The sequence below is a fragment of the Nonomuraea sp. NPDC049129 genome, from assembly GCF_040648495.1.
Classification (GTDB): Bacteria; Actinomycetota; Actinomycetes; order Streptosporangiales; family Streptosporangiaceae; genus Nonomuraea.
Window position 1 is genome coordinate 1 of the sequence record NZ_JBEZDU010000042.1, and the last position, 56,315, is coordinate 56,315.

Genomic DNA, 56,315 nt, shown 5'->3' on the forward strand with positions numbered 1-56,315 from the left:
CGGGGTTGTGCATCATGCACTGGCTTTTAACACACTGTTGAGTTCTCAAGAAACGGACGCGTACTCCCCAACCTGCGAGAGGCGTTCATTTCGTTTTCCGTTGTGTCTCTATTCTTTCACCAGTCCGTTTTTGTGTCAAATTGACCGGACTTGCTTGGAATTTCGACTGCCTCTTCAATTTACCATCCCGTAGACCGGGTAGCGAATCGAAGCGACTGTCTCCAAGCACAACACAACCCACGTCAAAGCCACCGGAGTGGAGGAGGTTGGTTGCGCCGCACCTGGCGACTTCTAAAGATTAGCAGCGCCCCCGACCACTCGAGACGCCTTCACACCGATCGGAGGCCACAGAACGATCACGGCCCGGAACATAGACTCCCCACGTGAGTAGCAAAACACCGCCGCTGGCGAAGAAGTCACCGACTGAGCGCACCCATCACGGCGACACCGTGATCGACGAGTACGCCTGGCTCACCAATAAGGACGATCCCGACACGATCGCCTACCTGGAGGCGGAGAACGCGTTCCTCCAGGAGCAGACCGCTCACCTCGGCGATCTCCAGGAGCAGGTCTTCCAGGAGATCAAGGGCCGCACCCAGGAGACCGACCTGTCGGTGCCGAGCCGCAAGGGCGAGTGGTGGTACTTCAGCCGGACAGAGGAGGGCAAGCAGTACGCCGTCTCCTGCCGCGTGCCCGCCGACGGCGAGACCCCGCCCGCGGTCACCCCTGGCGAGCGCCTCGACCGGGAGCAGGTCATCCTCGACGGCAACGAGCTGGCGGGCGAGAGCGCGTTCTTCTCCGTCGGCACCAGCGCCATCACGCCCGACGGGAAGATGCTGGCTTACTCCACCGACTACAAGGGTGACGAGCGCTTCACCTTGAGGTTCAAGAACCTGGAGACCGGCGAGCCGCTCGACGACGAGATCGAGAACGTCTTCTACGGTGGCGCCTGGTCGGCCGACGGGTCGGCGTTCTTCTACACGCGCGTCGACGACGCCTGGCGTCCCTTCCAGGTCTACCGGCACACGCTCGGCTCGCCGGACGACGTGCTGGTCTACGAGGAGACCGACGAGCGCTACTGGGTCGGGATCGGGCTCACCCGCAGCGAGAAGTACCTCGTGCTCGGCGCCGGGAGCAAGATCACCAGCGAGGTGCGCATCCTCGACGCCGCCGACCCGACGGGCGAGTTCCAGGTCGTCCGGCCCAGGAAGGCCGGTGTCGAGTACGGCATCGAGCACGCCGGCGACTTCTTCTACGTGCTCCACAACGAGAACGCCGAGAACTTCGAGCTGGCCACCGCCCCGCTCGACGCTCCCGGCACCTGGACACCGGTGATCGCCCACAGCACGGACACCAGGCTCCTGGAGATCGACGCGTTCGACGGCCACGCCGTCGTCCACTTCCGCCGCGACGGGCTGACCGGCATCCGCGTCCTCCCGTACGGAGGCGACGAGTACGAGATCGAGTTCCCCGAGCCGCTCTACGACGTCGGGCCGGCGGGCAATCCGGAGTTCAGCACCGGCAGGCTCCGGCTCGCCTACACCAGCATGATCACCCCGGCCAGTGTCTACGACTACGACCTGGCCACCCACGAGCTGATCCTGCTCAAGCAGCGTCCCGTCCTGGGTGGTTACGACCCGGCCGACTACGAGCAGTTCCGCGAGTGGGCCACCGCCGAGGACGGCACCCGGGTCCCGATCTCCCTCGTCAAGCGCAAGGACACCGCCAAGCCCGCCCCCACCGTCCTGTACGGCTACGGCAGCTACGAGACCTCCATCGACCCCGGTTTCTCGGTCCCCAGACTGTCCCTGCTCGACCGCGGCTTCATCTTCGCCGTGGCGCACATCAGGGGCGGCGGCGAAATGGGCCGTCGCTGGTACGAGGAGGGCAAGCTCACCAAGAAGAAGAACACCTTCACCGACTTCGTCGCGGCGGCCAGGCACCTGAAGGCGTCGGGCTGGAGCGAGCGGATCATCGCCAGGGGTGGCTCGGCCGGCGGCCTGCTGATGGGCGCGGTGGCGAACCTGGCGCCGGAGGAGTTCGCGGGCGTGGTGGCCGAGGTGCCGTTCGTCGACGCGCTCAACACGATCCTCGACCCGTCGCTGCCGCTCACAGTGATCGAATGGGACGAGTGGGGCGACCCCCTGCACAACGCCGACGTCTACGCCTACATGAAGAGCTACACACCGTACGAGAACGTGGACGATCGCCCGTACCCGCCGATTCTCGCGATCACCAGCCTGAACGACACCCGGGTGCTCTACCACGAGCCCGCGAAGTGGATCGCCAGGCTGCGAGCCACGGCCGGTGGCGGTCCGTTCCTGCTCAAGACGGAGATGGGCGCGGGACACGGCGGCCGGAGCGGGCGCTATGACGTTTGGCGCGAAGAGGCCTTCGCGCTCTCCTGGATCATCGAGAGAGGCACCTCATGACCTACCAGCCGGACGACGACCGCTACGAACGCCAGCCGTACAACCGCAGCGGGCGCAGCGGCCTCAAGCTGCCTGCCGTCTCGCTCGGCCTCTGGCACAACTTCGGCGACAACCGGCCGATCGACAACTCGCGGGCGATCCTGCGGCGGGCGTTCGACCTGGGCGTCACGCACTTCGACCTGGCCAACAACTACGGCGTGCCGTACGGCTCGGCGGAGCGCAACTTCGGCGGGATCTTCCGCGAGGACTTCACCCGCTATCGGGACGAGCTGGTCATCTCAACCAAGGCCGGCTACGACATGTGGCCGGGGCCGTACGGCGAGTGGGGTTCGCGCAAATACGTGCTCGCCAGCCTCGACCAGTCGCTGCAGCGCATGGGGCTCGACTACGTCGACATCTTTTACAGCCACCGGCCCGATCCCGAGACGCCGCTGGAGGAGACGATGGGCGCGCTGGACCGGGCGGTGCGCTCGGGCAAGGCGCTGTACGCGGGGATCTCCAACTACTCCGCCGAGCAGACGGCGCAGGCCGCGCGGATCATGCGGGGGCTGGGCACGCCGCTGCTCATCCACCAGCCGTCCTACTCGATGATCAACCGCTGGATCGAGGACGGGCTGCTCGACGTGCTGGAGGAGGCGGGCATGGGGTGCATCGTCTACTCACCGCTCGCCCAGGGGCTGCTGACCGACCGCTATCTCGACGGCGTCCCCGATGACTCGCGGGCGGCGACCAGCCGGTTCCTGAGCGCCGACCGGATCGACCGCGACCTGGCGCGCGACCTCAACGAGATCGCCAAGACGCGCGGGCAGTCGCTGGCGCAGATGGCGCTGTCGTGGGCGATCAGGGATTCGCGGGTGACCAGCGTGCTGATCGGCGCGAGCAGTGTGAAGCAGCTGGAGGACAACGTGGCCTGCGTCGACGGGCCGGCGTTCACTCAGGACGAGCTCGACGCCATCGACAAGGTCATAGAGCTTCGTGCCGCTGGAGGTAGGTGAAGGACGCCCAGCCGGGCAGCACCGGCAGCCAGAACGTGAGCAGCCGGTGCAGCAGGACGGCCGACGTGGCCAGCTCGGCGGGCAGCCCGGCCACGGTCAGGCCGACGGTGAGCGACGCCTCGACCGCGCCCAGGCCACCAGGTGTGGGCGCGGCCGAGCCGATCGCGTTGGCCGTGAGGTAGACGACGGCGACGGCGGTGAAGCTGATGTCGCCGCCGAAGGCCTCGACGCAGGCGTCGAGGCAGACGACGAAGGCGATCGTGATCATCAGGGTGCCGACGCAGGCCTCGATCATCTTGCGCGGCGACTGCAGCACGTCGAGCAGCCTGGGCAGCACGTTGGCGAACAGCTTGTGCATCCGCCCGGTGATGAACCGGCGCAGCGGCGGCACCCCGAACAGCACCACGACCAGCACCGCGACCGACAGCATCACCACGACCAGCCCACGGGACGGGCTGAACGCGGTGGCGGTGTTGGACCCGGTGATGTAGGCGAACAGCAGCAGCAGCGCGATGTGGAAGACCATCATGCTGAGCTGCGAGGCGCCCACGCTGGCCACCGCGAGCGCGGGCGAGATGCCGCGCTTCTGCAGGTAACGCGTGTTGATCGCGACGCCGCCGACGGCGGCGGGCGTGACGAGCTTGACGAACGAGGCCGCGAACTGGACGAGGACCGTGCGCCAGAGCGGTAGATGCTCGGGTACGAAGCCCCTGAGCATCAGCGCGGCGGCCACGAAACTGACGAACGAGGCGGCCAGCGCCAGCACCGACCAGGCCCAGTTGGCGGTGGTCACCACATGCACGACGTTGACCTGGCTGAGCTGCGACAGCAGGAAGTACGCGGCCAGCGTGCTGGCGATCATCGTGACCAGAGTGCGCGGCCGGAACCGCTCCAGCCGGATCTCCTCGACCTTGCCCTGCGGTTTGAGCGCCACGATGTGCTCGCGCAGCTCGCCGAGCACGCCCTTGTCCTTCGACAGCGCCGCGCGGGTCTCACGGGTGAGGGCGATGCGCTGGAGCAGCGGCATCGCGGCGGCCAGCGCGTCGGACCCCATGACCGCGGCGGCGGCCCGCACGGAACGCTCGGCGCCGACGCGCAGCGCCAGATAGGTGAGCAGCTGCGCGACGTCGAGCCGGAGCAGCAGGTCGCCGGCCGCGATCTCGCCGCTGCGGGCGTCGGTGAGCACGACCCGGCCGGCCGGGTCGAGGTGGATGCTGTCGCCGGTCAGCCGCCGGTGGGCGAGCCGCTGGATCTGCAGCAGCGCGACCTGCTCCCAGATCTGGGCGAGCAGGGCGTCGTCGATGTCGGCGTCGGGCACGTCGTCGAGCGGGCGGGTTTCGAGGTGCTCGTAGGCGAGCAGCGCGGCCTCGGTGCCGATCTCGCTGGTGCCGAGCAGACGTGGCGTGCTCGCGCCCGCCGCCTGCGCGGCGTAGGCCATGAGCGCCTCGCGCTCCAGCTCGGCGCGGAGCGACCTGATCGCCCGGCGCCTGGTCTCCGAGTTGAGCCGGATCCGCCGCCAGAGCCGGTACGGCAGGCCGGCGACCTGCCGGTCGCGGTCGAGCACGGTGACGTCGAGGCTGCTGCCGTCCTTGAGCCCGACGGCGTAGCGGCGGCTGCCCTGGTGATCGTCCTCGATGCGGCGGGCCGTCTGCGGGGAGAAGGAGAGCTTGCGGAGCGCGGCGATGACCGCGTTGCCGGGCGGCCGGGTGTTGGGGCTGCCCACGCCGTACAGGGTGCCGTAGCCCACGGCCATGCCGACCAGGACGGGCACGATCGCGCCCGGCAGCGTGATCTGCCTGGCGGAGAAGAGCGCGAAGATGTCGAGCGCGATCACCGTCCACATGAGCATGCGCCAGGTGGGGCGGCGCGAGATGCGTACGGCGGTGGCGTAGGCGACCACCGAGGTGAGCAGCGTGTTGAGCGGCTCGATGGAACGCCCGCCGGTCAGCAGCATGCGCAGGTCCTCGACGCTGCCGCCGATCAGCCACTGGCCGAGCAGGAAGGAGCCGACCATGCCGATGATCGCGGCGATCAGGCCCTCGGCCACCCGCAGGCCGTCGCGGTGGAAGACGCGCTCGACGGCGAAGGCCACCGGCACGATGAGCACGGCCGCGCCGCCCAGGAACGACGCCACGCGGCTGAGCAGATCGGGGACGAGGGTGGTGCCTTCTTTGACGTCCGCTTCGAGGCCGTTGAGCGTCTGCTTGGCGACCAGGGCGATGAGGACGACCGCGGCGAGCACGAGCAGCGTGGTGAGGAAGCGCAGCAGGTCGGAGGGCCGCCGCAGGCGCTGGGGCAGCAGCGGCTCGACTACATAGACGTCCGTTTCAGCGCGCGCTTCAGCCACGGCTGGATCCCCCTCCGCGAGGTCCTCCGCGTCATCACGTTCCCTGATTTCGGCCACCGACAGAGATTCTGCACCTTCCCGACCGACCGTACGATCTTTGGGCCCCTTCAATCCTTCACCCTTGATTTCTACCGCGCGTCGGGGCATGTCGTGGCTCCCCTAATGCCTGGCGGGCGACACGTAAGCTGTGTCGCATGTCGGGTGAGTTGCGAGTTTTGGGGGCATGTCCACTGGACTGCCCTGATACCTGCTCTTGGATCGTCACGGTCGAAGACGGCAAGGCCGTGAAGATGCGCGGCAACCCGGAGCAGCCTTACACCCGGGGCGCGCTCTGCGTGAAGGTCAACCGATATCTGGAGCATACCCAGGCCGACGACCGCATCCTTTACCCGCTGCGCCGTACCGGGCCCAAGGGGTCGGGCGAGTTCGAGCGCATCTCCTGGGAGGAGGCGTTCGACGAGATCGCCTTCAGACTGCGGAACATCATCGACGAGCACGGCGGCGAGGCCATCTGGCCGTACGTGGGGACGGGCTCGCTCGGCTACATCCAGGGCTGCGAGGGCGTGGCCGGGCGCCGGTTCTGGAACATGCTGGGCGCCTCCAAGCACTGGCTGAACATCTGCGCCACGGCCGGCGGCGCCGGGCTGAGCCTGACCAACGGCACGCCCGCCGGCATGGACCCCGAGGACCTCGCGCTGTCCAGGCTGATCCTGCTGTGGGGCACCAACACGCTGACCAGCGGGCACCACCTGTGGAAGTTCGTCCAGGACGCCCGCGCGGCCGGCGCGTACGTGGTGGCCATCGACCCGATCCGCACCAGGACCGCCGACCAGGCGGACCGGCACCTGGCGATCCGGCCGGGCACCGACGCCGTGCTCGCGCTGGCCCTGCTGAACGTGGTGCTCGCCGAGGGCGCCCAGGACGAGGAGTTCCTCGCCGAGCACACCCAGGGCTGGGAGTCCTTCCGCGAGGAGATCCTGGCCTACCCCGTCGAGCGGGCCGCCGAGATCACCGGCATCCCGGCCGCCGACATCCGCGAGCTGGGTACGCGGGTCGCGCACACCCGGCCGACCGCGATCCGGACCACGATGGGCATCCAGCGGCACGCCGGCGGCGGCACCGCGCTGCGGACGATCGCCGCGATCCCCGGCGTGACCGGCGACTGGCGCCACCCGGGCGGCGGCGTGGCCTACTCCACCAGCGGCCACATGCACCTCAACATCGACAAGCGTGACGACCTGCTTGCCAAGCCGGTCCGTACGCTGACCATGACCCGGCTGGCCTCCGAGCTGGACTCGGTGAAGTGCCTCTGGGTGTACGCCGCCAACCCGGTCGGCTCGACCCCCGACGCCAACCGGATCCGGCGGCAGCTGGCCCGCGAGGACCTGTTCACGGTGGTCATGGAGCAGTTCCCCACCGACACGGTCGACTACGCCGACATCGTGCTCCCCGCGACCATGCAGACCGAGCACATGGATCTGCACGCCGGGTACGGCCACCTCTACCTGCTCTGGAACGAGCCCGCCGTGGCGGCGCCGGGCGAGTGCCTGTCCACCACCGAGACGTTCCGCCGCTTGGCCGCCCACATGGGGATGACGGAGCCGTCGCTGTACCACTCCGATCTGGAGCTGGCCGAGCAGCTGCTGAGCAGCGGCCACCCGTCGCTGGAGGGCGTCACGCTGGACCGGCTGCGCAAGGAGGGATGGGTGCGGATGAACTATCCCCAGCCGTTCACCCCCTTCGCCGACGGCTTCCCCACCGCCTCGGGCCGGCTCCGCTTCCCGCCGCGCGGCAAGGCGTACGTCCAACCTCATTCCGTGCGTACGGCCGACGGCTCGCCGTACCCGCTGACCCTGGTGACACCGGCGGCGCACACCTTCCTCAACACGATCTTCGGCAACAACCCGGAGCTCAGACGCCGGGCCAAGGAGCCCGTGGTGCTGGTCAATCCGGCCGACGCCGAGGCGCGCGGGCTGGTGAGCGGGCAGCGGGTGCGGGTGCACAACGCGAGCGGCGAGTTCCTGGCCGACGTCGAGGTGAGCGACCGCGTGGCGCGCGGTGTGGTGGCCTCGCCCAAGGGGCGCTGGCCCAAGCACAGCCCCGGCGGCGCGAACGCCAACGCGGTCGTGGCCGAACGCGACGCCGACATGGGCAGGGGTCCGGCCTACCATGACAACCTGGTCGAGGTCAGCCCTTGTGCCGGTCCATGAAGGCGATGATCCGGTCGAGCACCTCAGGGCCGTGAGGGCTGCCGAACAGCGCTGAGGCGTGCAGGCTCTCGCCCTTGACGACGTGGAGCTCGTTGTCGGGGGCCTTGGTGGCGGCGTCGTGGGTGCGCTGGAGGTCCTTGGCGCCGCCGTACGCGTCGTTCTCGCTGCCGATCTGGAGCAGCGGGACCGTCAGCTTGGCCGCCTCGCCCTCGGCGACCGCGCCCGACAGGGCGACCACCCCGGCCACCCGGGAGCCCAGCCGCTCGGCCGCCGGGACGGAGGCGGTCGCGCCGATGGAGCCGCCGACCAGGAACAGGCGCCGCACGCCCTTCTCCTTGGACAGGCGCTTGGCCATGGCGACCGTCACCTCGTCGGGGTATTCGGCGCTCTTCCTGGCGTACAGCAGGACGCGGTAGCCGGCCGCGACCAGGCGGTCGGAGAGCGGGCGCCAGGTGCAGACGTTGCCGTTGCGCTCGTACGTGATCACCACGCCGACCGCGCCCTTGCCGGTGATCACACCGGGCAGGTCGTCACCGTAGGTGAAGATCTTGCCGTCCGCGCTGGTGAAGCAGCCGGAGACGTTAGGGCCGGAGACGTCAGGAGTGGTGACCTTCGCCACCGGTGTAGGCGGGGTGGCGGTCGTGGTCGTGGTGCTGACCGCGCCTCCGCAGGCGGTAAGTACCAGAACAAGCCCGATCGAGCCGATGATCGCGCGCATCGCCGCCCCTTCACCACACTATGTCTGAAGTGACATAGTCGTGGGTGACAATACCCTTGGCGGCACCATGACCTCAACGCTGGGATTCGCGATCCTCGCCGTGCTGGCTCGCGGCGACCGCACCGGATACGACATCGCCGCGGCCATGCGGCGGCCCATCGGCTTCTTCTGGACCGCCGGGCACAGCCAGATCCACGCCGAGCTGCAGAAGCTGCGGGCCGCGGGCCTGGTCGGCTACGAGGCCGAACGCGGGCCGGGGCCGCAGGACAAAAAGGTCTACCACCTGACGGACGAGGGCTCCGCGGAGCTGCGCGGGTGGGTGACCCGGCCGCCGAAGGAGCGGCCCGAGCGGGATGAGCTGGTGCTCAAGACGTACGCGGCGTGGCTGGCCGAGGCGGGGCTGGTCAGGCGGATGTTCGCCGACCAGCTGGCCGCGCACGAGGCGCGGCTGGCCGAGTACGAACGGGAGGAGGCGGCGTTCGGCGGCCCACCGCCGTTCGGCGATCCGCGCTTCGGCAACTACGCGACGCTGCGGTGCGGCCTGGGATACGAGCGGCACCGCGCCGAGTGGTGCAGATGGATGATCGATCAGCTGGGCGACAGCGACAGCTTGTAACCCTCGTGCGAGGCGTCGAAGCCGAGCGAGTCGTAGAACCGGTGCGCGTCGGTGCGTGACTTGTCCGAGGTGAGCTGGACGATCGCACAACCCCGAGCCCGCGCCCGGTCGATCGCCCACCGCATCATCTCGCGGCCCAGACCCTGACCCCGGGTCGAGGCGTCGACCCTGACGGCCTCGATCTGGCAGCGCTCGGCCCCGAGTCGCGAGAGCCCGGCCAGGTAGGTGAGCTGCATGGTCCCGAGGATCTTGCCACCGCGCTCGGCGACGATCAGCTCGTCGTAGGGGTTGGCGTCGATCCGGGCGAAGGCCGCCAGATACCGCTCGTCGGCCGGGTCTCCCTCGCGCTTGGCGCCCAGCGGGTCGTCGGCCAGCATCGCCACGACGGCGGGCACGTCGTCGGCACTGGCCGGGCGGATAATCCAGGTTTCGTCCATGCCCGAATCATGCCCGAATCATGCCCGACAAGTCAGGGAGGGCTCAGGGTAGGTCCCCGATGCGATAAAGGGGTGTCGAAAGGCACTCTGGGGACATGAACGAAATCAGTCGACGCGATGAGGTCTCGCTGTCCGGCGCCGCTCTGCGTGGCGCCCCTTGGAAGACCGCCGCCGTCAGCGGTGGCGCGACGGCCGCGGTCAGCTTCGGGCTGGGTGTGCTTACCGACTCCGCCGGCCTGGTGTGGTCGCTCGGCCTGGGGATCAGCGTGTTCGCGCTGGTCGCCGCCATCGGCGCGGTGTCCAAGCCGAACGAGGGCGACCGGGTCACCCGCCAGGCGCGTCTGTGGGCGCTGAAGCACCCGTGGAGGTTCGCGCTGCTGCCGGCCGCCATCGCGGCGGTCCTGGACTACCCGGTGCAGCTCGTACTCGACGGGGAGGGGGTGTTCGGCTCGGCGTTCCAGTCGGTCTGGCATGGCGCCCTGGTCTATGTGATCGCCGGCGTCCTGACGCTCACGAGGCAGGGACGAGCACGATCTTCCCAGTGACCCGGCGGTTGATCAGGTCGTCCATGGCCCGTCCGGCCTCCTCCAGGGGCCTGGCCTCCGGTGGTGCCGGGTCGATCCCGGGCATCGTGAGGAGCTCCTGGAGCATCAGCCGATTGGCGGCCGCGTGGCTCATCGACCACGCGCCCCAATCCACCCCCACCACCGCCCGATTACGCAGCAGCACCTGGTTGGCGGGCAGCCGCGGGATGCCGCCCCCGGCGAAGCCGACGACCAGGAGCCGCCCGCCCTCGCGCAGCGAGCGCAGCGCCTCCTCGGACAGTTCGCCCCCCACCGGATCCACCACCACGTCCACGCCCCAGCGCCGGGCGGCGCCCTTCAGCCCCTCATAGCCGATGACCTCGTCGGCCCCGGCCCGCGCCGCGCGCTCGCGCTTGTCCGGCGTCGAGGCGGCCGCCAGCACGGCGGCGCCCAGCGCCCTGGCCACCTGGATGGCCGCCAGTCCCACCCCGCCGCCCGCGCCGAGCACCAGCACCCGCTCACCGTGCCGCAGCCCGGCGCGCTCCCTGAGCGCGTACATGGCCGTGCAATAGCTCTGCGCGAACACCGCCGCGGTCCGCGGATCGAGGCCCTCCGGCAGGGGTACGGCCTGCTCCTCTGAAATGACGACATGTGTGGCGTAGCCGCCGAGCCCGGTGATGGCGAGAACCCTGCTGCCGTCGGCCAGCCGCCCGGCCACCTCGTACCCCGGAGTGAAGGGCAGCTGTGGCTTGAGCTGGTAGGTGCCGCCGACCATCAGCCCGTCGACATAGTTGACCCCGGCCGCCTCGACCTCGACCACCACCTGGCCGGGACCCGCGACGGGATCGGGCCGCTCGACGAGCTCGACCGGCTTGCCGAACGCGGTGCAGACGACTGCCTTCATCCGGACAGCGTCCCCGATAGAACATCATTCTGACAAGCTGGTCAGTCCCACCAGATCGTGGTCCAGCGCTCCCGTGGGAGCGGCCACATGCCCAGCTCCAGGGCCGTCGCGCCGACCTCCGCCGAGCGCGCGGGGTCGAGGCAGGCGCGCTGGCAGACGCTGTCGGCCAGGTCCTCCAGGGAGTTGAATCGGTCCAGCGGCGCCTCCCGCTCCTCGACCCGTACGGGGTAGCCGAGCGCGGCCGCCAGTGCCACGCAGTCCTCGGCGACCGGCCGGACCGGGCGATCCACGTTGTGGAAGTGCTGCCACAGCGGGGCCATCCAGCTCATGGGGTGGCGATGTGGGAGCTCGATGACGACGCGGCTCCTGGCGTGGTCGTTCAGCGCGCGGAGGAAGTCGGCCAGGTCGGGCACGTTGTAGATGACGTGGGCGGAGACCACCACGTCGGCGACCGGCACCTGGTCCGCGATGTCGGGCCAGCGGCCTTCGATCGCGGTGAGCGGGACGCCGAGCTTGTCCGCCCTGAGGGTGAGCTCGTCGAGCATCGCGGCGGAGGTGTCGACCGCGTACAGCATGGAGAACCGGTCGTGCAGCGGCAGTGACGCGGCACCGGTGCCCGCGCCGACGTCGAGCAGTGTGGCGCCCTCGTCCAGCGCCTCGATGAGGTGTGTCGCGGTCGGCCCGTCGTCGGGCTCGGCGAGCGCCCTGTCGGTGCGCGTGGCGAAGCGCGCCGGGTGATGGCCCCACGGATCGACCGGCGCCTTGGCCATGATCTCGGCGGGGATGGCCCAGGAGTCCAGTCGCTCTCGCCAGCGAGTGGCGAGTTCTTCGGCGTCCATGGAGATGAGCATGCCACGCATATTCACGGTTACTCGCGGGTAGCATTTCGAGTAAGGTTACTGGCCAGTACATAACGCCCCCGGTTCAAGGAGATCGACACTCATGGGCCACTACAAGAGCAACGTCCGTGACCTGGAGTTCAACCTCTTCGAGGTGTTCGGGCGACGCGAGATCCTCGGCACCGGGCCGTATGCCGACATCGACGAATCGGTGGCCCGCGGCATTCTGGAAGAGGTCAACAGACTGGCCACCGGCGTGCTCGCCGACTCCTTCGAGGAGGGCGACCGCCACCCGCCGGTCTTCGACGCCGCCACGAGCTCGGTCACCGTGCCGGAGGGTGTCAAGAAGTCGTTCCGGGCGCTGGTCGACGGCGGCTGGGCGCATCTCGACCTGCCGCGCGAGCTGGGCGGCCCCGGTATCCCCCGGAGCCTGGCCTGGGCCACCGCGGAGATGGTCCTCGGCGCGAACCCGGCCCTCTACATGTACGCCGCCGGCCCCAACTTCGCCTACACGCTGTGGGAGGTCGGCACCGAAGACCAGAAGCGCTTCGCCGAGCTGGCCATCGAGCGCGACTGGGGCGCCACCATGGTGCTGACCGAGCCCGACGCGGGCTCCGACGTCGGCGCGGGCCGGGCCAAGGCGATCCGGCAGCCCGACGGGACCTGGCACATCGAGGGCGTCAAGCGCTTCATCACCAGCGCCGAGCACGACATGGCCGAGAACATCTTCCACCTGGTGCTGGCCCGCCCCGAGGGGCACGGACCCGGCACCAAGGGCCTGTCGATGTTCCTGGTGCCCAAGTTCCACGTGGACCTGGAGACGGGTGAGCTGGGCGAGCGCAACGGCGTCTACGTCACCAACGTGGAGAAGAAGATGGGCCTGAAGGTCTCCACGACCTGCGAGCTCACCTTCGGCGACAAGCACCCGGCCATCGGCTGGCTGGTCGGCGAGGTGCACGAGGGCATCAGGCAGATGTTCATGGTGATCGAGCACGCCCGCATGATGGTCGGCACCAAGGCCATCGCCACGCTGTCCACCGGCTACCTGAACGCCCTGGAGTACGCCAAGAGCCGCGCCCAGGGCGCCGATCTGACCAGGATGGCCGACAAGTCCGCGCCCCGGGTGCCGATCACGCATCACCCGGACGTACGCCGCGAGCTGATGCTGCAGAAGTCGTACGTCGAGGGCATGCGCGCGCTGGTGCTCTACACGGCCACCTTCCAGGACGCCATCCAGATGGACCCCGCAGACCGGCACGCGCGCGACATGAACGACCTGCTGCTGCCCCTGGTCAAGGGTGTCGGCTCCGAGCGGTCGTACGAGCTGCTCGCCCGGTCCCTGCAGACGCTCGGCGGCTCGGGCTACCTGCAGGACTACCCGATCGAGCAGTACATCCGCGACGCCAAGATCGACTCCCTGTACGAGGGCACCACCGCGATCCAGGGTCTGGACCTGTTCTTCCGCAAGATCCTGCGTAACCAGGGCGCCGCGATCGGCTCGCTGCTCGCCGAGATCAACGCCTTCGCCTCCTCCGACGCCGGTAACGGCCGCCTCAAGGAGGAGCGCAAGCTGCTCGCCGAGGCCGCCGCCGACATCAAGGTCATGGGCGACACGATGGCCGGCTGGGCGCTGGGCGCGCTGGAGACGCCGAGCGAGGTCTACAAGGTCGGGCTCAACACGACCAGGCTGCTGCTGGCCCTGGGCGACCTGGTGATCGGCTGGCTGCTGCTGCGCCAGGCCGAGATCGCGCTGACCCGGCTCGCCGACGGCGAGGACGCCTTCTACCAGGGCAAGGTCGCCGCCGCCTCGTTCTTCGCGACGACCGTGCTGCCCCGCCTGGCCACCGAGCGCCGGGTGCTCACCGCCACCGGCCAGGACCTGATGGACCTGCCGGAGGACGCCTTCTAAATCCGAACAGACCAGCCGCCTCCCGCTGAACGCCCGCTTCACTGTGAAGCGGGCGTTCTGCTGAGAAATGCACAGTCCGTCCGGCCCGCCGGGGTACGTTCGCGGCATGAGCGCGTCCACCCACGATCACCCGCTGGCCCCGCCTCGCGTCGAAGAGGTCTCGGCAGGCGTCTTCGCCTACATCCAGCCCGACGGCAGCTGGTGGATCAACAACACCGGCTTCCTGGCCGGGCGGCGCGGCGTGATCTCGATCGACGCCTGCTCGACCGAGCGCCGTACTCGGGCGTACCGGCAGGCCATCGCCGAGGTCACCGACCGGCCGATCACCACGCTGATCAACACCCATCACCACGGCGACCACACCTTCGGCAACTACCTCTTCCCCGAGGCCACCATCGTCGCCCACGAACGGACCCGCGAGCTGATCCTGGCCGAGGGCATCCCCGACTACCGGACGTTCGCCTGGTCGCCCGACGTGGAGTGGGGCGATCTGGAGGCGGTGGCGCCGTTCCTCACCTACACCGACGGGGTCACGGTCTACTCCGACGACCTGCGCTGCGAGGTGCGGCACGTCGGCTTCGCCGCGCACACGACCAACGACTCCTATGTCTGGATCCCGGAGCGGCGGCTGCTGTTCGCGGGTGATCTGGCCTTCAACGGCGGCACGCCGTTCGTGCTGATGGGGTCAGTGACGGGCGCGATCGAGGCGCTCGACCAGCTCAGGGAGCTGGGCGCGGAGACGGTCGTGCCCGGACACGGCGACGTGTGCGGGCCCGAGGTCTTCGACCCGGTGCGGGGCTACCTGGAGTTCGTGCTGGCGACCGCCGAACGCGGCCGGGCGGCGGGACTGACTCCCCTGGAGACGGCCCGCGAGACCGATCTGGGCGAGTGGGGCGAGCTCCTGGACCCAGAGCGCATCGTCGGCAACCTGCACCGCGCCTACGCCGAGCTGGACGGACTGCCCCGTGGCGGCACGATCGACCTCGTCGCCGCCGTCGTCGACATGATCACCTTCAATGACGGGAAGCCACTGTCCTGTCTCGCCTGAGTGTGATCGCGCATACTCGGGTATGACCGAGGGCGTACGCGTTCTTTGCCGTCCTGGAGGTCGTCATGGGTGTCGGGGTCAGCATCTTCTTCCTCACGCTCGGCGCCATCCTGCGATTCGCCATCGAACCGGACGTGTTCGGTCAGAGCGTGCACATGGACACGATCGGCGTCATCTTCATGATCGTCGGCGGGGTGGGCGTGGTCCTGAGCATCGTGCTGGCCCCGAAGCGGGGCCGCACCTCTGACCACCAGCTGATGCACCGCGAGAACAACCCGCCGGAAATCTAGTTCGACGCCGCGGCGATGGTGGCCTTGAGGGCGGCATCGAGCGGAGTCGCGGTCATGCCGAAGGTGTTCTCGAACGCCGAGGAGTCGACGACGAACGGCCGGTCGAACTGGTAGCGCGTCTCTTTCAGCTCACGGATCACGGGGTTGATCAGCTCGAGTGCGAGCAGGATCGGCGCCGGGGGGCGGTTGAGGCGCGGTGCGGGCGCTCCGGCGAGCTCGCACAGCCGCCCGGCCAACGCGCGGGCCGATAGCGCGGCGTTGTTGGGGGTGTGCCAGGCGCGGCCCCAGGCGCGCTCGTCGGTGGCGGCGATGGCCATCGCCGCGGCCACGTCGGGCAGGTAGGTCCACGAGTGGGGCTGGTCGGGGTCGCCGAGGAAAGAGGTGCTCTTGCCGGCGAGCAGCGAAGGCACGAAACGGGTGCCGACGGGCGTCTGGTCGCTGGCGCCCGGGCCGAAGTAGTCCGAACTGCGGATCTCGGTGACACGGGCACGGCCGGCCTGGTGCGCGGCCAGCGCGTCGGTCCACATCTTGACGCGGACACGGCCCTTGACGCCGGGAGCGGCGAGGGGGAGATCCTCGACCATCGGCGTGGTCACGGGTCCGTAGGCGTAGAGGTTGCCGGCGGTGACGAGCACCGCGCCGGTGGCCTCGGCGGCGGCCAGCAACGCGGAGGCCAGCGGCGGCCAGTCCTGGGCCCAGCGGGGGTAGGCGGGACCCGCGCAGTTGTGGAGGGCGTCAGCGCCCTTGACGATCCGGGTGAGCCGGTCGCGGTCGGTGAGATCGGCCGCGACGGACTCGACGCCGGCTGGGCCCTTGCCCGACCTGGTGATCACGACGACCTGGTGCCCCTGGGCGAGCAGGTGCCCAGCGAGGTGCTTGCCGACTTGTCCCGCTCCTGCGATGACGTGCTTGCCCATGATGTCCTCCGTTTGATGCGCCGCTCTCTTACGAGATCAATGCTCTCTCAAACTGGCGACCGAGTCAAGAGCAGTGCTCTCATTTCAGGTCGCCGATCCAACGAGTCCTGCTGAACAGCAGGTCGCGGGCTTGGGTGCGGCCACGGTCAACAGGCGTTTGGGATGCTTGGCAATCTGATGGAAGGGTCTCCCGGGAGCGGGTAATCACAGGTGTCCCTGTTCCCCGGCAAGGGAGACCCTTGCGTGATCACATCTCCTGAAGGAGCGGTGGCCGATCCCGAGCGGTTCGCCACGGTCTTCGACGCGCACTACGAGGAGATCCGGCGCTACATCGGCCGCCGCCTTGACCTCGACATCGCCGAGGACCTCGCCGCCGAGACCTTCCTCATCGCCTTCCGGCGCCGCGACAGCTTCGACGCCGCCAAAGGCGGCATCAGATCCTGGCTGTACGGCATCGCCACCAACCTCGTCGGCAAGCATCGGCGGGCCGAGCTCCGGCGCTATCGGGCGCTGGCCAGATCCGGCCCGCCGCCGGACGAGAGCGGCCATGACCAGCGGGTCGCCGATCGGGTCACCGCCGGAGTGACCGTACAGAAGCTCTCGGCCGCGCTGGCCGAACTGTCGCGCGGTGAGCGCGATGTGCTGCTGCTCGTCGCCTACGGCGAGCTGACCTACGACGACGTGGCCGCGGCGCTCGGCATCGCCAACGGCACCGTCGCCTCCCGGCTGAGCCGGGCCAGGACCAAGCTGCGTGACACGCTGGGAGTTGAGGTGCGATGAAGGAGTTCCAGCTCATCGACGATGTGATGCCGGACATGCCGCCCGCCGATCCGGCCAGGACGATGGGGATCCGGGCACAGCTCATGGGCCGCCCCCCGCGCCGGCGGCTGCCCGGCTGGTCCCGGGCGACGCTCGCGGCGGCGGCCGTGACCCTGGTGCTGGTCGGCGGATTCGTGGTGGTGCCCAGACTGGGTGGGGGCGAGGTCCAAACGGCCGCCACCTCGAACGTGCCCCCGGTGCTCGCGGCGGCGGCGGACCGGCTGGCCGCGCAGCCGCCGGGCACGGGGGCCTGGTGGCGGCGAGAGGTGCGGCAGGTGTCGCGGCAGGTCGGCAAGGGGAAGCCCGCTTATGTCGTCGAGCAGCGGACCGGCGAGGTGCTGTGGGTGAGTCGGAAAGGGGAGACCCGGCTCGAGTTGAAGCCTGTGACCACCGTGCCGCTCACGCCGGCCGACAAGCGGGCGTGGAAGGAGGCCGGCTCGTTGCGGCTCTGCAATTCAACGCGCGGTTGCACGCTCGGCCGGGTGTTCTTCACCCCCTTTGACCCGAAAAAGCTGGAGCCCGTGGGGCAACTGCCGACCGACGCCAAAGCGCTCAAGGCCGAGCTGCTGAAGCAGTATCCCGCGGACGGCCGCGACACTCAGGAGGCCTGGCTCTGGGCGGCAAGCAGGTGGCTGCTCCTCGACGTTCCGAGCACTCCGGGCACGCGGGCGGCGGTCTACCGGATGCTCGCCGGTCTGCCGCAGGTGAAGGTGACCGACGGAGTCAAGGACGACGAGGGACGCGCGGGGGTCGCGCTGCTCCTCGGCGACCCCCTGCAGCAGCAGATCATCATCGACCGGGACAGCGGTGACCTGCTGGCCGTGCAGAGCAAGATGCTCCGGTCGGACGGCAAGCAGGCCACGTTCCCGATCGGCCGAACGTTCGAGTCGTTGCTGGTCGAGCGGCTGGGGTGGACCGACGAGCAGCCTACAGAGAAAGTTGAACGGCGGCCCGGCTCGCGATGATGGGCTTGATGTGCTCCGCGATCACCTTCTGATGCTGAGGGTGATCGCGGTACACCAGGTAGTCGTCGACGTTGTCGAAGTCGGCGACCACCGCGAACTCGTGGTTGCCCTGGTTGATGCCCGCGTCGGCGTCCGCCGTGTAAGCGCGGATCTCCGGGATGATCCCCGGCAGTTTCCGCAACTCGGTGGCCACCGTGGCCTTCTGCTCCTCGGTGGCGTCCTCGGTCCAGGTGAACAGCACGACGTGGCGAATCATGAGCTCAGCCTATCGAGATCCGATCGGCGTTCGGGCCACCGTTGGCCGTCGTGGCGGTGGCTCTGATCTTGTTGACTCCTTGCGCGAGGGTGACGGTGAGGGTGGAGGTCTGCCAGGTGTCCCAGTTGCCAGTGGCGTTGAAGTCGCGGGTCACTGCGGCGCCGCCGTTGACCGTGATGGACATCGGCCGGTTCACCGTCGTGCCGTTGGCGTAGCGCAGCTCCAGAGTGACCGGTCCCGCTACGGGGGCGTTGACCGTCCACTCGACGTAGCTGCCGGTCAGGTTGTCGTAGTTCACGAACCCGGTGCCCGTGTAGCCGTCGTGGTTCGACTCCACCACGCCCTGGGAGATCGTCGCGTCCTCGGCCTGGTAGATGACCGGGCCGCTGCCGGTGGTCTCGGTCACCGCGTTCGAGGCGTCCGAGGTGTTGCCGGCCGCGTCGCGGGCCTTGACCGTGAACGTGTACGCCGTGGCGGCCGTCAGTCCCGAGACCGTCGCCGTCGTGCCGGTGACGGTGGTGGCCAGGGTCGAGCCGTTGTAGACGTCGTAGCCGGTCACCCCGGTGTTGTCGGTCGAGGCGTCCCAGGCCAGCGAGACGCTTGAGGACGTCTTGGCGGTGCTGTGCAGGTTGCCCGGCACGCTGGGCTGCTCGGTGTCGGGCGGGCCGGTCGGGCCGGCCGGGACGGTGAGCGTCGCGGTGTTCCAGCCGGAGACCCTGACGCTCGCCGCGCCGCTCAGGTCCGAGGCGCGGAACGTGGCGGTCAGCGTCTTGGACTCGCCCGGCCACAGGCTGATGGCGTTGTCCGACCACTGGATCGGCAGCACCGGCTTGCCGGCCGCGTCCACGACGTGCGCGTCGAGCATGAACGCGGGGATCGCGCCCGTGCCGGTGTTCTTGATCGTCACACTCACGTTCCCGGGGGACGGCGAGGTGGCGGTGGCGGTGATCGGGGCCTGGGCCAGGCCGTTGAGCCCGGTCAGGTTGGCGTAACTGGTGGTCGGCACGTAGTACCAGTCGTTGTTGTCCCAGTCGATGACGTCGCTCGCGGTGGACAGCGCGTACACGTTGCGGTCGATCTCCTCGCCGCCGCGCAGCAGGCTCAGCCGTACGAGGTAGGTCGTGGACAGGCCGCTGATCGACGGGATGGTGACCGCGGTGGCCTTGCCGCCGTCGGCGGGGGCGGTGACAGTGGCCGTGTTGGTGTACTTCGAGGTGCCGTCCATGTTGAACACGTCGGTCTTGACCGTCAGGCCCGAGGCGGCCGAGGTGCCCGAGTTGACCACGACGACGGACTTGTTGTCGTAGGAGTACTGCACGTGCAGCGGTTTGTTCGCCTCACGCGCGCCCCAATAGGAGCCGCCCTGGTCGAGGTAGTAGTCGAACAGCTGCCAGTGCAGGGACGACCAGCCGCTGTTGAGCATCCAGTAGATGACGCCGGTCGAGGGGTTGCTGGAGTCGGTGAAGTTGCGGCCGTAGGCCTCGAACTGCGCGCGGACCGCCTCGTACTGGGCGAGCTGCGCCTTCTTCACGTAGTCGGCCAGGCTGGACGGCACGCCATAACGGCCCCTGAGGGCGTTGTGGTAGATCGTCAGGTTGTTGAACGTGCTCGACGGGGAGCGGTGATACTGCGTCGCGCTCGGGCTCTGCCAGAGCGAGTTGATCTGCGCGGTGGTCATCATCCGCTTCAGCGAGTCGAGCGTCGGGACGTCCGGGCCCGCGCTGGTCTCGGAGTTGAAGCCGAACGCGCCGCCTTCGCGCTTGTTGTACCAGTAGTTCGGCGGCACCCACTCGTACGGGCCGGGCATCTTCAGGCCGGAGTTGCCCAGTTGCGGGCTGGACTTGTCCGAGGCCACGGAGACGATCGGCAGCGGCCACTCGGCGGCCGTCAGGGCGTCGAGGTAGTTGGTCTCCTTCTGGGCTGTCGGCGGGTTGTCGGAGCCGATCAGGAACGAGATCACGCTGGGGTGGTTGCGCAGCCGAGTGGCCTCCGCCTGCATCGACGCCTTGGCGATGGGGTAGTCGGCCGTGGCGAACGAGCCCTCCCACTTGTTGCAGCACTCCCAGCCGGGCATGGTCAGGATGCCGTACTTGTCGGCCAGGTCGTAGAGCTCGTCGGTGTCCAGGTGGCCCTCGATGCGGATGGTGTTCAGGCCGAGGTCCTTGACGTAGCGGATCTTGTCTTCGAGGTAGCGCAGGTCCTTGCGCAGGAAGATGTCCGGCGACCAGCCGCCGCCCCTGATCAGGATCGACCGGCCGTTGATCTTGTAGAAGCGACGGCCGCTGGCGTTCTTGCCCGACTCCACCTTGCGGACGCCGAAGCGCTGGGTCAGCGAGTCGCTCACCGCGCCGCCGACGGTCGCGGTGAGGTTGAGGTCGTAGAGGGGTTGGGCACCCATCTGGTACGGCCACCAGACCTGCGGGTTGTTCAGTGTCTGGGAGAAGGTGATGCGTTTGGTCTCGTTCGCGGCTAACGAGACGTTCTGGGAGAAGGTGAGCGAGCCGATGGTGCCGCTGACCGTGGTGGTCACCGCGCTGCCTGTGCCGTTGCGTACATCGGCCTTGATCGTCAGGTCGGCGCGGTCGAGCGCCGGGACGGCCAGGTTGGTGATCACGTGCGCGTCGCGCAGGGAGACGTCGGCGCTGCGCCTGATCAGCACGTCACGGAAGATGCCCGTGTTGTCGTCGCGCGGGACCTGCACCCAGTCGATCCAGCCGATCGTCAGGTGGTTGTTGGGGTTGTTGGCGTTGACGCGGAAGGCCACCGAGTTGGTGCCTGAGTGGACCAGCGCGGTGATGTCGCGCTCGTTGCGGGTGTAGGCGCCGGCGATCTGGGCGGCCGTGGCCACCTGGCTCCCGTTGACCCACACGTCGGCGCTCGACATCACGCCGCTGATGTCGATGAACGTGCGTAACCCGGTCTCCGAGCCGAGCGTGAAGTCCGAGCGGTACCACCAGGGCACGTCGAAGTCGGCGGTCGGGATCGACTGCATGTTCGTGGAGAAGAACGGGTCGGAGTAGACGTTGTTCTCCAGCAGCCCGGCCAGGACGGTCGAGCGTGGGCCGACCGGATACCAGCCGGAGGCCGCGTAGCCGGGAGTGGAGATCGCGGCGCCGGAGTCCGACACCTTGGCGGATGACTGGATCTTGTAGCCGGAGAGAGCTGTCGAGGAGGCCGTCGCCGCTGGGGCGGCCAGGGCGACACCTCCAGCGCTGACCAGCAAAGTGCAGGTCCAGAGCAGGATGAGGATGAGCCGGGAGCGCGCCATGGGTCCTCGCAAGGCCGATGGAGTTTGTTAATAAACCTTCTTAACAACTAAACGCGATCTCGTAAATGCCCAAATTTCTGGACATCGTGGTGATGGCTGGTTATTCTCAAATAGAGATTTACTCAGCTTGAGAAGGACCTGTCGATGGAAGAGTTCCTGGCCGGCTACGACCCGCGGCGCTATCCACCGGTCGCGGTGACGGTCGACGTGGTGGCGCTGACCATCCGCGACCGGCGGCTGCACGTGCTGATCGTGGAGCGCGGCGTCGAGCCGTACGAGGGCGCCTGGGCGCTGCCCGGCGGCTTCATCAGGCCCGACGAGGACCTGGCAGGGGCGGCGGTGCGCGAGCTGGCCGAGGAGACCGGACTGGACACCGCGCCCGCGCACATCGAGCAGCTGGCCAGCTACGGCGGTCCCGGCCGGGACCCGCGGATGCGCGTGGTGTCGATCTCGTACCTGGCCTTCGCCCCCGACCTGCCCGATCCCCGGGCGGGCACCGACGCGGCGGCGGCCGTGTGGCATCCGGTCGACGACGTGCCTCGGCTGGCCTTCGACCATCAGCGCATCCTGGCCGACGGGGTGGAGCGGGCCCGGTCGAAGCTCGAATACACCCCGCTGGCCACGGCGTTCGCGGGCGACACGTTCACGATCTCCGAGCTGCGGCTGATCTACGAGAGCGTCTGGGGCACCCCGCTGCACGCGGGCAACTTCCACCGGAAGGTGCTGTCGGTGCCCGGGTTCGTGGAGGGTACCGGCGAGACCACGCAGACCGGCGGGCCCAGGGGCGGGCCGCGGGCCAAGCTGTACCGCGCGGGCGACGCCCGGCTGCTGCACCCCGCCCTGCTGCGGCCCTCGCGGGAGGACGAGATCCGGTGAACGCAGAGGAGGCGGCGGCGATCGTCACAGGGGCGCGTTCGGCCGCCGACCTTTTCACGGGCGACTCCCCTGCGCGGGTCTACCGGCGTTATGCCCGGTTACTCCACCCGGACCTGTCTCCCGGGACCGCTGAGGCGTTCGCCAGGCTGGCCGAGTTGTGGTCCGATTTCAACCGGGGCCGGCAGGTCGGGCCGTACCGGATCGGGCCGCCGCTGCATCGGGGTGGCACCGCTGTCCTGTATCCGGCGGACGGTGACGCGCTGCTGAAGCTGCCGCGCGACCCGGCCGACAACCACCTGCTGGTGCGGGAGGCCGCCGCACTCACCCGGCTCGCCTCGGACGCGGACCCGCGTTTCCTGCCGTACGTCCCCCGCCTTGTCGCGAAATTTCGGCATAAAGCCGGGCGGGCCGTGCGGCAGGCGAACGTCCTCAGCCGGGCACCCGGCGGCTTCGTCCCCTTGACCCAGGTCGGCACCGGCCTCGACCCCCGGGACGTGGCCTGGATCTGGCGGCGGCTGCTGGTGGCCACCGGCCTGGCGCACCGGGCCGGTGTCACGCACGGCGCCGTGCTCCCCCGCCACGTACTCGTCCACCCTCTCGACCACGGGCTCGTCCTCGTCGACTGGTGCCGCTCACAGCTCTCCGGCGCGTCCGACGACGTGCTGGGCGTCACCCGATGCGTCGCCGGGCTGCTCGGCGAGCACCCCCGCACGATGCGCGCCTTCGTCCGCGGCTGCCTGCTGCGCCCGCCCGCCGACGCGTGGGCACTGCTCGGCGAGCTCGACGAGCTCCTCGAAGACCTTTACGGACCGCGTACCTACCGGCCCCTTCACCTCTAGGGAGAACATCATGGGCAGCGGAATCTGGTCCACCGACGTCTACAGCTCGGCCGCCCGCTACCGGGCCGCCACCGGCGCCAGCGCCTTCGCCTACAGCGACGGCGGCGCCTCCACCACCCACCCCGACCTCGACCCGTTCGGCGTCACGCGGGAGAGCCGCGACTCCGACGAGCACCCGAACTCGCTGGCCGTCGCCGTGCTCTTCGACGTGACCGGCTCGATGGGCCACGTCCCGCGTACGCTGCAGGCCAAGCTGCCCGACCTGCTCGGGCTGCTGCTGCGCAAGGGGTACGCGGCCGACCCGCAGATCATGTTCGGCGCCATCGGCGACGCGACCTGCGACCGGGCGCCGCTCCAGGTGGGGCAGTTCGAGTCCGACAACCGCATGGACGACCAGCTCGGGCAGATCCTGCTGGAGGGCGGGGGCGGCGGGCAGATGTCGGAGTCGTACGAGCTGGCCATGTACTTCATGGCCAGGCACACCTCGATCGACTGCTACGACAAGCGCGGCAAGCGGGGATATTTGTTCATCATCGGCGACGAGCTGCCCTATCCGCGGGTCAGCGGGAAGGCCGTCGCCAAGCTGATCGGCGACCCGCGCCCGCGCGACATCGACGTGGCCGCGATCGTCGCCGAGCTGACCGAGAAGTACGACGTCTACTACATCCTGCCCGCCGGCTCCAGCTACGCCGGCGACGCGCGGGTGCTGCGAGTCTGGCGCGACCTGCTCGGCCAGAACGTGCTGGAGCTCGACGACCTCGACGCGGTCTGCGAGACGATCGCGCTCACGATCGGGCTCGGCGAGGACGCCATCGGTCTCGACGAGGGCCTCGACGACCTGGCCGGGCTCGGCTCCGCCGCGGGCGCCTCGGTGTCGAAGGCGCTGGCCAAGCTGGACCGCGGCACGCTCGTGGTGTCGGAGCCGCTCGACGGGCTCGACTCGTGACCGAACATGTCATTGTCGTCGACCTCGGGTACGGCGACGCGGGCAAGGGCACCGTCGTGGACTGGCTGTGCGCCACCCGGCCGGTCCACGCGGTGGTCCGCTTCAACGGCGGCGCCCAGGCGGCGCACAACGTGGTGCTGCCGGACGGGCGGCACCACACGTTCGCGCAGTTCGGCTCGGGGACGCTGCGGGGGGTGCCGACGCATCTGTCGAGGTTCGTGGTGGTCGATCCCCTGGCGCTCTCCGCCGAGGCCGCCCATTTGGAACGACTTGGCGTGCCGGATCCGTTCGGGCTGATCACGGTTCATCGGGACTGCCTGCTGGCCACGCCGTACCACGTCGAGGCGGGCCGGCGGCGCGAGCTGGCGCGCGGGGCGGAGCGGCACGGGTCGTGCGGGATGGGCGTCGGCGAGGCGATGGCGTACTCGCTGTCGCACGGCGCGCTCGCCCCGCGCGCGGGCGACTCCCCCGCGACGCTGACCCGCAAGCTGGGCCTGCTGCGGGAGGCGCTGGGGGTGGACGGACCGCCGGTGGCGGACTGCGTGGCGGCCTATCGGGCGTTCGCGTCGCGGGTGCGGCTGGTGGACTCCACCGATGAGCTGCTCAGGCGGGGGCCGGTGGTGTTCGAGGGAGCTCAGGGGGTGCTGCTGGACGAGAACCACGGGTTCGATCCGTACACGACCTGGAGCACCACGACCTTCGCGAACGCGCTGGAGCTGCTCGGCGGGGCCGGGGCGCTGCGGCTGGGCGTGCTGCGGACCTACACTCCCCGGCACGGGCCGGGGCCGCTGGTCACGGAGGACCCCACGCTGGAGCTGCCGGAGCCGCACAACGGCACCGGGCCGTGGCAGGGGCCGTTCAGGGTGGGGCACTTCGACGCCGTGGCGCATCGATACGCGGTGGAGGTGGCGGGCGGGGTCGACGCACTGGCGCTGACGCATCTGGACGCGCCGGTTTCGCGGCTGTGTCACGCGTACGAGGGGGGTGACTTCCGGCTCGGCGACCCCGCCACGCGGACCGCTCGGCTGCTGCGGGCCAAGCCGGTGTACGGCGACGCCGTCACCGACTGGCCCGCGGCCGTGGCGGACGCTCTGGGCGCACCCGTCTGGGTCGGGTCACACGGCCCGACCTCGGCCGACAAGCGCGTCCTCACGCCCGCCCTTGATTAGCTCCAGGCGAGCATGCGGAGTGGGTCCTCCAGCATGGCGCCGACGTCGCGCAGGAACAGCGACCCCAGCTCACCGTCCACGATCCGGTGGTCGAAGGAGAGCGCCAGCGTCGTCACCTTGCGTACCGCGAGCTCGCCGTCCACCACCCACGGCATGTCCCGGATCTGACCGAAGGCGAGGATGGCGGCCTCACCCGGGTTGAGGATCGGCGTGCCGGTGTCGACGCCGAACACGCCCACATTCGTGATCGTGATCGTGCCGCCCGCCATTTCGGCCGGTTGGGTACGGCCCGCCCTGGCGGTCTCCGTGAGCCGGCCCAGCTCGGCGGCCAGCTCGGGGAGGGACAGCCCGTGGGCGGACTTGATGTTGGGGACGACGAGGCCGCGCGGGGTGGCGGCGGCGATGCCCAGGTTGACGTAGTGCTTGACCACGATCTCCTGAGCGGCCTCGTCCCATGAGGAATTGATCATCGGATGGCGCCGGGCGGCCGTGAGCACGGCCTTGGCCACCAGGAGCAGCGGCGAGACCTTGACCTCGGCGAAGTCCGGGATCGTACGCAGGCGCCGGACCGCCGCCATGGTCTCGGTGACGTCGAGCTGGAGGAACTCGGTGACGTGCGGGGCGGTGAATGCGCTGGCCACCATGGCTTGGGCGGTCATCTTGCGGACGCCCTTGACCGGGATGCGCTCCTCCTCGCCCTGCTGCGTGGTCGCTCGTGGGGCGGGCCCTTCCGCGGCTGCGTGGACGTCGTCCCTGGTGATCGAGCCGTTCGGGCCCGAGCCGGCCAGGGTGGTCAGGTCCACGCCCAGGTCCTTGGCCAGCTTGCGTACCGGTGGCTTGGCCAGGACCGCGACCCGCCGTAGCGCCGCCGGGCCGGATGGCGCGGTGACCTCGACGCGGGACGGGTTCGCGACCGGGGTGGCCGGGATCACGGGCGGCTCGGGAGCGGCCGGGACCACGGGTGACTGGGCGGGCCCGTCAGGGCGGGATTTGCGGGGGCGGCGTTTGGTGGTGCCGGTCTTGACGCCGTAGCCGACCAGGACCGCCTGGCGTTCCTCCTTGGGGGCGGGGCTGCCGTGGGCGCCGGGTTCGACGGCGCCCTCCGCCGGGGGACGCGGGACCAGGTCGTCCGCCAGCGCCTCGATCCGGTCGGCGTCCGCCTTTACCTCGCCGACGTCAGCCGCCCCGGCCCGGTCGGCGTCAGCCGCCTCGGTCCGGGGAGCCCCGTTGCCGGAGGCGTCGTCCGGTTCGTCCGTGTCGACGGCGATGATGGGCCTGCCGACGTCGACCGTCTGGCCCTCGTCGGCCATCAGCCCGGAGACCACGCCGTCCCAGGGGATCGGCAGTTCGACGATGGACTTGGCCGTCTCGATCTCCACCACGATCTGGTTGACCTTGACCGTGTCACCGGGCTTGGCGTGCCAGCGGACGATCTCCGCCTCGGTCAGACCCTCGCCCACGTCGGGGAGCTTGAATTCACGTCGCATGAGTCCCCCTCCTCAGTAGCCGAAGGCGCGGTCGACGGCGTCGAGCACCCGGTCGAGGTCGGGCAGGTAGTGCTCCTCCAGTTTCGACGGCGGGTAGGGCGTGGAGAAGCCGCCGACGCGCAGCACCGGCGATTCCAGCTGGTAGAAGCACTGCTCGGTGATCCTGGCCGCCAGCTCGGCGCCGAAACCGCTGTTGATCGGCGCCTCGTGCACCACCACGGCCCGGCCGGTACGGCGTACCGACTCCATCACCAGCGGCGCGTCGAGCGGGTTGAGCGAGCGCAGGTCGAGGACCTCGACCGAACGCCCGTCGGCCTCGGCGGCCGTGGCGGCCTCCAGGCAGGTCTTTACCATCGGGCCGTAGGCGATCAACGTGATGTCCGTGCCCTGGCGCACCTGCCGGCCGCGGTCGAGAGGCAGCCACCAGTCGGTGCCGACGGTGTCGATCTCGGCCTTCTCCCAGTAGCGGCGCTTGGGCTCGAAGAAGATGACCGGGTCTTCGCAGCGGATGGCCTGCTGGATCATCGTGTACGCGTCGGCCGGGTTGGAGCAGGCGACCACGCGCAGTCCGGCGGTGTGCGTGAAGTAGGCCTCCGGCGACTCGCTGTGGTGCTCGACCGCGCCGATGCCGCCACCGCAGGGGATGCGTACGACGACAGGCAGCTTGATCGCGCCGAGCGAGCGCATCGGCATCTTGGCCAGCTGAGTGATGATCTGGTCGGCCGCGGGGAAGACGAAGCCGTCGAACTGGATCTCGCACACCGGCCGGTAGCCGCGCAGCGCCAGGCCGATAGCGGTGCCGATGATGCCCGACTCGGCCAGCGGGGTGTCGATGACCCGGTCCTCGCCGAAGTCCTTCTGCAGGCCGTCGGTGACCCGGAACACGCCGCCGAGCTTGCCGACGTCCTCGCCCATGATGAGGACCTTGGGGTCGTCCTCCATGGCCTTGCGCATGCCCTCGTTGAGCGCCTTGGACAGGCTGAGCACGGTCATGACGCCTCCTTCGGCGCGACGGTCATGCGGCGCTCAGGGGTTCGCTCACTCACTGAAGCCCTCCAGATAAGCGGCGTATTGGGCGCGCTCCTCGTCGATCAACGCGTGCGGCTCGGCGTAGACGTGCTCGAACATCGCGAGCGGCCCGGGGTCGGGCATCGCCAGGCAGCGCCTGCGCAGGTCGGCGCCGAGCTGGTCGGCCTCGCCCTCGACCGAGTCGAAGAACGCCTGGTCGGCGAACTCGTTCTTGAACAGGTACGCCTTGACGCGCTCGATCGGATCCTTGAGCTTCCACGCCTCCAGCTCGCTGGCCACACGGTAGCGCGTCGGGTCGTCCGTGGTGGTGTGGGCGCCCATCCGGTACGTGAACGCCTCGATGAGCACTGGACCTTGGCCTTCGCGGGCGTTCTTGAGCGCCTGCCTGGTCACGGCGAGGCAGGCGAACACGTCGTTGCCGTCGACCCTGATGCCGGGGAAACCGAACCCGGAGGCCCTGCGGTAGAGGGGGATGCGGCTCTGCTTCTCCAGGGGCTCGGAGATGGCCCACTGGTTGTTCTGGCAGAAGAACACGATCGGCGCGTTGAACACGCTGGCCCAGACGAACGACTCGTTCACGTCGCCCTGGGAGCTGGCGCCGTCGCCGAAGTAGGCGATGACGGCCGCGTTCGCGTCGTCGCGCTGGACGCCCATCGCGTAGCCGACAGCGTGCAGGGTCTGGCTGCCGATCACGATCGTGTAGAGGTGGAAGTTGTGCTCCTTGGGGTCCCACCCGCCATGGTTCACCCCGCGGAACAGGCCGAGCAGCTTCACCGGGTCGACGTCGCGGCACCAGGCCACGCCGTGCTCCCGATAGGTGGGGAAGGCCATGTCGGCGTCGGTCAGCGCGCGGCCAGAGCCGATCTGCGCGGCCTCCTGGCCGAGCAGCGAGGCCCAGATGCCGAGCTCGCCCTGCCGCTGCAGAGCGACCGCCTCCAGGTCGACGCGCCGGACGAGCACGAGGTCGCGGTAGAGGGACCGGACCTCTTCGGGTTTGAGGTCGATGTCGTAGTCGGGGTGCTCGACCCGCTCACCCTCGGGGGTGAGGAGCTGGACGAGCTCCGGGGGTGCTTGTGCACCACGAGAGGCGTCGAGTGTCACGTGCCACTCCTGTGCGGTCAGGGCCGGGGTCGATGGGGTTGCCACCTTAGGCCAGCCTTTCGAGCGTCGGACCATGTGGTGGTGGTTCGTACGCGTTTGGGGACATGGTGGCAGACGTCACAGCCCTCAGCGCAAGCCCCATGCCCTCCCCGTTCCCGTTGTGTTGCCTGCCACACGCGCCGGTAGGCTGGCTTTCCCAACTCCCGCCGCACCCAGGAGGAACGCAGTGGCGCGCGTCATCGTAGACGTCATGCTGAAGCCCGAGATTCTCGACCCGCAGGGCCAGGCCATCGCCCGCGCGCTGCCCAGGCTGGGCTTCTCCGGCGTCGCGGCCGTCCGGCAGGGCAAGCGCTTCGAGGTCGAACTGGACGGTCCGGCCGACGAGGCGGCACTTGCGGACGTCCGAAAGATGGCCGAGACGCTGCTGGCCAACACCGTGATCGAGGACTACGTCGTGCGGGTTGAAGAGTAGAACAGCACATTTGACGCATCGAAATACCCGCGAGCGGCTAAAGTCGGGTTCCGGCATGCCACAATGCCACGGGCGTGCCAACAGTAAATAACAACAACGTGATTTTGCGGTTAGCCCCGATTTCACGGGGAAACCTACTCCAGGTGACATTCCGGAGCCCGGAGGAGTCCGGTGGATATTGAGTTCTCGTTGGCGCTGCCTCGGGATGCGATCGGCATACCGATGGTCAGACGAGTGCTAGGGGACGCGATGCGTTCGCTCAACGTGAGCGAGGCGTGCATCTCCGACATGCTGCTCGCGGTCTCCGAGGCGTGCTCTAACGCGGTACGCCATGGCGGCCCGGCCAACCGCTATGAGGTCACGGCCTCGATCGGCTACGGCCGCTGCGACGTACGCGTCGTCGACAACGGGGTCGGCCTGCCCTCGATGCCCCTGCACTTTCCGCCCCCCGACACCGAGAACGGCCGTGGCCTGCTGATCATGCGCTCGGTCGTGGACGAGATCTCCTTCGGCATCACCCCCGGCCGCGGCACCACGGTCCACCTCCGCAAGACCCTCGCCTGGGAGGAGACGGCGAACCGCCGCTCCCGCGAGCTGGCCGCCGTCTAGCCGACCGCTCCATCTGACCCCTTCGCGGGCCGTTATGGCGGCCCGCCTTCTGGCATGCCGTACCGCTGTTGGGAGGCATCGTCGAGCACCAGATAACCTTGGCGGTGCACACCACGAACGCTGGAGGAACGCAAGACATGAGCGCCCGCGTGGGGGTAGTCACCTTTCCAGGAACTCTCGACGATCAGGACGCCGCCAGAGCGATCAGACTGTCCGGCGCGGAAGCGGTTCCGCTGTGGCACGCCGACCACGACCTCAAGGGTGTGGACGCCGTCTTCCTGCCCGGCGGCTTCTCCTACGGCGACTACCTGCGGTGCGGCGCCATCTCGCGGTTCGCGCCGCTGATGCGGGAGCTCGTCCCGGCCGCCCGTGAGGGGCTGCCGGTGCTCGGCACCTGCAACGGGTTCCAGATCCTGTGCGAGGCGCACCTGCTGCCGGGCGCGCTGACGCGCAACGCGTCGCTGCACTACGTCTGCCGTGACCAGCGGCTCCGGGTCGAGGCGACCGGCACGCCCTGGACGAACTCCTTCGCGGCCGGCCAGGAGATCGTGCTGCCGATCAAGCACGGCGAGGGCCGCTACGTCGCCGACCCCGAGACGATCGCCGCGCTCGAGGCCGACGGCCGCGTGGTCGTGCGCTACCTCGGCAACCCCAACGGCTCCGTCAACGACATCGCCGGCATCCGCAACGAGGCCGGCAACGTGGTCGGAATCATGCCGCACCCCGAACACGCCGTCGAAAACCTCGTCGGCGCGCCGAGCACGGACGGGCTCGGCTTCTTCACCTCCATCCTCAAGAAGCTGGTGAACGCGTGAGCACCGACAGCGTCAAGCGGGCCGTCGAAACGCCTGCCGAGCCGATGCCGTTCGCCGAGCTGGGGATGAAGCAGGAGGAGTACGACCGGGTCAAGGAGATCCTCGGCCGTCGTCCCACGGGCTCCGAGCTGGCCATCTACAGCGTCATGTGGTCCGAGCACTGCTCGTACAAGTCGTCCAAGGTGCATCTGCGGCAGTTCGCCACGAAGGCCCCCAAGTCCGACGCACTGCTCGTCGGCATGGGCGAGAACGCCGGCGTCGTCGACATCGGCGACGGCTGGGCCGCCACCTTCAAGATCGAGTCGCACAACCACCCGTCCTACGTCGAGCCGCACCAGGGCGCCGCCACCGGCGTGGGCGGGATCGTCCGCGACATCATGTCGATGGGCGCCCGCCCGATCGCGGTCATGGACGCGCTGCGCTTCGGCGGCGCCGACCAGAACGACACCCGGCGCGTGCTGCCCGGCGTGGTCGAGGGCATCAGCAGCTACGGCAACTGCCTGGGCCTGCCCAACATCGGCGGCGAGGTCGTCTTCGACCCCTGCTACATCGGCAACCCGCTGGTCAACGCGCTCTGCGTGGGCCTGCTGCGCAAGGACCAGATCAAGCTGGCCACCGCGCCGGGGCCGGGCAACAAGGTGGTGCTGTTCGGCGCCTCGACCGGGCCCGACGGCATCGGCGGCGCGTCGGTGCTCGCCTCGGCGACCTTCGAGGACGAGTCGCACGCCAAGCGGCCCGCCGTACAGGTCGGCGACCCGTTCATGGAGAAGCTGCTCATCGAGTGCTGCCTGGAGCTCTACGCGGCCGACGTGGTCGTGGGCATCCAGGACCTCGGCGCGGCCGGCGTCTCCTGCGCGACCACCGAACTGGCCGCCAAGGGCACCGGCGGCATGCACGTCGACCTCAACCTGGTCCCGCTCCGCGACCCCTCGCTCAGGCCCGAGGAGATCCTGATGAGCGAGTCGCAGGAGCGGATGATGGCCGTCGTCCGACCGTCGGACATCGCGGCGTTCATGGCGATCTGCGAGAAGTGGGATGTCCCGGCCACCGTGATCGGCGAGGTGACCGACACCGGCCGGCTGGTGATGACCTGGGACGGCGAGACGATCGTCGACATCCCGCCCGGCACCGCGGCCGACGACGGCCCGGTCTACGAGCGGCCCTTCCACGAGCCCGCCGGGCAGGTCGCGCTCAACGCCGACACCCCCGACCGCCTCGACCGGCCCGCCGACCTGCGCGCCACGCTGCTGGAGCTGCTCGGCTCGCCGAACCTGGCGTCGAAGGAGTGGGTGACCTCTCAGTACGACCGTTACGTCCGCTCCAACACCGTGCTCGCCCAGCCCGCCGACGCCGGGATGCTGCGCATCTCCGAAGTCATGGCCGGCGCCGAGCCGACGACCCGGGGCATCGCCCTGGCCACCGACGGCAACGGCCGCTACGCGCGGCTCGACCCCTACGCGGGCGCCCAGCTCGCGCTGGCCGAGGCCTACCGCAACGTAGCCGTCACCGGTGCCCGCCCGCTGGCCGTCACCAACTGCCTCAACTTCGGCTCGCCGGAGGACCCCGAGGTCATGTGGCAGTTCGCCGAGGCCGTACGCGGGCTCGCCGACGCCTGCCGGACCCTCGGCGTGCCGGTGACCGGCGGCAACGTCTCCTTCTACAACCAGACCGGCTCGACCCCGATCCACCCGACACCGGTCGTGGGCGTGCTCGGCGTGATCGACGACGTGGCCAAGCGGGTCGCCACCGGGTTCGTCGCCGAGGGCCTGCGCATCGCGCTGCTCGGTGAGACGAAGGAGGAGTTCGGCGGGTCGGAGTGGGCGCACGTCGCCCACGGCCACCTCGGCGGCCTGCCGCCGGCGGCCGACCTGGCGGCCGAGCAGGCCATGGCCACCGTGCTGGTGGAAGCCGCCGCTCAAGGACTCCTTGAGGGCTCCCACGACCTGTCCGACGGCGGCCTGGCCATCGCGCTGGCCGAGTCCTGCCTGGCGCGGGGCATCGGGGCGACGGTGGCGCTGAGCGGCGAGGCGTTCACCGACCTGTTCAGCGAGTCGTCGGCCCGTGCGCTGGTGATGGTCCGGCCGGAGGCGTTCGACCGGTTCGCCGCGCTCTGCGCCGACCACGAGGTGCCCTGCTACGGCCTCGGCACCACCGGCGGCACGTCGCTGGTGGTGGAGGGGGTGCTGGAGGTGCCGGTCGCGGAGCTGCGCGAGACGCACTCCGGCACGTTGCCGGCGCTGTTCGGCTGAGGTTTCAGCGCGAAGGCCGGTACGGGGTGCTGTCGTACCGGCCTTCGCTTGTCAGAGAGTCTGGTGAGTCAGGACCTCTTGAGGGTCAGGACTTCTTGAGACAGACCACGTAGACGGTGCCGCTCACGCCGCCGTGGTTGCCGCCGGTCAGGTTGTTGGTGGTGTCGTTCTTGGCCGCGGTGACCGACCAGCCAGACCCGCCGCTGGGGGCGCTGCTGGTGACGTTGCCGTTGCCGCTGATGGTGAAGCCGCCGCCGGTCGCCACGTCGCCGCTGTTGCAGGAGACGGAGCCGCTGCCCGAGCTGAAGGCGTTCGAGCGGGTGTAGGTCGTGTAGGTGATGCCCTTGCCGTCTACACCGTCCTTGCCATCCTTACCGTCCTTGCCCGGCAGGCCGTCCTTGCCCGGCAGGCCGTTCTTACCGTCAGCGCCGTCCTTGCCGTCGGCGCCGTCCTTGCCCGGGAGACCGTTCTTGCCGTCGGCGCCGGCCTTGCCCGGAAGGCCGTCCTTGCCGTCCTTGCCATCGACCCCGTCGGTGCCGTTCTTGCCCGGGAGCCCGTCCTTGCCGTCGGTCCCGTTCTTGCCGGGCAGACCGTCCTTGCCGTCCTTGCCGGGCAGACCGTCCTTGCCGTCCTTGCCGTTCTTGCCGGGGAAGCCCTGACGGCCCTGGAGGCCCGTGTCACCCTTCGGGCCCTGCGGGCCGGTGTCGCCCTTGGTGCCCTCCGTGATCGTGGTCGTCGACTGACCGCCGCCGCCGATCACCATCCGGACCTCCGTCTTCCGGCAGGGGGTGGTGGCGTTGACGATGCGGGCGTACCGGGTCTTCTTGTGCACGCACGCGTACACCTCTGAAGCCGACGACGCGGTGGCGACTCCGCCAACGGCGAGGAGCGAGGCGGCGAGCGCTCCAACAGTGGCGAGGGTGAGCGTGCGCGCACCGCGAATCTTGATAGCCACGGCTTTCCTTCCGAGGAACCTGTGTTGCTCAGGTTGAGCATGAGGTTCACGTTTCAACCGTTCCAACGGATGACAGGAATCGCATAACAGGTTCATTACAGGACAAACCGGACAGAAAGCGGTGACGCTACTTGACCAGTCATGAAAGTCGGCTGTGGGTAAAAGGACGCAGTGGCCGGGCCTGTCTACGATGGATAATCGGGACCGTTCGGGGGCGCACGCATTCCACGGAGGATGACCTTGTCGACCGCCAGTCCCTACCTCCCTCCTGCCACGCAGCCGGTGCGAGGGGTCGTCTGGGCCATCCATCTGGTCCTGCCGCTGCTCGGCCTGTGGCTGCTGCTGGCCCAGAGCCACCTCAACATCATGTGGGAGCACCACTCCAGCCACTTCTGGATGATCATCTCGGTGGCCGGCCTCAACGTGGCGCTCGGCGCGCTGATCAGCGAGGCGTCGCGGAAGCGGCAGGACGCCCGGCTCTTCCTGGTCTCGATGGTGTTCCTGGCCAGCGCCGGCTTCTTCTTCCTGCACGGCCTGGCCACTCCGCAGATCATCCTGCCCACCGGATCCATAGGGTTCGACCTCGGGCAGCAGGTCGGGCTGACGATCGCCTCGGGGTTCGCGTTCGCCTCGGCGTTCCCGCTGGGCGAGCGGGCGGCACTGACCGTCATGAGATCCCAGCACCTCATCCGGGGCGTGCTCCTCGGATTCATGATCCTCTGGGGGCTCGCCTCGCTGATCCCGGGGCTGACGCCGCTCAGCCAGCCCCCGCTCAAGGAGCCGGTCAACTGGCTCGTGTGGCTGTCGCTGCCGGGCCTCGGCCTGTACGGCGCGGCCAGCGTGATGATGTTCCAGCTGCACCGGCAGCGGCCGTCGGCCATGCTGGTCAGCCTGATCACCGCCTACGCGCTGCTCGCCGAGGCCATGATCGCCGGGATGTCGCAGCTCAACTGGCACCTGTCCTGGTGGGAGTGGCACATCCTGCTGACGCTGGCCTTCGTCTTCGTCGCCTACAGCGCCTACATCCAGTTCAGGCGCGAGGGGTCCAGCGGCGGCCTGTTCGACTCGGTGGCGCTGTCGGCGACCGTGGCCCGCATCCAGCTGCACTACGACGAGGCCCTGGAAGAGCTGGTCGAGCACGTACGGCGCGGAGAATCGCTGGCGGCCACCCGGTTATCGGACAAGTTCCGGCTCAACGAGGGGCAGGCCGCGGTACTCGACCGGGCCGGCGAGGCACTGGCCCGCGAGCGTGACCTCTCTGAGCGACTGAGCGCCCTGGTGGCGGTGAGCGCCCAGACCCGCGTACGCCAGTCCGAGAGCGACCTCCTGGCCACCACGCTCGAACGCGTCCGTCAGGCGTACGGCGACGTGCGGATCGGCCTCGTCGCCGACGGCAAGACGCAGATCGGCTCCCGCGCGTACGAGTTCGCCGGAGACGGCCCCATCAGACGCGACAACCTGTTCGCCTTCCCGCTGACGGTCAAGGGCAACCTGGCGGGCGTGCTCGAGGTGCCGGTCGGCCGCACGGCGCAGGACGAGGCGCTGGCCGCCACCCTGGCCGGGCAGATCTCGATCTCGCTGGAGAACGCCCGCCTCTACCAGGAGCTCGACACGCTCTTCCGGCAGTACATGTCGCCTGACGTGGCCAATGCCCTGCTCGCCGACCCCGGTCAGGCGGCGCTCGGCGGTCAGATGAAGGAGCTGACCGCGCTCTTCGCCGACCTCAAGGGCTTCACCACGTTCTCGGAGCGGGTCACGCCCGGCGAGATCGTCGAGATGCTCAACCGCTATCACACGGCCGCGGTGCCCTGCATCCTGACCAACGGCGGCACGATCGTGCAGTTCGTCGGCGACGCGTTGCTGGCCCTGTTCAACGCCCCGGCCACGCAGAACGGCCACGCCAGGGCGGCCTGCCGGGCCGCGCTGGCCATGCAGGAGGCCGCCTCCGAGGTGGCCGAGGAGATCGCCTGGAAGCGGGAGGACGCGGAAGCCTGGCCGACGTTCCGGGTCGGCGTCAACACCGGTCCCGCCCTGGTCGGCAACATCGGCAGCCCGGAGCTGCGCGGCTTCAACGCGATGGGCGACTGCGTGAACGTGGCCGCCAGGCTGCAGTCCCTCGCCGAGCCGGGCACGGTGGTGATCGGCGAGACGACGCGCAGGCAACTGGGAGCCGGCGTCACGGTGAACCCCCTCGGAAAGCTGAGCCTCAAGGGCAAGGAAGAACTCGTGGGTGCCTACGTTCTGACCGCAATGACCTAGAAGGGCGCTGACCGTACCGACATAATCGGCGCATGAACCCAGATCCCGGCGAGTTCCTCTCCATGCTCACAGCCGACGAGGTCGAGGAAATGCGCGCCGCGGGACGCCCGCGCAGGTGGGAGCGCGGGACGACCGTGATGAGCGAGGGCGACACCTCCGACTGGGTGCTCGTCCTGACCGAGGGCCGGGTGAAGGTCTCGTCGCACACGAGCAGCGGCACCGAGGTGGTGCTGGCCGTACGCGGGCCGGGCGGGCTGCTCGGGGAGATGTCGGCCATCGACGGCTCACCGCGGTCGGCCACGGTCACCGCGCTGGAGCCGATCGCGGGCATCGTGGTCCGCGACTTTCCCGCGTTCCTGCAGGCCCATGGGCGCATCGCCGTACTGCTCATGCAGCTGGTGACGGGACGGCTGCGCGACGCGGACCGGAAGCGGATCGAGTACGGGGCGTTCGACACGACGGGCCGGGTGGCGACCAGGCTGATCGAGCTGGCCGAGCGCTACGGCGAGAAGACCAACAGCGGCGTACGCGTCGCGCTGCCGCTCTCCCAGGACGAGCTGGCCGGGTGGACCGGGGCCTCGCGCGAGGCCGTCAGCAAGGCGCTGCGGCTGCTACGGGACCGCGGGCTGATCGAGACCGGGCGGCGGCGCGTGGTGATCCACGATCTTGACGGGTTGCGCAAGCGGGCCAGATAACCCCCCGACAAATCGGACGTACGTCGTACGTCATAGTGGACCGCATGCCCCTCGCGTACGACGACCGCCTCCGTTACGCCTGGCGCGTGTGCTCGGTCACCAGCCTCGGTCTCGTCCTCATCGGCATCGCGGGCAGCACCCTGAACGTCGCGCTACCCGCCGTGGTCCGGCACTTCCACGCGAGCCCGTTCGAGTCCGGCTGGATCCTGCTGGCGTTCCTGCTGGTCAACACCGCGAGCCTGGTGTTCTTCGGCCGGGTGGCCGACCTGCTGGGGCGGCGGGAGATCTACCTGGCCGGGTTCGCGCTGTTCACCGTCGCCTCGCTGCTGGCCGGGCTGTCGCCGGGCGTGTGGTTCCTGGTCGCGATGCGCGTGCTGCAGGCGGTCGGCTCGGCGATGATCCTGGCCAACGGCACGGTCATCATCACTGACGCGTTCCCGCCCGACCGGCTCAGCCAGGGCATGGGCGTCTACATCGGCACCCTCTCCGTGGCGCAGCTCGCCGGGCCGACGCTGGGCGGGCTCATCGCGGACACGGCCGGCTGGCAGTGGATCTTCTGGGTGAACGTACCGGCCGGCCTGATCGCCTTCGGCTGGGGCGCGGTGATCCTGCGCAAGATGCCCCGGGGCCCCCGCGAACCGGTGGACGCGCTGGGCAACGCCCTGGTGTTCGCCGCGCTCTCGGCCATCCTCATCGCCCTGTCTGAGGCGGGCTCCGCCGGGCTGTCGAGCCCTGCCGTGCTGACGGGGGTGGCGGTGTTCGCGGTGCTGGTGCCGGTGATCGCGCTGGTGGAGCGGCGGGCCGCGCATCCGGTGCTCGACCTGCGGCTGTTCGGGGAGCGGCTGCTGGCCTTCGCCAACCTGGCCTCGTTCTGCAACGCGCTGGCCCGCTCGGCGCTGATCCTGGTCGTGGCGCTGTACTTCCAGGCGGCCAGGGGCGTGGACGCCTTCACGGCCGGGCTGAGCGTGCTACCGGTGCCGGTCGGCATGGCGCTGGCCTCACCGCTGGCGGGCTCGCTGAAGATCTCCCCGTATGCCGTGTCGATCGGCGGCGCGCTGATGAGCGCCGTGGGGCTCGGCACGCTGATGCTGACCGCGGACCCCGCCACGCCGTACTGGATCATCGGGGTCGGCCTCTTCGTGGCCGGGTGCGGGAGCGGCACGTTCCTGACCGGCAACACCACACAGGTCATGCGGGCGCTGCCGCGCGGCAGCCTGGGGGTGGTCAACGGGTTCCGGGTGATGATCATGAACATGGGGATCGTGATCAGCGTGGGCGTGTCACTGAGCGTCCTGGCCGGCTCGGTGGGGCCCGCCGAACGGGCCCAGGTGTACGCGGGGACGCTGGCCAAGCTGTCGCCGGTGGCGGTGGGGCAGGTGATGCACGGGTTCGAGCGAACGTACGCGATGCTGTTCGCCGTCGCCCTGACGGGCGCCTTATTCGCGGCGCTGGCCCGGCCGCGACAGACGTGATGGTCGGCTTCCCGGCGCTCAGGAGCGCAGCAGCGGCCTCAGCGGAAAGCCGCGGCCAGCCGTGATTCCACGTCGCGGTAGCGGCTGACCGGGATCAGGTGGACGCCGTCGAAGGCGCCCGAGTCGCGGATGGCCAGGACCTGCTCGCAGGCCGCGTCCACGCCCGCCATGCGGTCGGCCGCCACCGCGTGGATCAGCCGGTCGGGGATGGCGATGTCGGGGATCGCCGCGGCCAACGTGCGGGCGTGGCGCTCGCTGGCCAGCACCATCACCCCCGCGTAGACCGGCATGTCGACCTGGTTGGCCTCGCGCCAGCGCAGCAGTGCCTCCAGGGAGAAACCGACCTGGAGGAACAGGAAGTCGGCCGCGCGCTTCCAGGCGGGCAGGGGACGCAGCCCGGCCGCCGCGCCGACGCGGAACCCGCCGTCGAAGTTCCTGGCCTCTTCGATCATCGAGCGGACGGTCAGGTCGCTGGTCCGGTTGCCGCTCGCCGGCTTGTCACCGTAGACGAACAGGAACTGGTCGACCCCGTAGGCCGCGGCCGTCAGCAGGTCGCGCTGGAAGCCGAGCAGGTTGCGGTCGCGGGAGTTGAGGCAGGCGATGCTCCGCCCGCCCATCGCCTCGACCTCGTGCGCGACGGCCACGCTGGACACGGTCGCCCGGCCGATGTGGTTGTCAGGGATGAGGAACGAGTGGGCGATCTTGCTCATCGTGCCGATCTGGTGCCGGACGTGCTTCAGGTCCGGCGTGGTGGGCGGCTCGATCTCGCAGACCAGCTCGAAAGTCATGCCGAGCACCCTAACGCCTGGCCGCCAAAGCCTCCACGCCGCTGATGACCAGGTCCACGCCGAACGAGTCGTAGAAGCCGGCCGTCATCCCCTCGACCATCGGGCCCGCCATCTCCACCAGGTTCGGGTATTGGTCCGCCGGCAGGGACTCCAGGCCCAGGCGCTTCACCCGGACGATCTCGGCGATCTCCTCCGAAGTATGGCGGGAGCGGAAGTGGACCGGGGCGTCGGCGATGGAGATGGCGCTCTGCAGCAGGTATTTGGAGATCAGGCAGCACTCTTCCACGGTGAACCCCGCCGCCCGCGCCAGCCCGAGCGCCAGGTCCCAGACCGCCAGGAAGCTGGGCACCGCGCCCTGGTCCACCTGCTCCAGCACGCTCTTCGCGCACGGGTGGGCGCGCAGGACCCTGATCAGACCCTCGACCAGCTCCCGTAGCCGGTCGGGCCACGGGCGGTCGTCGTCTTCGGTCTTGATCCCGAAGCCCAGGATCAGGTGGTCCGCCATGCCGATGAGCAGCTGGTCCTTGTTCTTGAAGTGCCAGTAGAGGGCCATCGGCGTCACGCCCAGGTCGGCCGCCAGGCGCCTGATCGTCACGGTGTCGAGCCCTTCGGCGTCACCGATCTCCAGGGCCCGCTCGACGATGGCCGCCGCGGTCAGTTTTCCCATCACGGTTGACAACTATACGACGTACAAGTTCACTATACGACGTACAAGTACGACGTATAGGAGACGAACATGGACCGGCGCTGGTGGGCGCTCACCGCGGTGACGCTCGGGACCTTCATGACCTACCTCGACAACAACCTGGCGAATGTCGCGCTGCCGACGATCCAGCGGGAGCTCGGGCTGACGATCTCCGGTCTGGAGTGGATCGTGAGCGGCTACATCCTGGTGTTCGCCGGGCTCATGCTGGTAGGCGGCAGGCTGGCCGACGTGTTCGGCGCCCGGCGGGTGTTCACGACGGGGTTGGTGATCTTCACGCTGTCGTCCCTCGCCGCCGGGCTGGCCACCGACGGCACCATGCTGATCGCCGCCCGCGCCGTGCAGGGTCTCGGCGCGGCCATGCTCACGCCGACGGCGCTCTCGCTGCTGACGCAGATCTTCCCCGACCCGGGCGAGCGCGGGCGGGCCGTGGGCATCTGGAGCGCCTCCGGCGCGCTGTCGATGGCGCTCGGCCCGGTGACCGGCGGCTTCATCAGTGAGCGGCTGCACTGGGGCTGGATCTACCTGATCAACGTGCCGATCGGGCTGGTCACGCTCGGCCTCGCGCTCTGGGCCGTCCGTCCCGCCTTCACCCGGGTACGGCGCGGCCTCGACCTGCCGGGCCTGGTCACCTCGGCGCTCGCGCTGTTCGCCCTCACCTACGGGCTGATCGAGGGCGACGGCGCCGGATGGACCTCGCCGGAGATCCTGGCCGCCTTCGGTGTGGCGCTCGCGGCGGCGCTGGCGTTCCTGCTCATCGAGGCGCGGTCCGCCGAGCCGATGATCGACCTGTCACTGTTCAGGGCGCGGATGTTCAGCGGCGGCCTGATCACCATGGGCATCTGGTCGTTCGGCGTGTTCGGCATCTACTTCTTCAGCGCTCTCTGGCTGCAGAACGTGCTCGCCTTCTCCCCCTCCGAGGCCGGCGCCGCGTTCGTGCCGATGGCCCTGGTCATGGCGGTCACGGCGATCCTGTCGCAGCGGGTCAGCGCGCGGCTGGGCATCGGCCCGACCGTCGCGCTCGGCATGGCGCTGATGGGCGGCGCCCTGTTCATGATCTCCGGGATCGGCGCCGACGGCGGGTACGGCGACGTGGTCCCCTGGTTCCTGCTGTACGGCCTGGGCGGCGGCCTCCTGGTGCCCCTGACCGCCGCGATCCTCTCCGGCATGCCCCAGGGCAGGTCGGGCGTCGCCTCTGGGGTGCTGAACGTGTCGCGCGAGGTGTTCGGGCTGCTCGGCATCACCGTCCTGGGCGCGGTCCTGAGCTCCAGGCAGAGCGCCAGTGACCGGCCGCCGCTGGCCGCCTTCCTCGACGCCTACCAGTTCACGCTGGTGCTGGCGGCCGTGCTCGTGCTGACGGCGATCCCGGTCAGCCTGTACGCCCTGCGCACCCGCCGTACGAGTGACAGCCAGGCGAACCAGCCGCGAGCCGAGCGGCGGGAGCAGACGACCGCCGCCTGAGCGACCGAGCCGCACCCGCACCCGCTCACGCGACCGAGCCGCACCCCTCACGCGACCCCGGCGGTGGCGGGCTCGTCGAACTGGGTGCGGTACAGCTCCTCGTAACGGCCCCCAGCGGCGAGCAGCTCGGCGTGCGTACCCCGCTCGACCACCCGCCCGTCCTCGATCACCAGGATGACGTCGGCGGCGCGGATCGTGGACAGGCGGTGCGCGATCACCACGGCGGTCCTGCCCTGCAGCGCCTCACCCAGCGCCTCCTGCACGGCCGCCTCCGAGGTGGAGTCGAGCGCCGCGGTGGCCTCGTCCAGGATCACCACCCTGGGCCGGGCCAGCAGCAGCCGGGCGATCGTCAGCCGCTGGCGCTCGCCGCCCGACAGCCGGTAGCCGCGCTCCCCGACCACGGTGTCGAGACCGTCGGGCAGGGACTCGATGAGCGTGGCCAGCCGGGCCCGGCCGAGCACCTCCCAGAGCTCCGCCTCATCGGCCTCGGGCCGGGCGAGCAGCAGGTTGGCCCTGATCGTCTCGTGGAACAGGTGCCCGTCCTGGGTCACCATGCCGAGCGTGTCGCGGATCGAGTCGGCGGTCAGGTCACGTACGTCCACGCCGCCGATCCTCACAGTCCCCGAGTCGGCGTCGTACAGCCTCGGCAGGAGCTGCGCGATCGTCGACTTGCCCGCGCCCGAGGAGCCGACGAGGGCGACCATCTGGCCCGGCTCGGCCGTGAAGGAGACGCCGTGCAGCACCTCGACCCCGCCACGCGTGTCGAGGACGGCGACCTCCTCCAGCGAGGCGAGCGAGACCTTGTCGGCCGCGGGGTAGGCGAAATGCACGTCGTCGAACTCCACGGAGACCGGCCCGTCGGGGACGCTGACCGCGCCCGGCCGTTCCTTGATCAGCGGTTCGAGATCGAGCACCTCGAAGACCCGCTCGAAGCTGACCAGCGCGCTCATCACGTCCACCCTGGCGCTGGCCAGGGCGGTCAGCGGCGTGTACAGGCGGGTGAGCAGCAGGGCCAGGGCCACGACCGAGCCGGGGTCGAGCTGGTCGCGCAGGGCGTAGAAGCCGCCGAGGCCGTACACGAGGGCCAAGGCCAGCGCGGACACCAGGGTGAGCGCGGTGACGAAGACCGACTGGGTCATGGCCGTGCGCACGCCGATGTCACGCACCCGCCTCGCCCGGGCGGCGAACTCCGCCGACTCGCGGGCGGGCCGGCCGAACAGCTTCACCAGCGTCGCGCCGGGCGCGGAGAAGCGCTCGGTCATCTGCGTGCCCATGGCCGCGTTGTGGTCGGCCGCCTCACGCCGCAGCCGGGCGATCCTGGTGCCCATCCGGCGCGCGGGCAGGACGAACACCGGCAGCAGCAACAGCGCGAGCAGCGTGATCTGCCAGGAGATCCCGATCATCACGATGAGGGTCAGCACGAGCGTCACGATGTTGCCCGCCACGCTGGACAGGGTGTCGGTGAAGGCGCGCTGCGCGCCGATCACGTCGTTGTTCAACCGGCTGACCAGGGCGCCCGTGCGGGTCCTGGTGAAGAAGGCGATCGGCATCCGCTGGACGTGGTCGAAGACCGCCGTACGCAGGTCGAGGATGAGTCCTTCGCCGAGTCCCGCCGACAGCCATCTGGTCACCAGGCCGAGCCCGGCCTCCGCCAGGGCGAGAACCGCGATCAACCCCGCCAAACCGGCCACGATGCCGAACGTCTCACCCTTGACGATCGCGTCGACGACCCGGCCCGCGAGGACGGGCGAGACCACCGCCAGGGCCGCCATCACCACGCTCAGCACCAGGAAGTACGCCACCCGCCGCCGGTGCGGCCGGGCGAAGGCCCCGACGCGACGGAGCGTCGCCCTGGACAGTGGGCGACGCTCCGTCTGGTTGTTCATCGAATACAGCTGATGCCAGGCGGTCATTTCCATGCTCATGCATGGCAGCCTAGGACCTCAACTTAACTTCAGGTCAAGCGCCGATCTTCTGGCCCTTCTCGTGCCAGACGACCGCGACCGACGGACGCGGCTGGTCACCGTCGGGCCAGTGGCTGGCCGGCTTGTCGGGGGTGGCGCCGTCCAGCTCACCCGGATGCTGCACCGCGACGAACACGCTGCGCTGGTCCTCGGTGACCATCGGGCCGCAGGTCTCCGCGCCGAGCGGGACCGTGAGGAACTGCCGCAGGTGACCGCGCTCCTTACCCCGCACGGGCATCACGAACATACCGTCGTTGCTGCCGAGCTGGTTGCCGTCGGTGGCGATCCAGAGGTTGCCATCCCGGTCGAATGCCACGTTGTCCGGGCAGGAGATCGGCGAGACCTTCGTCTTGTCGTAGCCGGCGAAGTAGGTCGCGGCGTCGTTCGGGTCGCCGCAGACCAGCGGGATCGACCAGGCGAACGTCTTCTCCCCCGCGTCGTCGCGCCGCTCCACGATCTCCAGCACGTGGCCGTGCTTGTTGGACGGGCGCGGGTTGGCCTCGTCGACCTGCGCCGCGGTGCGGTTGGTGTTGTTGGTCAGCGCCACGTACACGCCACCGGTGACGGGGTTGCGCTCCATGTCCTCGGGGCGGTCCATCTTGGTCGCCCCCACCTTGTCGGCGGCGACGCGGGTGTAGACCAGCACCTCGGTGGCGGTCATGCCGTCCACGTACGACTTGCTGCCCGAGACCAGCGGGATCCACTGGCCGGAGCCGTCGAAGGCGCCGTCGGAGGGCAGCTTGCCCGACCCGTCGATCTCGGCGGCGGGGCTGTCGCCGGTGAACTTGGCGACATAGAGCGTGCCCTCGTCGAGCAGGTCCCTGTTGTGCCGGTCGTTACCGGGGATGAAACGGTTCTTCGACACGAACTTGTAGATGTACTCGAAGCGGGAGTCGTCGCCCATGTACACGACCACGCGCCCGTCGCGGGCCAGCGTGGTGTTGGCGGCCTCGTGCTTCAGGCGGCCCAGCGCGGTCCGCTTGACAGGCGTCGAGTCGGGGTCGAACGGGTCGATCTCCACGACCCAGCCGAACCTGTTGGCCTCGTTCGGGTGCTTGGCCAGGTCGAAGCGCTCCTCGACGCGGTCGAAGCGGCGGCTGCTCGACGGGGTGCCGGTGGTGATCGTGTAGCGGGAGATGTACGGCAGCTGCGCCGCCGGGACCTTGTCGCCGTTGACGAAGTACTGGTCGATGTTCTCCTCGGCCGTCAGCACGGTGCCCCACGGCGTGGATCCGCCGGAGCAGTTGTTCAGCATGCCGACGGGGGTACGGCCCTTCGGGTCGGCCGCGGTCTTGAGCAGGTCGCTGCCCGCGGCCGGGCCGCTGAAGCGCATCGGCGTCTGGGCGGTGACGCGCCGGTTGTACCGCCTGCGGCCGGAGGTGACCAGTTTCCACTGGCCGGTGCCGCGGACGCGCTCGATCTCGACGACCGAGCCGCCATGGGCGGCCAGCGCGATCTTGATCTGGTCCTCGGTAGCGGCGGCACCGGTGGTGTAGCCGCGGAACATCAGGTTCTCGTTGGTGTACTCGTGGTTCACCCAGAGCAGCCCGCGGTTGGCGCCCATCGGGAAGAGCGTGACGAAGTCGCAGTTGTACCCGAACTGCTTGGCCTGCGCCTCGGGGCTCTGCTTGTCGAAGTCGAACGCGGGCGCGTCGGCCGTCACGGGGTCGCCCCAGCGCGCGACGACGGCCGAGATGTAGCCGTCGGCGACGGTCAGCGCGTCCTCCTTGTTCGGGGGCACGGGGGTGAAGCGGATGCCGCCCGAGGAGTGGCCCATGAGCTCGGCCTCCGGGGGCTCCGTCGGGTCGGCCAGAGCCGGTACGGCCCCGGCGACGCCGACCCCGACGACCCCGGCGGCCAGGGCGCCCAGGGCGCCGGCGCGGAGCATGCCCCGGCGGGACATCGCCTCGGCGACCACGTCGCCGAAGTAGGTGTTGTCACTGGTGTTGGCCACGTCGTGCGCACAAGCGTTGCCGCAGCGGAACCGGCAGGTCATCGCCGATCGTCCAGATGTATGCGCGGGAAGCAGCGGTAGCAACCGGTTCGCCACAGTTCCTCCAAAAATGAGCTGTCTTACGGCGGGGACGCTACGACCGCCATCGAAACCGCAGGTGAACGAGGACCTCCGACACGATGAACGCTTTCCACGACACAATGGTCAAGTGCCTTCGCGGAAATTGGACCCGGAAAAAATGCGGGCCGCACTGGACGCCCAACTCGTGGCGCTGGACGAACCGCCCTTCGACGGACCGTCCTCGGCGCTGGCCGACGCGCTGGTCTCCGCCGTGCTCGCCGCCTACGAACGGGATCTCCGGCCCGAGCGCGACGCCGCCCGGCAGGCCGTACGCCACCTGCTCGACCGGCTGGCGACCGCCGCGCCCGGCCGGACGGTAGAGGTGCGGGTGCCGCCGTACGCGGCCGTGCAGGCCATCGCCGGTCCGCGCCACACGCGCGGCACTCCCCCCAACGTCGTGGAGACGGACGGCCGCACCTGGATCGAGCTCGCGCTGGGCCGCCTCACCTGGGCCGAGGCCATGGCGAAGGGCGCCGTCTCAGCGAGCGGCGCCCGTGCCGACCTGTCCGGCCATCTCCCGCTCTCCTAGCGAGTACTAGCGGGTACTAGCGAGTACGCCTCATCCAGGGGAACTTGCTCTCGAAGCACTGGTCGGCGAGCTGGCCGGGAAGGTGGCCGCACTCCTGGACCACGCTCCAGAACCAGATGGCCACGACGGCGAAGAGGATCAGGGCCAGGACGCTGACCGCGATGCCCGCGATGGCGCGGCCCTTGCCCACGCCCTTGCTGAGCGCGACGCAGCCGAAGACGATCGACAGGATCGCGGTGAGCAGGCCGGTGAAGCAGACGAAGACGAGGAACGGGCTGGCGACCCCCAGCACCAGCGAGGCCGTGGCCAGGCCGCTGCCAGGCGGGGCGGGCTGGCCGGCCTGGTATGGCTGGTACGGACCCCCTTGCTGGTACGGGCCCCTTGGCGGGTAGGCGCCCCCTGGCGGCGGGCCGTAGCCGGGGCCACCTCCGCCGGGCGGGCCGCCGTACGGGCTGGAGGGCGAGGTGCCGGGCACGGCCGGGATGGGTTCGGTTCGAGGGGGCGGGCCCGGCGGCTGGCCTTCCCCGTAGGACGGGGTCTGCGGCCCGGTTTCCCCGTACGACGGAGGCTGCGGCACGAACGACGGCCGCTCCTCCGGCGGTGACGGCGGCGGCTCACCCTGCGGCGAGGTCGGAGGCGCGGGCGGCGGCTCATGGCGCGGCGGCACGCCCGGTGGCGACGGCGGCTCATAGCGTGGTGGCTCGCCCGGCGTCGTCGGCGACTCATAGCGTGGTGGCTCGCCCTCGGGCGTCGTCGGCGGCTCGTAACGCGACGGCGGCGTGGGTCCCGGCGCGCCGTTCTGGGGCTCCGCTCCTTCGTCGTCCCACCCCGGGTAGGGCGGCCGCGCGCCCGGCGCCGGAAACACCTGGGTCTCCTCCGCCTCCTCACCCTCTTGAACCTCGGCCGGCTCAGGGGTCTCGGGCGCCGTGGGCAGGTCGGGGTGGAACGGCTTGCCCGGCTCGCGGCGGGGCCGCGGCTGCTCCTCCGGAGGCTCGTCCTTCGAAGGGTCGCCGTCGTTCGGGCGAGGCTGGTTCGGATCCCCAGGTGTGGTCACGTCTGCGTCTCCCGACGGGTCTGTATGCCGGATACTTCACCTTTTCGCGGCTGACATCCCCGAAACCGCACGACACGGTAAGAGCCCGCTCATCCTTGGGTCACCATGCGCCCAAATGGCAGGCGACGGGCAAGATGAGGACATGCTGGAAGAGACCCTGACCTACGCGTTGATCATGGTCATGAAGACGAAGCGCAACCAGATGGCCGCGGCCCTGGTCCCGCTCGGCCTGCACAGCGGCCAGGAACTGCTGCTCAACCAGCTGTGGCAGGAGGACGGCCTCACCCAGAGCGAGCTCATCCGGCGGCTGGGCGTCGAGCCGCCGACCGTCACCAAGACCGTCCAGCGCCTGGAGCGGGCCGGCTTCCTGCACCGCTCGCCCGACCCCGACCGGCCACGGATGATCCGGGTCTGGCTGACCGACGCGGGCAAGGCCGTCCGCGAGCCCGTGGAGCAGATCTGGACCAGGATGGACGAAGAGCTGCTGAGCGCGTTCGACCCGGATGAGCGGGACATGTTCGGCCGCCTGCTGCGTGCCATGCCCTAACGACCCTTTCACTCCCAGCGAAACCGGCTTGCGGGCAGGCGTCGCCATAGAGTTAGCTGGCTAATTAGTCGGCTAACTAGAGGAGTCCATCATGCACGTGCTCGTCACCGGCGGTTCGTCCGGCATCGGCGCGGCCACGGCCGTCGCCTACGGGGCCACGGGAGCCCGCGTCACCATCACCTACCACTCGGGCGAGGAACGGGCGGCCGAGGTGGTCAAGCGGGTGGAGCAGGCCGGAGGCAAGGCCACGGCCGTCCGCCTCGATCTGGAGGACCACGCGAGCATCACCGCCGCCGTGTCGGAAGCGGGACCCGTGGACGCGCTGGTCGCCAACGCCGTGCGCTGGGGCACGATCATGCCCAACAGCATGGCCTTCGAGGACATACCCGCGGCGGAGTGGACGGCCGCCCTGCACGCCAACGTGGTCGGCAACGCGATCCTCGCGGGGGCCGTACTGCCCAATATGCGGCGGAACGGTTTCGGGCGGATCGTGTTCGTCTCGTCGGGTGCGGCGGAGGAGGGACTGCCGGGCCCCGGGGCGTACGGCACGGCCAAGATGGCCCTGCACGGCATGGCCCGCGCACTGGCCTGGGAGGCCGGCAAGGACGGCATCCTGGTGAACGTCGCCGCCGCCGGATTCACCCTCACCGAGCGCGAACGGCCCGTCCCGCAGGAGCTCGCGGACGCGCTCGCCGCCCGCACGCCCACCCGGCGACTCTCGACGGCGGACGACCTGGCGGCGCTGATCGTCTTCCTCGGCTCCGCGGCCAACCGCAACCTCACCGGAGAGATCATCCGCGACGGATCCAACGCCGGCCGGTCGGCGCACGCCCTCTGATCTGGCCCCCGGGTGCGAGCAGGGGAGCGGCCGACCTAGACTGAAGCACGTGCTGAAAGGCGACGGCCGGCTCGGCCATGACCTGGACCCCCAAGACCATGCTCCTAAAGACGCCTGCGGCGTCTTCGGTGTCTGGGCGCCAGGCGAGGAAGTCTCCAAACTCACCTACTACGGGCTGTACGCGTTGCAACACCGCGGACAGGAGTCCGCGGGCATCGCGGTCAGCGAGGGCAGTCGCATCCTCGTCTACAAGGACATGGGCCTGGTCTCCCAGGTCTTCGACGAGTCGGTGCTCGGCACCCTCAGGGGCCACCTGGCCATCGGCCACTGCCGCTACTCCACGACCGGCTCCAGTGTGTGGGAGAACGCGCAGCCCACGCTGAGCTCCACCGACGAGGGCGGCCTCGCGCTCGCCCACAACGGCAACCTGATCAACACCCCGGAGCTGGCCCAGCGGCTGGCCCCCGGGGCGACCAGGGCGACCACCGACACCGAAGTGCTCACCACGCTGCTCGCCCAGGACCGCGACCGGTCCATCGAGGACGCGGCGGCCGAGCTGTTGCCGCAGGTGAAGGGCGCCTACTCGCTGGTGTTCATGGACGAGCGGACGCTCTACGCGGCCCGTGACCCGCAGGGCATCCGCCCGCTGGTCCTGGGCCGCCTGGAGCGGGGCTGGGTGGTGGCCTCCGAGACGGCCGCGCTCGACATCGTGGGCGCCACGTTCACCCGCGAGATCGAGCCGGGCGAGATGCTCACCATCGACGAGCGCGGCGTCAGGTCGCGCCGGTTCGCGCTGGCCGAGCCGAAGGGCTGCCTGTTCGAATACGTCTATCTGGCCCGCCCCGACACCACCATCGCCGGGCGCGGCATCCAGGTCACCCGGGTCGAGGTCGGCCGCGTGCTGGCCCGCGAGCACCCCGTCGAGGCCGACCTGGTCATCCCCACGCCCGAGTCGGGCACGCCCGCCGCCGTCGGCTACGCGGAGGAGAGCGGCATCCCCTACGGCCAGGGCCTGGTGAAGAACTCCTACGTCGGCCGCACCTTCATCGAGCCCTCGCAGACCATCCGGCAGCTCGGCATCAGGCTCAAGCTCAACCCGCTGCGCGAGGTCGTCGAGGGCAAGCGGCTGGTCGTCGTCGACGACTCGATCGTGCGCGGCAACACCCAGCGCGCGATCGTCAGGATGCTGCGCGAGGCCGGCGCTAGTGAGGTGCACGTACGCATCTCCTCGCCGCCCGTGGCCTGGCCGTGCTTCTACGGCATCGACTTCGCCACCAGGGCCGAGCTCATCGCCGGATCGCTCAGCGTCGAGGAGATCCGGGCCTCGCTCGGCGCCGACTCGCTGGGCTACATCTCGCTGGAGGGCCTGACCAAGGCCACCACGATCCCCGCCGAGCGGCTGTGCCGGGCCTGCTTCGACGGCTCCTATCCCATCCCCATCGACCAGGACAACGTGGGCAAGTTCGTGTTGGAGAGCAAGGCGTGACGACGTACGAGGCCGCCGGGGTCGACATCGAGGCGGGCGAGCGCGCCGTCTCACTGATGAAGGCCAAGGTGGCCCGCTCACGCAGGCCCGAGGTGGTCGACGACGCCAGCGGATTCGCCGGCCTGTTCGACGCCTCGGCCCTGCTGCGCTACCAGCGCCCGCTGCTGGCCACCTCGACCGACGGCGTGGGCACCAAGGTCATGCTCGCCCAGCAATACGGCAAGCACGACACGATCGGCGTCGACCTCGTCGCCATGGTCCTCGACGACCTGGTGGTGTGCGGCGCGGAGCCGCTGTTCATGACCGACTACATCGCCTGCGGCAAGGTGGTGCCCGAGCGCATCGCCGAGATCGTGGGCGGGGTCGCCGAAGGCTGCAGGCTGGCCGGGGCGGCCCTGCTCGGCGGCGAGACCGCCGAGCACCCAGGGGCCATGGGCCCCGACGAATACGACCTGGCGGGCGCGGGCACCGGCGTCGTGGAGGCGTCGGCGATGCTCGGCGCCGACCGCGTGCGGGCCGGCGACGTCGTCCTCGGCCTGGCGTCGTCGGGAGTGCACTCCAACGGCTATTCACTGGTACGCCACGTGCTGCGCGAGTCGTCGCTGTCGCTCGACGCCGACCTGCCCGAGCTGGCCAGGCCGCTGGGCGCCGAGCTGCTGGAGCCGACCAGGATCTACTCGCTCGACTGCCTGGAGCTGGCCCGGAGGGTCGACGTGCACGCCTACGCCCACATCACGGGCGGCGGCATCGAGAGCAACCTGTCCCGCTCACTCCCCGACCACCTCGACGCCGTCCTCGACCGCTCCTCGTGGACCCCGCCACCGATCTTCTCGGTACTGGCGGGCTATGGCGGCATCGAACAGAAGGACATGGACAAGACCTTCAACCTGGGCGTCGGCATGGCCGCCATCGTCCCCCAGGAGGCAGCGGACGAGTCCATCCGCCTACTGACCGAACGCCACCAACCCGCCTGGATCATGGGCGAAATCACAGAAGGCACCGGCCAAGCCACCTACCGCTGACACACAGGGTGGGAGACCACCTAGAGCCACGGGCTGGCAGGGTCACGTAGACGCACCGGGTGGCAGGAGTCGCTGACGACACCTGCCAGCCGTTAGCACCCAGGCGGTCGCACCGTCTTGTAACGGCGCCCGGCCCTGTGCGGGCTCAGCGGCCGTATTCCTCGAGGCCCTCAGCCCTGTACGGCGGGTAGGGCCAGCCGTGCTTGCCGTAACCCCAAGAAGTAAAAACCCCCGACGACAAGAAAGCGCCCCACGGGTGGGTGCCGTGGGGCGGCGCGCTCAACCGGAACAACCGTTACCGGTCGTCGGCGTCTTTGTTGCCGTAGTCGTCGGCGTAATCTGCATAGCGATCCGCCAGCTCATCGCTGAGGTCGTCGGCGGCGTCGTCATTGTCGCTGGAGTCTCCGACCCCGAGTTCATCGCGAAGACGATCAAGATCCGTGCCACCGCTGTTGTACTTCAGCTGGCGAGCAACCTTGACCTGCTTGGCCTTTGCTCGGCCGCGCCCCATTGGCTCGACCCCCTCGTGTGGGGTCGTCCCCGACCCCTCGTCGCTAACGCACCACACACTGACGCCGCCTGACTTTGGGCGTCAGCCTATCGTTCGCCTATTACCGTACCTGTTTTGTGCCCAGCTCGGTACGTCGTATGGGCGCGGGGCGTCAGCGGCCCAGCCAAATGCCCCTAATACGCCCGACTTCCGACATTCTGCGCTCGGCCAGCCTATCTGCTGCGACCGCCGGAGGGACGCCCTCGTCGGCCGCGATCGCGAAGATCTTCAGAGTCGTGTCGTAGATCTGGGTCGCCTTGGCTCTGGCACGCTCCATGTTGAAGCCCTCCAGCTCGTCGGCGACCTGGATCACGCCGCCCGAGTTGACCACGTAGTCGGGCGCGTAGAGGATGCCGCGCTCCGCGAGCTGCTTCTCCACGCCCGGGTGGGCGAGCTGGTTGTTGGCCGCGCCGCAGACGACCTTGGCGCGGAGCCTGGCCGCCGAGTGGTCGTCGAGAGCCCCGCCCAGCGCGCAGGGGGCGAACACGTCGATGTCGGCTCCGGTGAGCGTCACCGCGTCGCCTACGACGTCGACCTCGGGGTGGCGCTGTCGTACGCGCTCGACCGCCTTGGGATCGACGTCACACAGGACCACGTCGGCCCCGTCCTCGCGCAGCAGGTCGACCAGCCGATGGCCGACCTTGCCGACGCCCTCGACGCCGACCCGCTTGCCGCGCAGCGACGGCGAGCCGTAGACGCGCTCGGCCGAGGCGCGCATGCCCTGGTAGACGCCGAAGGCGGTGAGGATCGAGGAGTCGCCCGCGCCGCCGTGCGCCAGCGTGCGGCCGATTACGTAGCGTGACTCCCTGGCGATGACGTCCATGTCCTCGCTGTAGGTGCCCACGTCACAGGCGGTGATGTAGCGCCCGCCGAGCGACTCGACGAAGCGACCGTAGGCGCGCAGCAGCGCCTCGCTCTTGTCCCGGCGCGGGTCGCCGATGATGACGGCCTTGCCGCCGCCATGGTCGAGACCGGCCAGCGCGTTCTTGTAGGCCATGCCCTTGGCCAGGTTGAGCACGTCGGCCAGAGCCGCCTGCTCGCCCGCGTACGGATAGAACCTGGTGCCTCCCAGGGCCGGCCCGAGTGCGGTGTTGTGGATGGCGATGATGGCCCGCAGGCCGCTCTGCTCGTCGGCGCAGAACACGACCTGCTCATGGACGTCCTTGTGGGACGAGCCGAAGACATCGGTCACGGTAGTGACTCCCTGTCCCGTGTCCGTCGCCCCGTTGCGACGGATCTCGTCTATCAGCGTAGTAGCGCGACGATGCGAGCAGGTTGTCTTCATGACACGATGCCTCCGTGCTGCCCTATGCCGCTTACCTCCGGGTCTACGAGCCGCTGACCGCGTTCGCCGAGTCCGAGCGCAAGGTCTGGGCCGAGTACGCCGAATCGCGTGATCGTCCCCGCCGGGCCACCGCGCTCAACGCCGAGCACGCCGAGGCCGTCAGACGCCTGCTCGGCATGCCGCCCCACCCGGCACCCGCGCAGGAGAGCCCCAACGCCTATCTGCGGCGCGTTGAGGACCGTCTCTATGTGTGTCCGTGGCAGACCCGGCTTCGCTCGTGGCTGGCCTTCTCAAGGCTGCGTGGCAGTACTCCTGCGAAGCTCATGGACCGGTTCGTGCCCAAGGCGATCGCCGAGCAGACCGCCGACGACTTCGACCGGTACAAGCGCACCGGTGACTCCGCCGCGCTCCGCACCCACATCCGCACGACCGCGTGGCACGTGCCACCGGCGTGGTTCGTGCCCTTCGACGGCAACGAGCGCTGGCTGGTGCTCGGCTCCGCGACGCCGGGACAGGACGTGACCACCACGACGGGACGCAACCTCATCTACGTCACCTCCATGGCCCAGGCCAGGAGGCGCTCCGCGCGGGCGCTGCAGGTGCTGCGCAGGCACCTGGGCGACGTGGCGGCCAACCTGGACGTGGAGGACGTGGCCAGGTGGCTGGAGGAGTTCCACCCGCACTCGCTGGTCGAGCTCGACTACGGCGGCCTGGTGCGGCTCATGAACGATGACGCTCTGCAAGCGGATCAGTCCGTCGCGGAGCTCTCAGCGGCCCTCACGGGGCTGGACACGGGTCAAGAAGAGCTTGCCTACGCCATGTATCAGAGGGTGATCCTGCGCTGGAAGTCAATGCAACTTCTGGAATCTGCCAACTGAACCCCAATACAACCGTCTGACCTGCATAAGTAGGTCATGACTCGCGGCTGCTCTCTTCTGCGAACTGAGTAGTTTGCCGTTTTCACTGCGATACCACGAAACGTGTCGCTAGAATCACCGAGCGTGACATCGCCATGTGAGCGGGCAGTTGGGTCAAAGAAGGGCTCGCAAATCGCTCTGCGTGGCGGTATGGTCACTTCGGGTGATGCCGCATATGGCTCAGAAAAGCCGCACGCTCTGGGCTATAGGGGGACATCCGTGACACGCGCAAAGGGAGTCACAGGATCGCTGAGCCGGTCCACACGGAGGAGAGGCCGCACAAATGTCAGCTCGTACACCCGAGGCCGAGCCGCTGCTCACGCCCGCTGAGGTCGCGACCATGTTCAGGGTCGACCCCAAGACCGTTACCCGGTGGGCGAAGGCAGGCAAGTTGACGTCGATTCGTACCCTCGGCGGTCACCGGCGTTACCGGGAGACCGAGGTCCGCGCACTGCTGGCGGGGATTCCGCAGCAGCGCTCGGAGTAGTGCCGAGGTCGTCACGAACCTCAGGGGGGTTGAATGGTGGGCCGTGCTGGACAGCCCGGTCCACCCAGGTGACGACGTCATGTCGTAAATGGGGAGCTGGCGCCGCCCGCCCGGCGCCATCCTTCCCGAAGGGGACCTAGGCCAGTTGTTCCTTGGTCAGCAGATCCAGCAGCCGGTTGACCTCCGGGTCATAGCCGGCGGCTACTCCGAGTAGTGAGACCATGTGGTCCACGAGCATCTTCTCGAGCGTCGGACGCTCGATGTCGCGGTGTTCCAGCCAGTCGAGGCCGGCGGTCTCCACCGACGCGATCCACGATCTCAGCGTCGTACGCAGCACCGGGCTCGGCCGCTCCACCCGCATCTGCCGCTGGATGAGCCGGAAGAGACGTTGCCGCACACCGTCGACGATCTCCCCGACCTCCCCCGCCCGGTTGGCGGGGCCGCCGCGCAGCAGCGCCGCGAACCCGGCCGCGTGCTCCTCGACGAAGTCGAAGTAGCGCCCGAGCCCCGAGGCCAGCTCATCGAGAGGTCTGCCGCCGCCCTGCGGGCGCAGCCGCGACTCCAGCTGGTCGGCCGCGCTCTTCAGCGCCGCCACGTAGAGCTCCTGCTTGCCGCCGAAGTAGTGGTAGACCAATGCCCGCGAAGCGCCGGCGGCCGAGGCCACGTCGTCGATCGAGACGTCTTCCGCGTCGCGTGTGCTGAAGAGTTCGAGGGCCGCGGCCATCAGCTCCTCGCGACGGCGATCCACGCTGAGCCGGCGCCGAGCCGGTCGGGCCGCTTCGGCTGACTTCCCGGGTGTCACAACAGCACAGTATCCGACGCCGTGCCTAATAGCGGACATGTAGCCAAGTGGTCAATATCAGCCTTCCCTAACATGAGGCCGTACCCTGCGGCGAACTCGATCGTTTGGTCAGACAGGTGCCCAACTTCGCATCGCGGGGGAGACACATGTCAGGACCACCCGTCAACACTTCAACTATTTCCGAGCTCAGGGAGGTAGACGCGGTACCTCGGCCACGACCGACAATCCGCAACGTCGCCGAGCGAGCCGGCGTCTCGAAATCGCTGGTCTCGCTCGTACTACGCGGATCCCCGCACGTGAGCGAGCACCGGCGGCAAGCCGTGCTGCAGGCGGCCCGCGAGCTCGGCTACCGGCCCAACGCGGTCGCGCGGAGCCTCGTCGAAGGCCGTACTCACCTCGTCGGCGCGCTCGTCGCCGACCTGCACAACCCGTTCTACGCCGAGTTCCTCGACGGACTGCAGGAGAGCCTGCACGGCGACGGACTGCGCATGCTGATCGGCAACAGCCAATGGGACCCCGCCTTCGAGGACGAGGCCGTGGAGGCCTTCCTGGAGCTCAGAGTCGACGGGCTGGTGTTACTCGGCATCGCGCCGACCAGCGAGACGCTGATCGAGGCGACCTCCTACACGCCGACGGTCGTCGTAGGGGAACGTGACATTGAGCTCGACGGCGTCGACATCGTGGTCGACGACGACCAGCTCGGCGCCCGGCTGGCCATCGACCACCTGGTCGATCACGGCCACAAACGGATCGCGCACATCGAGGGTCCGCGCTCCTCACGCTGCGAGGGCTATCTCGTGGCGATGCGCAGGCACTCGCTGGCGCCCTACATCATGGTCGAGGCCGCGGAGTCGACCGAGGAGAGCGGCCGGCAGGCGGCCCTCGCCCTGCTCAGCCGCGAACCCAGGCCCACGGCGATCTTCGCCGCCAACGACGTGGTTGCGCTCGGCGTCCTCTCGGCCGCGGCGGAACTGGGCCTGAAGGTGCCGGACGACCTGTCGGTGGTGGGTTATGACAACACCCACCTGGCCGCCTCGCACCACATCTCTCTCACCTCCGTCGACCAGCCGCGCCGCACCATGGGCCGGTCCGCGGCGGCACTGCTCAGCGACCGGATCGGAGACCCCGCGAAAGTAGCCCGCCTGCGCCAGGTGACCCCCGAACTCATCGTCCGGCGGAGCACGGGTCCCGTTTAGAGAAAGCCAAAGCTGGGTCAACCCGTGCGGTGGCGGCGCCGCACGGCGGTTTACTCGTCAGGGTCATGCGACACGATCTGATCCGGGGGGACAGCCATGCGTGATCCGGAACTGGTGTCCTGCGCCCAGCGCGCGGCGACCGAGC

At 69.5% G+C, this 56,315-nt stretch carries 51 protein-coding genes (1 of these 51 running past the window's edge); 31 read left to right on the top strand and 20 right to left on the bottom strand.

From position 1 onward, the window contains the following. Positions 1–383 precede the first annotated feature (383 nt). Both AB0B64_RS57000 and mgrA read left to right on the top strand, forming a co-directional pair. Positions 384–2,432 carry a S9 family peptidase gene (locus AB0B64_RS57000; RefSeq protein ID WP_358204153.1) on the top strand — a complete coding sequence of 683 codons (2,049 nt, stop codon included), beginning with the start codon at positions 384–386 and terminating at the stop codon, positions 2,430–2,432. After that, positions 2,429–3,427, top strand: coding sequence for an L-glyceraldehyde 3-phosphate reductase (mgrA, locus tag AB0B64_RS57005; protein WP_358204156.1), 999 nt, complete (start codon positions 2,429–2,431; stop codon positions 3,425–3,427). The genes AB0B64_RS57000 and mgrA overlap by 4 nt, the downstream gene beginning before the upstream one ends. On the opposite strand, the gene AB0B64_RS57010 is transcribed toward mgrA, so the two are convergent. Next, positions 3,396–5,774: a lysylphosphatidylglycerol synthase transmembrane domain-containing protein gene (locus AB0B64_RS57010; RefSeq protein WP_358204163.1), complete on the bottom strand. Its 2,379-nt coding sequence runs from the start codon at positions 5,772–5,774 to the stop codon at positions 3,396–3,398. The two genes, mgrA and AB0B64_RS57010, sit on opposite strands and share 32 nt — an antisense overlap. 194 nt (positions 5,775–5,968) lie before the next feature. On the opposite strand from AB0B64_RS57010, the gene AB0B64_RS57015 reads away from it, so the two are divergent. Further along, a complete protein-coding gene (locus AB0B64_RS57015; RefSeq protein ID WP_358204169.1) occupies positions 5,969–7,984 on the top strand; it encodes a molybdopterin oxidoreductase family protein in 2,016 nt (671 codons plus the stop codon). Here the strand turns inward: AB0B64_RS57015 and AB0B64_RS57020 are convergent. Continuing rightward, on the bottom strand, positions 7,962–8,702 hold the full coding sequence (locus tag AB0B64_RS57020; RefSeq protein WP_357939703.1) for a hypothetical protein: 741 nt from the start codon (positions 8,700–8,702) through the stop codon (positions 7,962–7,964). The genes AB0B64_RS57015 and AB0B64_RS57020 overlap by 23 nt on opposite strands. Positions 8,703–8,769: 67 nt before the next feature. Here AB0B64_RS57020 and AB0B64_RS57025 point away from each other — a divergent pair, with 67 nt between their 5' ends. Then, the gene (locus tag AB0B64_RS57025; RefSeq protein WP_357939701.1) at positions 8,770–9,318 is read left to right on the top strand and encodes a PadR family transcriptional regulator; all 549 of its coding nucleotides are present in this window, start codon (positions 8,770–8,772) and stop codon (positions 9,316–9,318) included. Here the strand turns inward: AB0B64_RS57025 and AB0B64_RS57030 are convergent. Beyond that, the gene (locus AB0B64_RS57030) at positions 9,291–9,755 is read right to left on the bottom strand and encodes a GNAT family N-acetyltransferase (RefSeq protein ID WP_358204177.1); all 465 of its coding nucleotides are present in this window, start codon (positions 9,753–9,755) and stop codon (positions 9,291–9,293) included. The two genes, AB0B64_RS57025 and AB0B64_RS57030, sit on opposite strands and share 28 nt — an antisense overlap. A gap of 95 nt (positions 9,756–9,850) precedes the next feature. Here AB0B64_RS57030 and AB0B64_RS57035 point away from each other — a divergent pair, with 95 nt between their 5' ends. Continuing rightward, positions 9,851–10,300: a hypothetical protein gene (locus AB0B64_RS57035; protein ID WP_357939697.1), complete on the top strand. Its 450-nt coding sequence runs from the start codon at positions 9,851–9,853 to the stop codon at positions 10,298–10,300. Here AB0B64_RS57035 and AB0B64_RS57040 read toward each other — a convergent pair. Beyond that, complete coding sequence (locus AB0B64_RS57040; RefSeq protein WP_357939695.1) at positions 10,266–11,183, bottom strand: zinc-binding dehydrogenase; 918 nt, start codon at positions 11,181–11,183, stop codon at positions 10,266–10,268. The two genes, AB0B64_RS57035 and AB0B64_RS57040, sit on opposite strands and share 35 nt — an antisense overlap. Before the next feature lie 41 nt (positions 11,184–11,224). After that, positions 11,225–12,034 carry a methyltransferase domain-containing protein gene (locus AB0B64_RS57045; RefSeq protein ID WP_357939693.1) on the bottom strand — a complete coding sequence of 270 codons (810 nt, stop codon included), beginning with the start codon at positions 12,032–12,034 and terminating at the stop codon, positions 11,225–11,227. Between the two features lie 91 nt (positions 12,035–12,125). On the opposite strand from AB0B64_RS57045, the gene AB0B64_RS57050 reads away from it, so the two are divergent. The 3 genes from AB0B64_RS57050 (at position 12,126) to AB0B64_RS57060 (ending at position 15,269) form a co-directional block, all read left to right on the top strand. Next, a complete protein-coding gene (locus AB0B64_RS57050; RefSeq protein ID WP_358204189.1) occupies positions 12,126–13,931 on the top strand; it encodes an acyl-CoA dehydrogenase in 1,806 nt (601 codons plus the stop codon). Positions 13,932–14,037: 106 nt separating this feature from the next. Continuing rightward, positions 14,038–14,979 carry an MBL fold metallo-hydrolase gene (locus tag AB0B64_RS57055; protein WP_357939689.1) on the top strand — a complete coding sequence of 314 codons (942 nt, stop codon included), beginning with the start codon at positions 14,038–14,040 and terminating at the stop codon, positions 14,977–14,979. Between the two features lie 65 nt (positions 14,980–15,044). Continuing rightward, positions 15,045–15,269 (top strand): hypothetical protein, encoded by a 225-nt coding sequence (locus tag AB0B64_RS57060; RefSeq protein WP_225301634.1) that lies wholly within the window; start codon positions 15,045–15,047, stop codon positions 15,267–15,269. Here AB0B64_RS57060 and AB0B64_RS57065 read toward each other — a convergent pair. Continuing rightward, positions 15,266–16,186, bottom strand: coding sequence for an NAD-dependent epimerase/dehydratase family protein (locus tag AB0B64_RS57065; RefSeq protein ID WP_358204198.1), 921 nt, complete (start codon positions 16,184–16,186; stop codon positions 15,266–15,268). The genes AB0B64_RS57060 and AB0B64_RS57065 overlap by 4 nt on opposite strands. 243 nt (positions 16,187–16,429) lie before the next feature. Here AB0B64_RS57065 and AB0B64_RS57070 point away from each other — a divergent pair, with 243 nt between their 5' ends. Together AB0B64_RS57070 and AB0B64_RS57075 are read left to right on the top strand one after the other, a co-directional pair. Next, a complete protein-coding gene (locus AB0B64_RS57070) occupies positions 16,430–16,966 on the top strand; it encodes an RNA polymerase sigma factor (protein ID WP_358204203.1) in 537 nt (178 codons plus the stop codon). Beyond that, the gene (locus AB0B64_RS57075; RefSeq protein ID WP_357939683.1) at positions 16,963–17,970 is read left to right on the top strand and encodes a CU044_5270 family protein; all 1,008 of its coding nucleotides are present in this window, start codon (positions 16,963–16,965) and stop codon (positions 17,968–17,970) included. The genes AB0B64_RS57070 and AB0B64_RS57075 overlap by 4 nt, the downstream gene beginning before the upstream one ends. On the opposite strand, the gene AB0B64_RS57080 is transcribed toward AB0B64_RS57075, so the two are convergent. Together AB0B64_RS57080 and AB0B64_RS57085 are read right to left on the bottom strand one after the other, a co-directional pair. Then, the gene (locus AB0B64_RS57080; RefSeq protein WP_357939681.1) at positions 17,933–18,226 is read right to left on the bottom strand and encodes a Dabb family protein; all 294 of its coding nucleotides are present in this window, start codon (positions 18,224–18,226) and stop codon (positions 17,933–17,935) included. The two genes, AB0B64_RS57075 and AB0B64_RS57080, sit on opposite strands and share 38 nt — an antisense overlap. A 4-nt stretch (positions 18,227–18,230) precedes the next feature. Further along, positions 18,231–21,494 carry a carbohydrate-binding protein gene (locus AB0B64_RS57085; RefSeq protein ID WP_358204211.1) on the bottom strand — a complete coding sequence of 1,088 codons (3,264 nt, stop codon included), beginning with the start codon at positions 21,492–21,494 and terminating at the stop codon, positions 18,231–18,233. 144 nt (positions 21,495–21,638) lie between these two features. Here AB0B64_RS57085 and AB0B64_RS57090 point away from each other — a divergent pair, with 144 nt between their 5' ends. Genes AB0B64_RS57090 through AB0B64_RS57105 form a run of 4 tightly spaced genes read left to right on the top strand, consistent with a single transcriptional unit; the run spans position 21,639 to position 25,324 of the window. Next, on the top strand, positions 21,639–22,370 hold the full coding sequence (locus tag AB0B64_RS57090; protein WP_358204216.1) for an NUDIX hydrolase: 732 nt from the start codon (positions 21,639–21,641) through the stop codon (positions 22,368–22,370). Beyond that, positions 22,367–23,209, top strand: a complete 843-nt coding sequence (locus AB0B64_RS57095; RefSeq protein WP_358204224.1) for a molecular chaperone DnaJ — start codon at positions 22,367–22,369, stop codon at positions 23,207–23,209. The genes AB0B64_RS57090 and AB0B64_RS57095 overlap by 4 nt, the downstream gene beginning before the upstream one ends. Before the next feature lie 10 nt (positions 23,210–23,219). Beyond that, positions 23,220–24,155: a hypothetical protein gene (locus AB0B64_RS57100; RefSeq protein WP_358204229.1), complete on the top strand. Its 936-nt coding sequence runs from the start codon at positions 23,220–23,222 to the stop codon at positions 24,153–24,155. Then, positions 24,152–25,324, top strand: coding sequence for an adenylosuccinate synthetase (locus tag AB0B64_RS57105; RefSeq protein WP_358204236.1), 1,173 nt, complete (start codon positions 24,152–24,154; stop codon positions 25,322–25,324). The genes AB0B64_RS57100 and AB0B64_RS57105 overlap by 4 nt, the downstream gene beginning before the upstream one ends. Here AB0B64_RS57105 and AB0B64_RS57110 read toward each other — a convergent pair. The 3 genes from AB0B64_RS57110 to pdhA are packed head-to-tail and all read right to left on the bottom strand — an operon-like array spanning position 25,321 to position 28,941. Then, positions 25,321–26,811 (bottom strand): dihydrolipoamide acetyltransferase family protein, encoded by a 1,491-nt coding sequence (locus AB0B64_RS57110; protein WP_358204241.1) that lies wholly within the window; start codon positions 26,809–26,811, stop codon positions 25,321–25,323. The genes AB0B64_RS57105 and AB0B64_RS57110 overlap by 4 nt on opposite strands. A 12-nt stretch (positions 26,812–26,823) precedes the next feature. Continuing rightward, the gene (locus tag AB0B64_RS57115) at positions 26,824–27,804 is read right to left on the bottom strand and encodes an alpha-ketoacid dehydrogenase subunit beta (RefSeq protein ID WP_357939667.1); all 981 of its coding nucleotides are present in this window, start codon (positions 27,802–27,804) and stop codon (positions 26,824–26,826) included. Positions 27,805–27,849: 45 nt separating this feature from the next. Further along, the gene (gene pdhA, locus AB0B64_RS57120) at positions 27,850–28,941 is read right to left on the bottom strand and encodes a pyruvate dehydrogenase (acetyl-transferring) E1 component subunit alpha (RefSeq protein ID WP_357939665.1); all 1,092 of its coding nucleotides are present in this window, start codon (positions 28,939–28,941) and stop codon (positions 27,850–27,852) included. A 226-nt stretch (positions 28,942–29,167) separates the two neighbouring features. On the opposite strand from pdhA, the gene purS reads away from it, so the two are divergent. The 4 genes from purS to purL all read left to right on the top strand — a co-directional run bounded on the left by purS (position 29,168) and on the right by purL (position 33,086). After that, a complete protein-coding gene (gene purS, locus AB0B64_RS57125; protein ID WP_225301645.1) occupies positions 29,168–29,413 on the top strand; it encodes a phosphoribosylformylglycinamidine synthase subunit PurS in 246 nt (81 codons plus the stop codon). Positions 29,414–29,635: 222 nt separating this feature from the next. Further along, entirely contained in the window at positions 29,636–30,022 is a 387-nt protein-coding gene (locus AB0B64_RS57130; protein ID WP_225301701.1) for an ATP-binding protein, read from the top strand. A 137-nt stretch (positions 30,023–30,159) separates the two neighbouring features. Next, positions 30,160–30,837 carry a phosphoribosylformylglycinamidine synthase subunit PurQ gene (gene purQ, locus AB0B64_RS57135; protein ID WP_357939663.1) on the top strand — a complete coding sequence of 226 codons (678 nt, stop codon included), beginning with the start codon at positions 30,160–30,162 and terminating at the stop codon, positions 30,835–30,837. A gap of 44 nt (positions 30,838–30,881) precedes the next feature. After that, the gene (purL, locus tag AB0B64_RS57140) at positions 30,882–33,086 is read left to right on the top strand and encodes a phosphoribosylformylglycinamidine synthase subunit PurL (protein WP_358204329.1); all 2,205 of its coding nucleotides are present in this window, start codon (positions 30,882–30,884) and stop codon (positions 33,084–33,086) included. 85 nt (positions 33,087–33,171) lie between these two features. Here the strand turns inward: purL and AB0B64_RS57145 are convergent, their stop codons facing one another. Then, positions 33,172–34,041 (bottom strand): hypothetical protein, encoded by an 870-nt coding sequence (locus AB0B64_RS57145; RefSeq protein WP_358204253.1) that lies wholly within the window; start codon positions 34,039–34,041, stop codon positions 33,172–33,174. Between the two features lie 240 nt (positions 34,042–34,281). Here AB0B64_RS57145 and AB0B64_RS57150 point away from each other — a divergent pair, with 240 nt between their 5' ends. Genes AB0B64_RS57150 through AB0B64_RS57160 form a run of 3 tightly spaced genes read left to right on the top strand, consistent with a single transcriptional unit; the run spans position 34,282 to position 38,467 of the window. Further along, positions 34,282–36,300 carry an adenylate/guanylate cyclase domain-containing protein gene (locus AB0B64_RS57150; RefSeq protein ID WP_358204262.1) on the top strand — a complete coding sequence of 673 codons (2,019 nt, stop codon included), beginning with the start codon at positions 34,282–34,284 and terminating at the stop codon, positions 36,298–36,300. A gap of 32 nt (positions 36,301–36,332) precedes the next feature. Beyond that, positions 36,333–36,995 carry a Crp/Fnr family transcriptional regulator gene (locus AB0B64_RS57155; RefSeq protein ID WP_357939658.1) on the top strand — a complete coding sequence of 221 codons (663 nt, stop codon included), beginning with the start codon at positions 36,333–36,335 and terminating at the stop codon, positions 36,993–36,995. Between the two features lie 44 nt (positions 36,996–37,039). Then, a complete protein-coding gene (locus AB0B64_RS57160) occupies positions 37,040–38,467 on the top strand; it encodes an MFS transporter (RefSeq protein WP_358204273.1) in 1,428 nt (475 codons plus the stop codon). Between the two features lie 38 nt (positions 38,468–38,505). Here the strand turns inward: AB0B64_RS57160 and AB0B64_RS57165 are convergent, their stop codons facing one another. Beyond that, complete coding sequence (locus tag AB0B64_RS57165; RefSeq protein ID WP_357939654.1) at positions 38,506–39,255, bottom strand: methylenetetrahydrofolate reductase; 750 nt, start codon at positions 39,253–39,255, stop codon at positions 38,506–38,508. A 10-nt stretch (positions 39,256–39,265) separates the two neighbouring features. Continuing rightward, complete coding sequence (locus tag AB0B64_RS57170) at positions 39,266–39,922, bottom strand: TetR family transcriptional regulator (protein WP_358204334.1); 657 nt, start codon at positions 39,920–39,922, stop codon at positions 39,266–39,268. Between the two features lie 69 nt (positions 39,923–39,991). Between AB0B64_RS57170 and AB0B64_RS57175 the strand changes: the two genes are divergently transcribed. Beyond that, complete coding sequence (locus tag AB0B64_RS57175) at positions 39,992–41,419, top strand: MFS transporter (RefSeq protein ID WP_357939652.1); 1,428 nt, start codon at positions 39,992–39,994, stop codon at positions 41,417–41,419. 47 nt (positions 41,420–41,466) lie between these two features. Here the strand turns inward: AB0B64_RS57175 and AB0B64_RS57180 are convergent, their stop codons facing one another. Both AB0B64_RS57180 and AB0B64_RS57185 read right to left on the bottom strand, forming a co-directional pair. After that, positions 41,467–43,344: an ABC transporter ATP-binding protein gene (locus tag AB0B64_RS57180; protein WP_357939650.1), complete on the bottom strand. Its 1,878-nt coding sequence runs from the start codon at positions 43,342–43,344 to the stop codon at positions 41,467–41,469. 34 nt (positions 43,345–43,378) lie between these two features. Further along, positions 43,379–45,379: a PhoX family phosphatase gene (locus AB0B64_RS57185; RefSeq protein ID WP_358204281.1), complete on the bottom strand. Its 2,001-nt coding sequence runs from the start codon at positions 45,377–45,379 to the stop codon at positions 43,379–43,381. A gap of 196 nt (positions 45,380–45,575) precedes the next feature. On the opposite strand from AB0B64_RS57185, the gene AB0B64_RS57190 reads away from it, so the two are divergent. After that, a complete protein-coding gene (locus AB0B64_RS57190) occupies positions 45,576–45,986 on the top strand; it encodes a sterol carrier family protein (RefSeq protein ID WP_357939646.1) in 411 nt (136 codons plus the stop codon). A 16-nt stretch (positions 45,987–46,002) separates the two neighbouring features. On the opposite strand, the gene AB0B64_RS57195 is transcribed toward AB0B64_RS57190, so the two are convergent. After that, on the bottom strand, positions 46,003–47,040 hold the full coding sequence (locus AB0B64_RS57195; RefSeq protein WP_357939644.1) for a DUF4190 domain-containing protein: 1,038 nt from the start codon (positions 47,038–47,040) through the stop codon (positions 46,003–46,005). 142 nt (positions 47,041–47,182) lie between these two features. Here AB0B64_RS57195 and AB0B64_RS57200 point away from each other — a divergent pair, with 142 nt between their 5' ends. The 4 genes from AB0B64_RS57200 to purM all read left to right on the top strand — a co-directional run bounded on the left by AB0B64_RS57200 (position 47,183) and on the right by purM (position 50,933). After that, complete coding sequence (locus AB0B64_RS57200) at positions 47,183–47,587, top strand: MarR family transcriptional regulator (RefSeq protein WP_357939642.1); 405 nt, start codon at positions 47,183–47,185, stop codon at positions 47,585–47,587. Between the two features lie 91 nt (positions 47,588–47,678). Beyond that, positions 47,679–48,425, top strand: coding sequence for an SDR family NAD(P)-dependent oxidoreductase (locus AB0B64_RS57205; RefSeq protein WP_358204291.1), 747 nt, complete (start codon positions 47,679–47,681; stop codon positions 48,423–48,425). Between the two features lie 49 nt (positions 48,426–48,474). Further along, positions 48,475–49,911, top strand: coding sequence for an amidophosphoribosyltransferase (purF, locus tag AB0B64_RS57210; RefSeq protein WP_357939638.1), 1,437 nt, complete (start codon positions 48,475–48,477; stop codon positions 49,909–49,911). Then, complete coding sequence (gene purM / locus AB0B64_RS57215; RefSeq protein ID WP_357939636.1) at positions 49,908–50,933, top strand: phosphoribosylformylglycinamidine cyclo-ligase; 1,026 nt, start codon at positions 49,908–49,910, stop codon at positions 50,931–50,933. Before purF ends, purM begins: the two co-directional genes overlap by 4 nt. A gap of 295 nt (positions 50,934–51,228) precedes the next feature. Here the strand turns inward: purM and AB0B64_RS57220 are convergent, their stop codons facing one another. Then, positions 51,229–51,444, bottom strand: coding sequence for a DUF3073 domain-containing protein (locus AB0B64_RS57220; protein WP_357939634.1), 216 nt, complete (start codon positions 51,442–51,444; stop codon positions 51,229–51,231). 151 nt (positions 51,445–51,595) lie between these two features. Then, on the bottom strand, positions 51,596–52,675 hold the full coding sequence (locus tag AB0B64_RS57225) for a Glu/Leu/Phe/Val dehydrogenase dimerization domain-containing protein (protein WP_358204304.1): 1,080 nt from the start codon (positions 52,673–52,675) through the stop codon (positions 51,596–51,598). A gap of 107 nt (positions 52,676–52,782) precedes the next feature. Between AB0B64_RS57225 and AB0B64_RS57230 the strand changes: the two genes are divergently transcribed. Together AB0B64_RS57230 and bldC are read left to right on the top strand one after the other, a co-directional pair. Continuing rightward, on the top strand, positions 52,783–53,646 hold the full coding sequence (locus AB0B64_RS57230; RefSeq protein ID WP_357939630.1) for a hypothetical protein: 864 nt from the start codon (positions 52,783–52,785) through the stop codon (positions 53,644–53,646). 322 nt (positions 53,647–53,968) lie between these two features. Continuing rightward, positions 53,969–54,172, top strand: coding sequence for a developmental transcriptional regulator BldC (gene bldC / locus AB0B64_RS57235; RefSeq protein ID WP_013133571.1), 204 nt, complete (start codon positions 53,969–53,971; stop codon positions 54,170–54,172). Positions 54,173–54,308: 136 nt separating this feature from the next. Here the strand turns inward: bldC and AB0B64_RS57240 are convergent, their stop codons facing one another. Next, positions 54,309–54,974, bottom strand: a complete 666-nt coding sequence (locus AB0B64_RS57240; RefSeq protein WP_357939628.1) for a TetR/AcrR family transcriptional regulator — start codon at positions 54,972–54,974, stop codon at positions 54,309–54,311. Positions 54,975–55,120: 146 nt separating this feature from the next. Here AB0B64_RS57240 and AB0B64_RS57245 point away from each other — a divergent pair, with 146 nt between their 5' ends. After that, positions 55,121–56,170 carry a LacI family DNA-binding transcriptional regulator gene (locus AB0B64_RS57245; protein WP_357939626.1) on the top strand — a complete coding sequence of 350 codons (1,050 nt, stop codon included), beginning with the start codon at positions 55,121–55,123 and terminating at the stop codon, positions 56,168–56,170. 96 nt (positions 56,171–56,266) lie between these two features. Beyond that, a protein-coding gene (locus tag AB0B64_RS57250; protein ID WP_225301664.1) for a hypothetical protein crosses the window boundary here: on the top strand, positions 56,267–56,315 show its start. 206 nt of this gene lie beyond the right edge of the window; 49 of the gene's 255 nt are visible here — the first part of the coding sequence; its start codon is at positions 56,267–56,269; its stop codon lies off the right edge, out of view.

What these genes read in the sequence shown, in the direction of transcription:
- mgrA (WP_358204156.1), top strand. Translation starts at nt 2,429, where the DNA reads ATGACCTACCAGCCGGACGACGACCGCTACGAACGCCAGCCGTACAAC.
- AB0B64_RS57015 (WP_358204169.1), top strand. Translation starts at nt 5,969, where the DNA reads ATGTCGGGTGAGTTGCGAGTTTTGGGGGCATGTCCACTGGACTGCCCT.
- AB0B64_RS57020 (WP_357939703.1), bottom strand. Translation starts at nt 8,702, where the DNA reads ATGCGCGCGATCATCGGCTCGATCGGGCTTGTTCTGGTACTTACCGCC.
- AB0B64_RS57025 (WP_357939701.1), top strand. Translation starts at nt 8,770, where the DNA reads ATGACCTCAACGCTGGGATTCGCGATCCTCGCCGTGCTGGCTCGCGGC.
- AB0B64_RS57030 (WP_358204177.1), bottom strand. Translation starts at nt 9,755, where the DNA reads ATGGACGAAACCTGGATTATCCGCCCGGCCAGTGCCGACGACGTGCCC.
- AB0B64_RS57035 (WP_357939697.1), top strand. Translation starts at nt 9,851, where the DNA reads ATGAACGAAATCAGTCGACGCGATGAGGTCTCGCTGTCCGGCGCCGCT.
- AB0B64_RS57040 (WP_357939695.1), bottom strand. Translation starts at nt 11,183, where the DNA reads ATGAAGGCAGTCGTCTGCACCGCGTTCGGCAAGCCGGTCGAGCTCGTC.
- AB0B64_RS57045 (WP_357939693.1), bottom strand. Translation starts at nt 12,034, where the DNA reads ATGCTCATCTCCATGGACGCCGAAGAACTCGCCACTCGCTGGCGAGAG.
- AB0B64_RS57050 (WP_358204189.1), top strand. Translation starts at nt 12,126, where the DNA reads ATGGGCCACTACAAGAGCAACGTCCGTGACCTGGAGTTCAACCTCTTC.
- AB0B64_RS57055 (WP_357939689.1), top strand. Translation starts at nt 14,038, where the DNA reads ATGAGCGCGTCCACCCACGATCACCCGCTGGCCCCGCCTCGCGTCGAA.
- AB0B64_RS57060 (WP_225301634.1), top strand. Translation starts at nt 15,045, where the DNA reads ATGGGTGTCGGGGTCAGCATCTTCTTCCTCACGCTCGGCGCCATCCTG.
- AB0B64_RS57065 (WP_358204198.1), bottom strand. Translation starts at nt 16,186, where the DNA reads ATGGGCAAGCACGTCATCGCAGGAGCGGGACAAGTCGGCAAGCACCTC.
- AB0B64_RS57075 (WP_357939683.1), top strand. Translation starts at nt 16,963, where the DNA reads ATGAAGGAGTTCCAGCTCATCGACGATGTGATGCCGGACATGCCGCCC.
- AB0B64_RS57080 (WP_357939681.1), bottom strand. Translation starts at nt 18,226, where the DNA reads ATGATTCGCCACGTCGTGCTGTTCACCTGGACCGAGGACGCCACCGAG.
- AB0B64_RS57085 (WP_358204211.1), bottom strand. Translation starts at nt 21,494, where the DNA reads ATGGCGCGCTCCCGGCTCATCCTCATCCTGCTCTGGACCTGCACTTTG.
- AB0B64_RS57090 (WP_358204216.1), top strand. Translation starts at nt 21,639, where the DNA reads ATGGAAGAGTTCCTGGCCGGCTACGACCCGCGGCGCTATCCACCGGTC.
- AB0B64_RS57100 (WP_358204229.1), top strand. Translation starts at nt 23,220, where the DNA reads ATGGGCAGCGGAATCTGGTCCACCGACGTCTACAGCTCGGCCGCCCGC.
- AB0B64_RS57110 (WP_358204241.1), bottom strand. Translation starts at nt 26,811, where the DNA reads ATGCGACGTGAATTCAAGCTCCCCGACGTGGGCGAGGGTCTGACCGAG.
- AB0B64_RS57115 (WP_357939667.1), bottom strand. Translation starts at nt 27,804, where the DNA reads ATGACCGTGCTCAGCCTGTCCAAGGCGCTCAACGAGGGCATGCGCAAG.
- AB0B64_RS57130 (WP_225301701.1), top strand. Translation starts at nt 29,636, where the DNA reads ATGGTCAGACGAGTGCTAGGGGACGCGATGCGTTCGCTCAACGTGAGC.
- purQ (WP_357939663.1), top strand. Translation starts at nt 30,160, where the DNA reads ATGAGCGCCCGCGTGGGGGTAGTCACCTTTCCAGGAACTCTCGACGAT.
- purL (WP_358204329.1), top strand. Translation starts at nt 30,882, where the DNA reads ATGCCGTTCGCCGAGCTGGGGATGAAGCAGGAGGAGTACGACCGGGTC.
- AB0B64_RS57155 (WP_357939658.1), top strand. Translation starts at nt 36,333, where the DNA reads ATGAACCCAGATCCCGGCGAGTTCCTCTCCATGCTCACAGCCGACGAG.
- AB0B64_RS57160 (WP_358204273.1), top strand. Translation starts at nt 37,040, where the DNA reads ATGCCCCTCGCGTACGACGACCGCCTCCGTTACGCCTGGCGCGTGTGC.
- AB0B64_RS57165 (WP_357939654.1), bottom strand. Translation starts at nt 39,255, where the DNA reads ATGACTTTCGAGCTGGTCTGCGAGATCGAGCCGCCCACCACGCCGGAC.
- AB0B64_RS57170 (WP_358204334.1), bottom strand. Translation starts at nt 39,922, where the DNA reads ATGGGAAAACTGACCGCGGCGGCCATCGTCGAGCGGGCCCTGGAGATC.
- AB0B64_RS57175 (WP_357939652.1), top strand. Translation starts at nt 39,992, where the DNA reads ATGGACCGGCGCTGGTGGGCGCTCACCGCGGTGACGCTCGGGACCTTC.
- AB0B64_RS57180 (WP_357939650.1), bottom strand. Translation starts at nt 43,344, where the DNA reads ATGAGCATGGAAATGACCGCCTGGCATCAGCTGTATTCGATGAACAAC.
- AB0B64_RS57185 (WP_358204281.1), bottom strand. Translation starts at nt 45,379, where the DNA reads ATGACCTGCCGGTTCCGCTGCGGCAACGCTTGTGCGCACGACGTGGCC.
- AB0B64_RS57190 (WP_357939646.1), top strand. Translation starts at nt 45,576, where the DNA reads ATGCGGGCCGCACTGGACGCCCAACTCGTGGCGCTGGACGAACCGCCC.
- AB0B64_RS57200 (WP_357939642.1), top strand. Translation starts at nt 47,183, where the DNA reads ATGCTGGAAGAGACCCTGACCTACGCGTTGATCATGGTCATGAAGACG.
- AB0B64_RS57205 (WP_358204291.1), top strand. Translation starts at nt 47,679, where the DNA reads ATGCACGTGCTCGTCACCGGCGGTTCGTCCGGCATCGGCGCGGCCACG.
- AB0B64_RS57220 (WP_357939634.1), bottom strand. Translation starts at nt 51,444, where the DNA reads ATGGGGCGCGGCCGAGCAAAGGCCAAGCAGGTCAAGGTTGCTCGCCAG.
- bldC (WP_013133571.1), top strand. Translation starts at nt 53,969, where the DNA reads ATGTCAGCTCGTACACCCGAGGCCGAGCCGCTGCTCACGCCCGCTGAG.
- AB0B64_RS57245 (WP_357939626.1), top strand. Translation starts at nt 55,121, where the DNA reads ATGTCAGGACCACCCGTCAACACTTCAACTATTTCCGAGCTCAGGGAG.